50 protein-coding genes, 1 pseudogene and 1 riboswitch (1 of these 52 only partly in view) are annotated in these 56,799 nt (G+C 72.7%); of the genes and pseudogenes, 24 read left to right on the forward strand and 27 right to left on the reverse strand.

The annotated features are described in order from the left end of the window. The 3 genes from BXA10_RS13540 to BXA10_RS13550 all read right to left on the reverse strand — a co-directional run. Positions 1-58, reverse strand: partial view of an ArsR/SmtB family transcription factor gene (locus BXA10_RS13540; RefSeq protein WP_175649203.1) — the 5' portion only. 551 nt of this gene lie to the left of the window's left edge; 58 of the gene's 609 nt are visible here — the first part of the coding sequence; its start codon is at positions 56-58; the stop codon falls past the left edge of the window. A gap of 144 nt (positions 59-202) precedes the next feature. Next, positions 203-868, reverse strand: a complete 666-nt coding sequence (locus BXA10_RS13545; RefSeq protein ID WP_084752706.1) for a TetR/AcrR family transcriptional regulator — start codon at positions 866-868, stop codon at positions 203-205. A gap of 246 nt (positions 869-1,114) precedes the next feature. Beyond that, positions 1,115-2,119: a zinc-binding alcohol dehydrogenase family protein gene (locus BXA10_RS13550; protein ID WP_076470684.1), complete on the reverse strand. Its 1,005-nt coding sequence runs from the start codon at positions 2,117-2,119 to the stop codon at positions 1,115-1,117. A gap of 355 nt (positions 2,120-2,474) precedes the next feature. Between BXA10_RS13550 and ileS the strand changes: the two genes are divergently transcribed. Next, positions 2,475-5,597, forward strand: a complete 3,123-nt coding sequence (gene ileS, locus BXA10_RS13555; protein WP_076470685.1) for an isoleucine--tRNA ligase — start codon at positions 2,475-2,477, stop codon at positions 5,595-5,597. Positions 5,598-5,646: 49 nt separating this feature from the next. On the opposite strand, the gene BXA10_RS13560 is transcribed toward ileS, so the two are convergent. After that, on the reverse strand, positions 5,647-8,988 hold the full coding sequence (locus tag BXA10_RS13560) for an ATP-binding protein (RefSeq protein WP_076470686.1): 3,342 nt from the start codon (positions 8,986-8,988) through the stop codon (positions 5,647-5,649). 146 nt (positions 8,989-9,134) lie between these two features. Between BXA10_RS13560 and BXA10_RS13565 the strand changes: the two genes are divergently transcribed. Both BXA10_RS13565 and BXA10_RS32720 read left to right on the forward strand, forming a co-directional pair. Further along, entirely contained in the window at positions 9,135-10,007 is an 873-nt protein-coding gene (locus BXA10_RS13565; protein WP_076470687.1) for an alpha/beta fold hydrolase, read from the forward strand. Between the two features lie 379 nt (positions 10,008-10,386). After that, positions 10,387-10,755 carry a YciI family protein gene (locus tag BXA10_RS32720; RefSeq protein ID WP_425436063.1) on the forward strand — a complete coding sequence of 123 codons (369 nt, stop codon included), beginning with the start codon at positions 10,387-10,389 and terminating at the stop codon, positions 10,753-10,755. A gap of 431 nt (positions 10,756-11,186) precedes the next feature. Here BXA10_RS32720 and BXA10_RS13575 read toward each other — a convergent pair whose 3' ends face one another. Both BXA10_RS13575 and BXA10_RS13580 read right to left on the reverse strand, forming a co-directional pair. Further along, the gene (locus BXA10_RS13575) at positions 11,187-12,095 is read right to left on the reverse strand and encodes an LLM class flavin-dependent oxidoreductase (protein WP_076470688.1); all 909 of its coding nucleotides are present in this window, start codon (positions 12,093-12,095) and stop codon (positions 11,187-11,189) included. Beyond that, positions 12,092-14,392: an LLM class flavin-dependent oxidoreductase gene (locus BXA10_RS13580; protein WP_076470689.1), complete on the reverse strand. Its 2,301-nt coding sequence runs from the start codon at positions 14,390-14,392 to the stop codon at positions 12,092-12,094. Before BXA10_RS13580 ends, BXA10_RS13575 begins: the two co-directional genes overlap by 4 nt. A 134-nt stretch (positions 14,393-14,526) precedes the next feature. Between BXA10_RS13580 and BXA10_RS13585 the strand changes: the two genes are divergently transcribed. From BXA10_RS13585 to BXA10_RS13595, 3 genes are read left to right on the forward strand one after another with little or no spacing between them, the layout of a single operon-like run. Beyond that, the gene (locus tag BXA10_RS13585) at positions 14,527-15,036 is read left to right on the forward strand and encodes a MarR family winged helix-turn-helix transcriptional regulator (RefSeq protein ID WP_076470841.1); all 510 of its coding nucleotides are present in this window, start codon (positions 14,527-14,529) and stop codon (positions 15,034-15,036) included. A gap of 10 nt (positions 15,037-15,046) precedes the next feature. Then, complete coding sequence (locus BXA10_RS13590) at positions 15,047-15,880, forward strand: MEDS domain-containing protein (RefSeq protein ID WP_076470690.1); 834 nt, start codon at positions 15,047-15,049, stop codon at positions 15,878-15,880. Beyond that, positions 15,877-16,830, forward strand: coding sequence for a sensor histidine kinase (locus BXA10_RS13595; RefSeq protein WP_076470691.1), 954 nt, complete (start codon positions 15,877-15,879; stop codon positions 16,828-16,830). The genes BXA10_RS13590 and BXA10_RS13595 overlap by 4 nt, the downstream gene beginning before the upstream one ends. Positions 16,831-16,856: 26 nt before the next feature. Here BXA10_RS13595 and BXA10_RS13600 read toward each other — a convergent pair whose 3' ends face one another. From BXA10_RS13600 to BXA10_RS32430, 3 genes are all read right to left on the reverse strand, one after another. After that, positions 16,857-17,075, reverse strand: a complete 219-nt coding sequence (locus BXA10_RS13600) for a hypothetical protein (protein WP_076470692.1) — start codon at positions 17,073-17,075, stop codon at positions 16,857-16,859. An 87-nt stretch (positions 17,076-17,162) separates the two neighbouring features. After that, entirely contained in the window at positions 17,163-17,621 is a 459-nt protein-coding gene (locus tag BXA10_RS13605) for a hypothetical protein (protein WP_076470693.1), read from the reverse strand. 3 nt (positions 17,622-17,624) lie between these two features. Beyond that, the gene (locus tag BXA10_RS32430) at positions 17,625-20,063 is read right to left on the reverse strand and encodes a molybdopterin oxidoreductase family protein (protein ID WP_076470694.1); all 2,439 of its coding nucleotides are present in this window, start codon (positions 20,061-20,063) and stop codon (positions 17,625-17,627) included. A gap of 139 nt (positions 20,064-20,202) precedes the next feature. Between BXA10_RS32430 and BXA10_RS13615 the strand changes: the two genes are divergently transcribed. Beyond that, complete coding sequence (locus BXA10_RS13615; RefSeq protein ID WP_076470695.1) at positions 20,203-20,727, forward strand: DUF421 domain-containing protein; 525 nt, start codon at positions 20,203-20,205, stop codon at positions 20,725-20,727. A 96-nt stretch (positions 20,728-20,823) separates the two neighbouring features. Next, positions 20,824-20,982, forward strand: a complete 159-nt coding sequence (locus BXA10_RS31490; RefSeq protein ID WP_175649204.1) for a hypothetical protein — start codon at positions 20,824-20,826, stop codon at positions 20,980-20,982. Between the two features lie 54 nt (positions 20,983-21,036). On the opposite strand, the gene BXA10_RS13620 is transcribed toward BXA10_RS31490, so the two are convergent. Continuing rightward, positions 21,037-21,444, reverse strand: coding sequence for a four-helix bundle copper-binding protein (locus BXA10_RS13620; protein WP_076470696.1), 408 nt, complete (start codon positions 21,442-21,444; stop codon positions 21,037-21,039). A gap of 188 nt (positions 21,445-21,632) precedes the next feature. On the opposite strand from BXA10_RS13620, the gene BXA10_RS31495 reads away from it, so the two are divergent. From BXA10_RS31495 to BXA10_RS13635, 3 genes are read left to right on the forward strand one after another with little or no spacing between them, the layout of a single operon-like run. After that, the gene (locus BXA10_RS31495; protein WP_175649205.1) at positions 21,633-21,989 is read left to right on the forward strand and encodes a hypothetical protein; all 357 of its coding nucleotides are present in this window, start codon (positions 21,633-21,635) and stop codon (positions 21,987-21,989) included. Next, positions 21,986-22,489 carry a universal stress protein gene (locus BXA10_RS31500; RefSeq protein WP_076470698.1) on the forward strand — a complete coding sequence of 168 codons (504 nt, stop codon included), beginning with the start codon at positions 21,986-21,988 and terminating at the stop codon, positions 22,487-22,489. The genes BXA10_RS31495 and BXA10_RS31500 overlap by 4 nt, the downstream gene beginning before the upstream one ends. A 38-nt stretch (positions 22,490-22,527) precedes the next feature. Next, entirely contained in the window at positions 22,528-22,854 is a 327-nt protein-coding gene (locus tag BXA10_RS13635) for an SAV_915 family protein (RefSeq protein ID WP_217696769.1), read from the forward strand. An 88-nt stretch (positions 22,855-22,942) separates the two neighbouring features. On the opposite strand, the gene BXA10_RS13640 is transcribed toward BXA10_RS13635, so the two are convergent. The 6 genes from BXA10_RS13640 to kdpF form a co-directional block, all read right to left on the reverse strand. Then, positions 22,943-23,623, reverse strand: coding sequence for a response regulator (locus BXA10_RS13640; protein ID WP_076470699.1), 681 nt, complete (start codon positions 23,621-23,623; stop codon positions 22,943-22,945). Beyond that, a complete protein-coding gene (locus BXA10_RS13645) occupies positions 23,620-26,172 on the reverse strand; it encodes a DUF4118 domain-containing protein (RefSeq protein ID WP_076470700.1) in 2,553 nt (850 codons plus the stop codon). Before BXA10_RS13645 ends, BXA10_RS13640 begins: the two co-directional genes overlap by 4 nt. A gap of 87 nt (positions 26,173-26,259) precedes the next feature. Continuing rightward, entirely contained in the window at positions 26,260-27,141 is an 882-nt protein-coding gene (locus tag BXA10_RS13650; protein ID WP_076470701.1) for a potassium-transporting ATPase subunit C, read from the reverse strand. After that, the gene (gene kdpB / locus BXA10_RS13655) at positions 27,141-29,333 is read right to left on the reverse strand and encodes a potassium-transporting ATPase subunit KdpB (RefSeq protein WP_076470702.1); all 2,193 of its coding nucleotides are present in this window, start codon (positions 29,331-29,333) and stop codon (positions 27,141-27,143) included. The genes BXA10_RS13650 and kdpB overlap by 1 nt, the downstream gene beginning before the upstream one ends. A 20-nt stretch (positions 29,334-29,353) precedes the next feature. Continuing rightward, complete coding sequence (kdpA, locus tag BXA10_RS13660) at positions 29,354-31,009, reverse strand: potassium-transporting ATPase subunit KdpA (protein WP_076470703.1); 1,656 nt, start codon at positions 31,007-31,009, stop codon at positions 29,354-29,356. After that, positions 31,009-31,098 (reverse strand): K(+)-transporting ATPase subunit F, encoded by a 90-nt coding sequence (kdpF, locus tag BXA10_RS30875; RefSeq protein WP_091592907.1) that lies wholly within the window; start codon positions 31,096-31,098, stop codon positions 31,009-31,011. The genes kdpA and kdpF overlap by 1 nt, the downstream gene beginning before the upstream one ends. A 385-nt stretch (positions 31,099-31,483) precedes the next feature. On the opposite strand from kdpF, the gene BXA10_RS13670 reads away from it, so the two are divergent. Both BXA10_RS13670 and BXA10_RS13675 read left to right on the forward strand, forming a co-directional pair. Beyond that, entirely contained in the window at positions 31,484-32,638 is a 1,155-nt protein-coding gene (locus BXA10_RS13670) for an acyl-CoA dehydrogenase family protein (protein WP_076470704.1), read from the forward strand. 130 nt (positions 32,639-32,768) lie between these two features. Then, positions 32,769-33,896 carry a CaiB/BaiF CoA transferase family protein gene (locus BXA10_RS13675; RefSeq protein ID WP_076470843.1) on the forward strand — a complete coding sequence of 376 codons (1,128 nt, stop codon included), beginning with the start codon at positions 32,769-32,771 and terminating at the stop codon, positions 33,894-33,896. Positions 33,897-34,058: 162 nt separating this feature from the next. Here the strand turns inward: BXA10_RS13675 and BXA10_RS13680 are convergent, their stop codons facing one another. Further along, a complete protein-coding gene (locus BXA10_RS13680) occupies positions 34,059-35,462 on the reverse strand; it encodes a cation:dicarboxylate symporter family transporter (RefSeq protein WP_076470705.1) in 1,404 nt (467 codons plus the stop codon). 244 nt (positions 35,463-35,706) lie between these two features. Here BXA10_RS13680 and BXA10_RS13685 point away from each other — a divergent pair, with 244 nt between their 5' ends. The 6 genes from BXA10_RS13685 (at position 35,707) to BXA10_RS13710 (ending at position 41,934) form a co-directional block, all read left to right on the forward strand. Next, the gene (locus tag BXA10_RS13685; RefSeq protein ID WP_076470706.1) at positions 35,707-37,296 is read left to right on the forward strand and encodes a sensor histidine kinase; all 1,590 of its coding nucleotides are present in this window, start codon (positions 35,707-35,709) and stop codon (positions 37,294-37,296) included. A 76-nt stretch (positions 37,297-37,372) separates the two neighbouring features. Then, complete coding sequence (locus BXA10_RS13690; RefSeq protein WP_076470707.1) at positions 37,373-38,080, forward strand: response regulator; 708 nt, start codon at positions 37,373-37,375, stop codon at positions 38,078-38,080. A 154-nt stretch (positions 38,081-38,234) separates the two neighbouring features. Then, entirely contained in the window at positions 38,235-39,479 is a 1,245-nt protein-coding gene (locus tag BXA10_RS13695) for a DUF2786 domain-containing protein (RefSeq protein ID WP_076470708.1), read from the forward strand. Between the two features lie 195 nt (positions 39,480-39,674). Beyond that, positions 39,675-40,031, forward strand: a complete 357-nt coding sequence (locus tag BXA10_RS13700) for a YciI family protein (RefSeq protein WP_245828244.1) — start codon at positions 39,675-39,677, stop codon at positions 40,029-40,031. After that, positions 40,028-41,302, forward strand: a complete 1,275-nt coding sequence (locus BXA10_RS13705; protein ID WP_425436064.1) for an RNA polymerase sigma factor — start codon at positions 40,028-40,030, stop codon at positions 41,300-41,302. The genes BXA10_RS13700 and BXA10_RS13705 overlap by 4 nt, the downstream gene beginning before the upstream one ends. Next, positions 41,299-41,934 (forward strand): dihydrofolate reductase family protein, encoded by a 636-nt coding sequence (locus tag BXA10_RS13710; RefSeq protein WP_076470710.1) that lies wholly within the window; start codon positions 41,299-41,301, stop codon positions 41,932-41,934. Before BXA10_RS13705 ends, BXA10_RS13710 begins: the two co-directional genes overlap by 4 nt. A 53-nt stretch (positions 41,935-41,987) precedes the next feature. Here BXA10_RS13710 and BXA10_RS13715 read toward each other — a convergent pair whose 3' ends face one another. The 8 genes from BXA10_RS13715 to BXA10_RS13750 all read right to left on the reverse strand — a co-directional run bounded on the left by BXA10_RS13715 (position 41,988) and on the right by BXA10_RS13750 (position 49,027). Then, entirely contained in the window at positions 41,988-43,457 is a 1,470-nt protein-coding gene (locus tag BXA10_RS13715) for an alpha/beta hydrolase (protein WP_076470711.1), read from the reverse strand. Positions 43,458-43,624: 167 nt separating this feature from the next. Next, the gene (locus BXA10_RS13720) at positions 43,625-43,894 is read right to left on the reverse strand and encodes a hypothetical protein (protein WP_076470845.1); all 270 of its coding nucleotides are present in this window, start codon (positions 43,892-43,894) and stop codon (positions 43,625-43,627) included. Between the two features lie 5 nt (positions 43,895-43,899). Continuing rightward, positions 43,900-44,247: an ArsR/SmtB family transcription factor gene (locus BXA10_RS13725; protein WP_076470712.1), complete on the reverse strand. Its 348-nt coding sequence runs from the start codon at positions 44,245-44,247 to the stop codon at positions 43,900-43,902. A gap of 126 nt (positions 44,248-44,373) precedes the next feature. Then, positions 44,374-44,868, reverse strand: coding sequence for a hypothetical protein (locus tag BXA10_RS13730; RefSeq protein WP_076470713.1), 495 nt, complete (start codon positions 44,866-44,868; stop codon positions 44,374-44,376). Positions 44,869-45,231: 363 nt separating this feature from the next. Further along, positions 45,232-45,405, reverse strand: coding sequence for a CsbD family protein (locus BXA10_RS13735; protein WP_076470714.1), 174 nt, complete (start codon positions 45,403-45,405; stop codon positions 45,232-45,234). 136 nt (positions 45,406-45,541) lie between these two features. Continuing rightward, positions 45,542-47,806: a heavy metal translocating P-type ATPase gene (locus BXA10_RS13740; protein ID WP_076470715.1), complete on the reverse strand. Its 2,265-nt coding sequence runs from the start codon at positions 47,804-47,806 to the stop codon at positions 45,542-45,544. Between the two features lie 11 nt (positions 47,807-47,817). After that, positions 47,818-48,786 carry a hypothetical protein gene (locus BXA10_RS13745; protein WP_076470716.1) on the reverse strand — a complete coding sequence of 323 codons (969 nt, stop codon included), beginning with the start codon at positions 48,784-48,786 and terminating at the stop codon, positions 47,818-47,820. A 31-nt stretch (positions 48,787-48,817) separates the two neighbouring features. After that, complete coding sequence (locus BXA10_RS13750) at positions 48,818-49,027, reverse strand: heavy-metal-associated domain-containing protein (RefSeq protein ID WP_076470717.1); 210 nt, start codon at positions 49,025-49,027, stop codon at positions 48,818-48,820. A 147-nt stretch (positions 49,028-49,174) separates the two neighbouring features. Here BXA10_RS13750 and BXA10_RS13755 point away from each other — a divergent pair, with 147 nt between their 5' ends. Then, positions 49,175-49,471 (forward strand): metal-sensitive transcriptional regulator, encoded by a 297-nt coding sequence (locus BXA10_RS13755; protein ID WP_076470718.1) that lies wholly within the window; start codon positions 49,175-49,177, stop codon positions 49,469-49,471. A gap of 100 nt (positions 49,472-49,571) precedes the next feature. On the opposite strand, the gene BXA10_RS13760 is transcribed toward BXA10_RS13755, so the two are convergent. Continuing rightward, entirely contained in the window at positions 49,572-51,629 is a 2,058-nt protein-coding gene (locus BXA10_RS13760; RefSeq protein ID WP_076470719.1) for a heavy metal translocating P-type ATPase, read from the reverse strand. A 264-nt stretch (positions 51,630-51,893) separates the two neighbouring features. On the opposite strand from BXA10_RS13760, the gene BXA10_RS13765 reads away from it, so the two are divergent. After that, positions 51,894-53,255, forward strand: a complete 1,362-nt coding sequence (locus tag BXA10_RS13765) for a YibE/F family protein (RefSeq protein ID WP_076470720.1) — start codon at positions 51,894-51,896, stop codon at positions 53,253-53,255. A 166-nt stretch (positions 53,256-53,421) separates the two neighbouring features. Then, positions 53,422-53,552, forward strand: a riboswitch (cyclic di-AMP (ydaO/yuaA leader). 4 nt (positions 53,553-53,556) lie between these two features. Continuing rightward, positions 53,557-54,573: a coiled-coil domain-containing protein gene (locus tag BXA10_RS13770; RefSeq protein ID WP_076470721.1), complete on the forward strand. Its 1,017-nt coding sequence runs from the start codon at positions 53,557-53,559 to the stop codon at positions 54,571-54,573. A gap of 96 nt (positions 54,574-54,669) precedes the next feature. On the opposite strand, the gene BXA10_RS13775 is transcribed toward BXA10_RS13770, so the two are convergent. Then, positions 54,670-55,335, reverse strand: coding sequence for a carbonic anhydrase (locus BXA10_RS13775; RefSeq protein WP_076470722.1), 666 nt, complete (start codon positions 55,333-55,335; stop codon positions 54,670-54,672). Positions 55,336-55,623: 288 nt separating this feature from the next. Between BXA10_RS13775 and BXA10_RS13780 the strand changes: the two are divergent. Both BXA10_RS13780 and BXA10_RS13785 read left to right on the forward strand, forming a co-directional pair. Beyond that, positions 55,624-55,938: pseudogene (locus BXA10_RS13780) on the forward strand (helix-turn-helix transcriptional regulator); the annotation flags it as partial. Between the two features lie 287 nt (positions 55,939-56,225). Then, positions 56,226-56,597, forward strand: coding sequence for a hypothetical protein (locus BXA10_RS13785; RefSeq protein WP_139337992.1), 372 nt, complete (start codon positions 56,226-56,228; stop codon positions 56,595-56,597). Positions 56,598-56,799 lie beyond the last annotated feature (202 nt).

The following is a 56,799-nucleotide window of genomic DNA, read 5'->3' on the forward strand; positions in this document are numbered from 1 at the left end:
TCGGGTCCAGCGACACCTCGGCCGCCGCCGCGTCCTCGATCACTGCGATGTCGAACATGCCTTGACTCTCTCACCGACAAGTTTTCTTGTCAAGACAAATCGCATTGTCGGTGGGCGGCACAAAGAAAGCGACCCCCGTACGCGCCCTCGAAGGGGCACCGCACGGGGGTCGCCTCACGTTCCGCGGCTCGGCGACCCGCGGTCAGCCGACCGGCGGCTCCTGCCCGGCGGGACGCCGGTAGACGCCGTACCACCAGGTGTTCGCCAGCTCGAGGGCGGCGGCCTCGTCACCGCTGCCGTCGTCGGTGGCGACGTGGTCGGAGAGGAAGCGCTCGCCGCCGAGCACGATCAGACGGCTCGCGGCGGCGATGTCGACGTCCTGCGGCGCCCGCCCGGCCCGCTGCTCCTCCTCGAGCACCTGGACGGTACGCGTCAGAAACTGGTCGAGCCGCGCGCGCCAGAACCGGCGGACCGCCGGCTCGTAGCCGGACACCTCGTTGATCGCGGCGAGCACCCCGCTGTGCCGACGGTAGATGGCGATGATCTGCCGGAAGCCGCCCACCAGCGTGTCCAGCCCCACCGAGTCACCGGCCGACGCGCCCAGCTTTGCGGGCTCCCACTCCCCGGCGACCCCGAACGCGGCGTCGCTAAACGACTCGGCGAGCCGCAGCAGCAGTTGCGTCTTGTCGGCGAAGTGCATGTAGAAGGTCGATCTCGCGACGCCCGCCTCCTGGGCGATGCGCTGCACCCCGAGCTCCGTGAAGCTCTCCCCCTCCGCGAGCAGGCGCTCGGTGGTGGCGAGGATCCGCGACTCCACGGTGAGCCGCCGGTCGGCACCGCCGGAGCGTCGTCGCGTGATCGAAGGCATGACCAGATCCTATGCGTCCAGTCGCGACCGCCGGTCCACTCGCCCGGACATCCTGTTCGACAGGATGTCCGAACAAGCTTCCGCGCCGACCCGCCGAACCCCGCGCCGACGACCCGCCGAACACGCCTCGCGTTACATGCCCCCGCCGCGGCCCGCCGGAAACGCCCCGCGACGTGACCCGCCGACCGAGCGCCGGCCGTGGACCGCCGACGGCCGTCCACGGCCGGACCCGGCCGAGCCCGACGGTCAGAAGCCGGCGACGACCACCTTGCCGATGGTGGCGTAGGTTTCGACGAGTTCGTGCGCCCGGCGCAGATTCTCCGCATTGATCGGGCCGAGCCGCCGGGTCAGCGTGGTACGGAGCGAACCGGCTTCCACCAGGCGCGCCACCTCCTCCAGCAGCTCGTGCTGGCCGGGGTCGGTCGGCAGGAACAGCGGCCGGGTGAACATGAACTCCCAGTGCCAGGCGATGCTCTTCGCCTTCAACGGCAGCACGTCTAGTTCCTCTGGATCGTCGATCGCCGTGATCTGGCCGCCGGGGCGGACGATCTCCGCGTACCGCTCGACGTTGCCGGCCGTGAACGCGCTGATCAGGTAATCGACGCCGTCCGGAGCGACGGCGCGGACCGAGTCGACGAGGTCGTGATGGTCGACCACGTGGTGGGCACCGAGCTCGCCGACCCACTGCCGCGACTCGGGCCGCGAGGCCGTCCCGATCACGGTCAGGTCGGTCAACGCCCGCGCGAGCTGCACCGCCATCGACCCGACGCCACCGGCGCCGCCCACCACGAGCAGTGTTCCGGTAGCGCCCTTCGCCAACCGGAACCGATCGAACAACGTCTCCCACGCAGTGATCGTGGTGAGTGGTAGCGCCGCCGCCTCGGCGAAGTCGAGTGTTTTCGGCTTGTGCCCGACCACGCGCTCGTCGACGGTGTGGAACTGGGCGTTGGTGCCGGGCCGGCCGATCGAGCCCGCGTACCAGACCTCGTCGCCGACCGCGAACCTGCCGACCCGCTCACCCACGGCGACGACCACGCCGGCCGCGTCGTAGCCGAGCACCTTCAGCTCGCCGCCGGGATCGTTGCCGGCGCGCACCTTGACGTCCACCGGGTTGACCGACACCGCCTCGACGCGGACCAGCAGGTCGTGCGGTCCGGGCGTGGGCACCGGGATCTCGGCGTCCGTCAGACTCTCCGGATCGGTGATCGGCAGGCTCCTGCGGTAGCCCACCGCTCGCATCAGATCGTTCATGCCCTGGACGCTATCCAAGGCCGCAGCGCTTCGGCGCGATGCGCACCCGCCTCCAGGGGGTCAGCGGCATCGTGGTCGTGGGGCCACACCCGGCTGGGATAAGATGGCCACGGAAGGCGCAGATGGGGACGAGTACCGTCGCACGCAGCCAGCAGCGACCCGGGGATGGTGGAAGCCCGGGGGTGTGCGCGGCGGGAAGATCACCCCGGAGCCGTCGGAAGAAAGGCCGCGAGGCCGAGTAGACCCGACCGCACCCGAAACGAGAGGGCCGGACACCGGCCAAGGAGGGTGGTACCGCGGGGCCCCGGCCTCGTCCCTCCGGCGGAGCTTTCACACACGCGCCGACGGAGGAGCGATGTACCGCAGCGTACCGACGCAGGTCGATCTGCCCGACCTCGACCACCAGGTCCTGCATTTCTGGCACGCCAACAGCGTCTTCAAGCGCAGCCTGGAGCAGTCCGCGGGCCGGCCCGAGTGGGTCTTCTACGAGGGTCCGCCGACCGCCAACGGCATGCCCGGCGCCCACCACATCGAGGCGCGCGTCTTCAAGGACGTCTTCCCCCGCTACAAGACCATGAAGGGCTTCCACGTCGCCCGCAAGGCCGGCTGGGACTGCCACGGCCTGCCCGTCGAACTCGCCGTCGAACGGGAACTCGGCTTCTCCGGCAAGCAGGACATCGAGAAGTTCGGCATCGCCGAGTTCAACGCCCGCTGCCGCGAGTCGGTGACCCGGCACACCGACGCGTTCGCCGAACTGACCGAGCGCATGGGCTACTGGGTCGACATGGACGACGCGTACCGGACCATGGACCCGGAGTACATCGAGTCCGTCTGGTGGTCGTTGAAGCAGATCTTCGACAAGGGCCTGCTGGTCGAGGACTTCCGGGTCGCCCCGTGGTGCCCGCGCGACGAGACCGGCCTCTCCGACCACGAGCTCGCCCAGGGCTACGAGACGGTCGTCGACCCGTCGGTCTTCGTCCGGTTCCCGCTCACCTCGGGACCGCTGGCCGACCGGGCCGCCCTGCTGGTCTGGACGACCACCCCGTGGACGCTGCCGTCGAACGTCGCGGTGGCGGTCCACCCCGACGTGCGGTACGTGGTCGCCAGTGACGGCAACGAGCAGCTCGTGGTCGCCGAGCCGCTGCTGGCGTACGCGCTGGGCGACGGGTGGGAGCTCACCGGCGAGTCCTTCAAGGGCAAGGAGCTGGAGCGGTGGACCTACCGGCCGCCGTTCGACCTCGTCGAGGTGCCCGACGCGCACTACGTCGTCCTCGCGTCGTACGTGACCACGGACAGCGGCACCGGCCTCGTCCACCAGGCGCCGGCGTTCGGCGCGGACGACCTGGCCACCGCCCGGACGTACGGGCTGCCGATGGTGAACCCGATGCAGTCGAACGGCCGCTTCGAACCGGAGATCCCACTCGTCGGCGGAAGGTTCTTCAAGGAGGCCGACCGGCCCCTGATCGAGGACCTCCAGCTGCGGGGGCTGCTCTTCAAGAACGTCCCGTACGAGCACACCTACCCGCACTGCTGGCGCTGCCACACCGCGCTGATCTACTACGCCCAGCCGTCCTGGTACGTACGGACCACCGCCGTGCGCGACGCGCTGCTGCGGGAGAACGAGCGGACCACCTGGCACCCCGGCACGGTCAAGCACGGCCGCTACGGCGACTGGCTCAACAACAACGTCGACTGGGCGCTCTCCCGGCGGCGCTACTGGGGCACCCCGCTGCCCATCTGGCGCTGCCCCGACGACCATCTGACCTGCGTGGGCTCGCTGACCGAACTCAGCGAGCTGACCGGCACGGACGTGACCGGGCTCGACCCGCACCGGCCGTTCATCGACGACGTCACCTTCGCCTGCCACTGCGGCAAGACCGCCCACCGGGTCCCCGATGTCATCGACGCCTGGTACGACTCCGGGTCGATGCCGTTCGCCCAGTTCGGCTACCCGTACCGGAACAAGGAGCTCTTCGAGCAGCAGTTCCCGGCGCAGTTCATCTCCGAGGCGATCGACCAGACCCGTGGCTGGTTCTACACCCTGATGGCCATCGGCACGCTGGTGTTCGACCGTTCCCCGTACGAGACGGTGGTCTGCCTGGGCCACATCCTCGCCGAGGACGGCCGCAAGATGTCCAAGCACCTGGGCAACATCCTTGAGCCGATCCCGCTGCTGGAGCAGCACGGCGCAGACGCGGTGCGCTGGTTCATGGCCGCCGTCGGCTCGCCCTGGTCCGCCCGGCGGGTCGGGCACACCGCCCTCCAGGAGGTCGTCCGCAAGACCCTGCTGACCTACTGGAACACGGTCGCCTTCCAGTCGCTCTACGGCCGCACCGCCGGATGGACCCCGTCGGCCGCGGACCCGGCGCCGGCCGACCGGCCGGTACTCGACCGGTGGCTGCTGTCCGAACTGAACACGCTGGTCCAGCAGGTCGACGCCGCGATGGCCGATTTCGACACCCACCAGGCCGGCCGGCTGCTCGCCACGTTCGTGGACGACATGTCGAACTGGTACGTGCGGCGCAGCCGGCGGCGCTTCTGGCGGGGTGACCGGGCGGCGCTCGCCACCCTGCACGAGGCGTTGACCACTGTCACCCTGTTGCTCGCACCGCTGACCCCGTTCATCACCGAGAAGGTCTGGCAGGACATGGTCACGGCGGTGGACCCGGAGGCGCCGCAGTCGGTCCACCTCGCGCCGTACCCGGTCGCCGACGAGTCGCTGATCGATCCGTCGCTGTCCCGGCAGATGGCGCTCGCCCGGCGGCTGGTCGAGCTGGGCCGGGCGGCCCGCGCCGACTCCGGCATGAAGGTCCGGCAGCCGCTGTCGCGGGCGCTGGCCTCGGCGGGCGGCTTCGAGGAACTCTCGCCGGAGCTGCTGGCGGAGATCGCCGCCGAACTCAACATCGGGTCTGTCGACCCGGTCGGTGGGGCCGGCGGGTCGCTCGTGGACACCACCGCGAAGGCCAACTTCCGGACGCTGGGCAAGCGGTTCGGCAAGACGGTGCAGCAGGTGGCCAAGGCGATCGCGGCGGCCGACGCGGCCGCGCTGAAGGAGTCGCTGCGCGACACCGGCTCGGCGACCGTCCAGGTCGGTGAGGAGACGGTGACGCTCGGCCCGGACGAGGTGGTCGTCACCGAGACCCCGCGGGAGGGTTGGGCGGTGGCCAGCGACGCGGGCGCGACGCTGGCGCTCGACCTGCACCTCACTGCGGAGCTACGCCGGGCCGGCGTGGCCCGCGACGCGATCCGGCAGATCCAGGAGGCGCGCAAGACCAGCGGCCTGGAGGTGACCGACCGGATCGAGCTGCGCTACCGCGCGGACCGGGAGGAGACCGCACTGGCCCTGCGCGAGCACCGTGACCTGGTGGCCGAGGAGGTGCTGGCGACCGACTGCGCCGAGGGCGAGCCGTCCTGGGCGGACGCGTCGCCGTTCACCGACGAGTCGCTGGGCCTGACCTTCTGGCTCCGGAAGTCCTGAATCGAGGCGGGCTACCCCGGGCCACCGCGGCCCGGGGTACCCCGGCCCGTCACGAGGCCGCCGCGAGGCGTGCGGCGAGGGCAGTCGCAGTCCGGTCGTGCGCATTGGCCTCCTCGTCCCGGCCGAGCGCGGTGGCCAGTTCGGCCAGGTGCCAGGCCACCGGGCCGAGGCTCAGCACGCCGCTGCCCGCGCCGCCCAGCTCGGCCGCGGCGGGCAGCAGCTCGGTGTACGCGTACCGCATCGCCGGCTCGTCGCCGACGGCGAGCGCGGCCCGGGCGGTGAGGCAGAGCCGGGCCTCCCGGAGCAGGTCGTACGGCGATTCGGGCAGCGCGCGCAGCGCGGCGACGGCCTCGTCGCGGCGGCCGGCGCCGGCCAGCCCCAGCGCCCGCACCCACGGCTCGTACGGACCCAGGTCCGTCCCGTCGTCGGGCACCTGCACCGGCGCGCTCGGAGAGCTGTCGACCAGTCGCAACGACAGCAGCGCTAGCGGCAGCAGACCCTGCGCCATGCCGGGCATTCCGGCTGCGGGGGTCCGGGCCGCCGCCCGCCGGTAGGCGACCGCCGCCTCGGCAGTACGCCCCAGCAGGGCGAGGCGCAGCGCTTCGTACCACCCGGTGAAGACGCCCACCAGGGGCAGGTCGTGCCGGGCGGCGAGCCGGTCGGCGGCGGCCGCGGCCGTGTCGGCGGCGTCGAGATCGGCCAGCGCGCAGCTCGCCTGCAGCACGACGAGGTGGCCGAGCACCTCGAAGGTCACCAGGTCGTGCCGGGCCGCCAGGTCGGCCAGTTCCGCGCCGAGGCGCGCGCGGTCGGGGGCGAGGCCGGTCCGCTCGAAGGTCTGCATGAAGCGGGCGTTGAGCGCGAACGCCAGCAACGCCGGTCGACGTAACCGCCGCGCGATCGTCTCCGCCTCGACGGCTGCTTGGCGCCCGCGGTCGCCGGTGGTCCCCCGCAGTTCCAGGGCGAGCGTACTGAGCAGGCGACTGCGCAGCTCCGGGTCATCCGGGCCGACCACGGCCAGGGTCCGGTCGGCGGCCACCACGATCCGGTGCGAGAGCTCCTCGTCGTCGTTGCGGGTCCACACCGCGGGCACGTCGAAGGCGGTGAGCACGGCCGCGACCAGAGTGGGGTCGTCGAGCGTCTCGGCCGTGCCGATCGCCTCGGCCCGGTAGCGCCGGGTGCGGTCCAGGTGCCCGGTCACGGCCAACGCCCGGCCGAGGCCCATCACCGCGGTCAGCCGCCCGCGCACGTCACCGTCGCCCGCCCGGTCGTGGGCGTCGACCGCCTGCTGCCACAACCGGGCCGCCTGGTGCGGGTGGGCGCGGTGTTCGGCCTGCTCGGCGGCGGCCCGGGCGTAACGGGCCGCACGTGCGGCGGTGGCCCGGGTGCCAGCCCGGCCGAAGTGATGGGCGAGGGTCACCACGTCGTCGGGGTGCAACCGCTCGATCGCCTCACCGGCAGCGGTGTGCCAGTGGGCCCGCCGCGGCGCGGACAGGTCACCGTAGAGCGTGTCCCGGACCAGGACGTGCGTGAACCGCAGCTCGCCGTCCTCCTCGGTGAGGAACCCGGCGGCCAACGCCCGGTCCAGCGCGTCGAGCAGCGTCGCGTCGCCGTCCGTGAGCGCGGCCAGCACCTCCGGATCGACGTCCCGGCCGAGGACCGCGGCCTGTCGCAGCACGTCCTGCGTCGCGGCGGGAAGCCTGCTGAGCCGGTGCCGGATGACGTCCCGCACTCCGGCCGGCACCCGCTCCAGCGCGGCGTCTCCCTCCGCCTCGAGAAGCCGGGCCAGCTCCCGTACGAAGAACGGGTTGCCGCCACTACGACGGTGGATCGACCGGACGGCGGCTCCGTCCAGGTCCCGCCCGAGCACGGCCCGGGCGAGCTCGCCGGTCGCCGGTTCGGCGAGCCCGCCCAGGTAGACGCGGAGGGGTTCGATCCGGGCGAACCGGGCCAGTGCCGTGGTCAGCTCCGGCGTGATCTCGCTGGCCCGGTAGGTGCCCACCACCAGCACCGGGCCGGCGACGGGCTCGGGTTCGGTGAGCAGCGCGGAGAGCAGATCGAGGGTGCCCTCGTCCGCCCGATGCAGGTCGTCCAGCACGAGCAGCACCGGCCCGTGGCGTACGACCGCGGCGAGCTGCGCCGCGGCCGCCCGGTGCAGGCGGAACCGGGCCACGGCCGGATCGCTTCCGGCGCCTTCGGAGAGCTCCGCCTCGGCGGCGGGCGCTCCGGTTCCGGTCGCCGCGGCCAGTTGGTCGGCGATCTGGCGCCACGGCCAGGCCACCGGGGCACCGTCGTACTCGGGGCTGCGGCCCCACGCCGTGACCCAGCCACTCGAAGCCAGCTCGCCGGTGAGCGCCTCGGCGAGCGCCGACTTGCCGGTGCCCGCGTCCCCGGAAACCAGGGCGAGGACCGGTGACGCCTCCCGGGTGACCCGTTCGGCCGCCTGCCGCACGCGGGCCAGTTCCTCGTCCCGCCCGACGAGCGGGTGCCGTCCCACGGCGCCGACCGGCCCGCCGGGCGCCCGGGCGGTGACGCGCGCGCCGGGGGCGGCCGGGGCGGCGAGGTGCGAGGCCGGGGCGGTGAGGCGCGCGGCGGGGGCGGCCGGGGCGGTGAGGTGCGGCGCCTGGGCGAGGATGTCGGTCTCCAGCTGCCGCAGCCGGGGGCCGGGGTCGACGCCGAGCCGCGCCACCAGCGTCTCCCGCGCGCGGCGCAGCGCGGCCAGCGCGTCTCCCTGCCGGTCCGCGCGGTACAGGGCGAGGGCCAGCAGCCGCCAGGCGTCCTCACGCAGTGGCTGGTCGGCGACGTGCGCTCGCAGGTCGGAGGCGGCCTCGGCGGCGCGGCCGGCGGACAGCAGCGACTCGGCCCGCCGCTCGACGGCCAGCAACCGCAGTTCGTCCAGCCGGTCGATCTCGGCGCGGGCCCAGCTCCGGTCGGCGTACTCGGCGTAGGCGGGGCCGCGCCACAGGGCGAGCGCGTCGTCGAGGCGGGCCAGCGCCGCGACGGGCTCACCAGCGGTGAGCAACTCCGCCGACTCGCTGACCGCGGCCTCGAACCGCCAGGCGTCCACGGCGTCCGGTGCCGGATGCAACGCGTACCCGGGCGGCACGGTCACCAGCAGGCGGGGCGGCCGGCGCGGCGGCCGGTCGGGCTCCAGGGCGCGGCGCAGGTCGGCGACGAAGGTCCGCAGCGCGGCCACCGCACCGACCGGTGGTTCCTCCCACAGGGCGTCGACCAGCCGGTCGACCGGCACCACCCGCCCTCGGGCGACAAGCAGCCGGGCCAGCACGGCGCGCTGGCGGGCACCGCGGAGCGGCACCGCGCCCCGGGCGTCGTCGGCCCGTACCGCCCCGAGCACGCCGAACGTCACCGCGGGCCGGTCCGGCTGGCTGGTCATGGCACCCAATCTAGGCAGGCCTGCCGGACCGCACGCCACTCATCCGACGCTGATCGGTTACTGATCACCCGGGCGCAGGCTCGACGCGTAACGCCGGGCGTGGCCTCACGGCCCGGCCCGGAACCTCCGGCACCGAAGGGTTCTACGTGGAGATCAAGGGCTTCGACTACCAGCGCGTCACCGTCGCCGACGGCGTGACGCTCCAGGCGGCCGTGGGCGGAACGGGCAGCCCGGTCGTCCTGCTGCACGGATTTCCGCAGACCCACCTCATGTGGCGGCACGTCGCCGCCGACCTGGCCGCGGACCACACGGTGATCTGCCCCGACCTGCGCGGCTACGGCGCCAGCGACAAGCCCGCCGACACCGACGGCGAGCGGTACGCCAAGCGGACGATGGCCGCCGACGTCGTGGCGCTCGCCCGGGCACTGGGGCACGACCGGTTCGCCCTGGCCGGCCACGACCGGGGTGCGCTGGTCGCCGTCCGGGCCGGTCTCGACCACCCGGACGCGGTCACCCACCTCGCTGCGCTCGACGTGCTACCCACCCTCGACATGTGGGACGTCCTGCACGGCACCACCGCCGCCGTCGGCTTCCACCTGTATCTCATGGCCCAGCCGCCCGGGCTGCCCGAGCAGCTGATCAGCGGAAGCCCGGACGCCTTCTTCGGGCACTTCCTGGACATCTGGACCCGCGATCCGGAGGCGATCCCCGCCGACGTGCGGGCCGCGTACCTGGTGGCGTCCCGGGCGGCGGTCACCTCGATCGTGGCCGACTATCGGGCGTCGGCCGGGGTGGATGTCACGCACGACCGGGCCGACCGGGCCGCCGGGAACCAGCTCCGGATGCCGGTGACCGTCCTCCAGCAGGACTGGGGCGCGGCCCTCGGTTACGACGCGGCGCAGCTGTGGCGGTCGTGGGCGCCGGACCTGGTGCACCGCACGGTCTCCTGCGGTCACTTCATGGCGGAGGAGGCGCCGGCCGAGGTCGTCGCGGCGCTGCGCGCGCTGCTAGCCCGGTAAGCGCCGGCCACCCTGCGGCTCACGGTCGGCGGGCGCGGGCCGGCCCGCGTCGACTCGACCGCTGCTGGTTACGTAACGTCACGCCGCAAGCTCTGGCCGGTACCCTCCTCGACCCCTTTGCTCTGCACCCCTATACGCACCGGGCACTCTGCGTCACAGCCAACTCCACGCCAACCTGGAGCCTCTCCCTCATTTCAGCAGCTCAGCGCGGTGGCGCGTCGGTGGGTGCAGAGCAAAGCGTCGAGCGGGGGGTGGGGCCGAGTCCCTCGCGCAGCGACGCTCCGTTATCTCGCTCAGAGTGACGGAGCTGTTCATACGGCGGGGCTACAGCGACACCGGCCGAGAATTCAGCGACACGGTCGAGAATTCTCTGTGGGGCGTGTCGATTCGCACTGGTCCCGTTCGTCGTCGGAACGTAAGGCAGCCGGAGAGACGACAGGAGTCGAAGCACGTCACCGACAGCGGCGAGCGGGCCGTCACCGACGGGCCGTTCGCCGAGTCGCGGGAGGTGCTCGGCGGCTACTACGTCATCGACGTGCCCGATCTCGACGTCGCCGTGGACTGGGCCGGCTGCTCGCCGCCCTGGTGCACCGGCCGGTCGACGGCGTACCGGGCCGGCCCGGCGCCTGGCTGCTCACCACCGCCCGCCGCCGGGCCGTCGACCGGCTCCGCCGCGACCAGGCGTACGCCGCCCGCCTGGCACTCGTCGCGGCCGAGGCGGAGCGGGCCGACGCGACCGCCCCGGTGAGCGGCGACGACGGCCTCCCCGACGAGCGGCTGCGGCTCTTCTTCACCTGCGCCGCCGCCGCGCTGCACGACGAGGCCGCCGACGAGGCGTCCACCGACTGGCCGCAGGTGGTGGCGCTCTACGACCTGCTCCTGGCGTTGACACCGTCGCCGGTGGTGGCGCTGAACCGGGCCGTGGCGGTCGCGATGCGGGACGGCCCGGAAGCCTGCCTCGCGCTGCTGGACGAACTGGCCGACGAGGCACAGCTGCGCGGCTACCACCCCTACCCTGCCGCCCGGGCCGGGCTGCTGCACCGGATCGGCCGGCACGCGGAGGCGGCCGCCGCCTACCGGGAGGCGCTCGCCCCGGCCGGCACCGAGCCGGAGCGGAAGCACCTGCGCGGCCGCTCGCCGTCGTCGAGGCGACCGACGGGTGAGTCCGACGTGGTTCCGTCAGCGCCCGGCGCGGGCACGCTCCTCCGCGACCAGCTGCCGGGTGGCCGGGGCGACCTCGGCGGCGAAGAGCTCGATCGTGGCCGGATCGTCGGCCATCAGGATGAAGGCGCTCACCCCGTACTCCAGGGTCAGGCCGGCGAGGTCCTCCGCCCACTGCTCCGGCGGGCCGTTGAGCAGCGACCGGCCGGTGGGCGCGAACTCGCCGGAGATGTTGAGCAGCCGCCGGATCTGCGTCGGTTCGCGGCCCGCGGCCGCGGCGGCCTCGTCGATCCGCTCGTTCATGGCCACCAGGTCGGCCGGGCCACCCTGGAAGTACGGCAGTGACGGCAGCCAGCCGTCGGCCACCCGCCCGACCAGGCGCAGCATCCGCGGCTTGTACGCGCCTATCCACACGTTCACGTCGTGCGCCGGGGCGGGTCCCCGCTTGGCACCGTTGACCTGGTAGTACTCGCCGTCGACGCGTACGCCGCCCGGCTTCTCGGCCGCCCAGACCTCACGGATGATCTGGATCGCCTCCTCCAGCGCGGTGATCGCCTGGCCGGGGCTCAGCCGCCGGCCGCCCATCGCCTCGATGGCGTCCCAGAACGCGCCCGCGCCGAGGCCCAGCTCGAACCGTCCACCGCTGAGCAGGTCCAGGCTGGCCGCGCTGCGTGCGGTCACCGCCGGCGGCCGCAGCGGCAGGTTGAGCACGTTGGCGCTGAGGTGGACGCGCTCGGTGCGCGCGGCCACGTAACTCAGCAGCGTCCAGGTGTCGAGGAACCGGGGCTGGTACGGGTGGTCCTGGAAGGTGACCAGGTCCAGCCCGGCGCGGTCGGCGACCACGGCCAGGTCGACGGCCTGCCGGGCGGGTTGCACGGTGGGCGTGGTGAAGGTGCCGAACAGTAGATCGTGCCCGTAGTCGGTCATGGCGTCGTCCTCGATGCGGTGTCGGGTGTGATGGCGAAGTTGTCGCGGAAGAGGCCGTCCGGGTCGTAACGCTCCTTGAGCGTGCGCAGCCGGGCCAGCGTGCGGGGCGGGAACGCCTCGGCGAGACGCTCCGGCCGCAGGTCGGTCTCGAAGCTGAGGTAGGTGCCGCGCAGGTGCTCGGCGAGCAGGCCGTCCCAGAGCGCGTCGAGCCGGGCCCGGTGCCGCCCGAACGCGGTCACGTGGAAGTTGACGTTCCGGTGACTCCACGCCATCGCGTCCGGATCGATGTCGGCGACCGCGCCACCGATCGAGCGGATGTGGAAGAAGTAGACGACGCCGCTGGCCAGCAGGCGGGCGGCGGCCGCCGCGAACTCGGGGGTCAGGTGATCGATCAGGCCGGTGCGGGAGATCGGTTCCCCCTGGGCCTGGTGCGGTGCGTCGCTCGCGTTGGCCATCACCGAGGCGTACGGGGTGATGACGACCTGCTGGTCGTAGCCGGGCGCGACGTCGGCGACCGGCTGGAGCTGCGCCACGATCGTCGCCGGATCGTCGGAGTCGACCATCGCCATCACCTGCGCCACGGCCGGTTGGCCCAACCGGGGCGGGCCCATGATTATCGCGCTGGTCAGGTCGCGCGGCGCGGCCTCCACCGCGGCGCCCCAGCGGGTCAGGAGCCCGGCGGGGTCACCGGCGTCCAACGCGAACTGGGCCCAGCCGACCGGCCCGACCTCGTCCACCTCGAACTCGAAGGCGGTCACCACCCCGAAGTTGGCACCGGCGCCGCGTACCGCCCAGAAGAGGTCGGCGTTCTCGGTCTCGCTGGCCCGCACGACGCGGCCGTCGGCGAGCACCATCTCGACCGCGCGCAGGTGGTCGATGGTGAGCCCGTGCTTACGCGCCAGCCAGCCGACGCCACCGGCGGTGGCCAGCCCGCCCACACCGACTCCGCCGTAGTCGCCGGAGGTGAGCGCCCAGCCGTGCGGGGCCAGCGCCGCGGCGACGTCCATCCAACGCGCACCCGGGCCGATCCGGACCAGGCGGGCGTCCTCGTCGAGCACCTCGATGCCGTTGATCCCGCCGACGTCGATGACGATGCCGCCGTCGTTGGTCGACCGCCCGCTGATGCCGTGCCCGCCACTGCGGATCCCGAGCGGCAGGTGCCGGTGCGCCCGGGCGAAGTTGAGCGCGTCGGTCACCTCGGCCGGGGTGCGCGGGCGCAGGACGAGACCGGGCGCGCCGCCGCGCAGGTAGTTCGACTTCACCCTGGCGTAGTCGACGTCGCCGGGCTCCACGGCGCGGTCGGCCAGGGAGGCGGGCACCTCGTCGTACGCGATGCCCGGACGCCGCTTGGCGCGGACCGCGACGCCGCGCTGGGCGGTGCGGGGCAGCGGGGCGGGCAGTGCCCGGTCGGCCGCCTCCCGCAGTGCCGGCGCCACCTCCCGCGCGAACCGCTCCATCGTCGCCACGTCGTCGGTCGTCAGGATGATCGTTCCGACGCCATTCTCGACGACCAGTGGCAGCAGATCCTCGACCCAGCCGGCGGCCGGCCCGTTCAGGAAGCCCTGCCGGGTGGCGGAGAAGCGTCCGGAGACGTTCAGCAGCCGGCGGATCTCGGCCGGGTCACGCCCTGCCGCCCCGGCCGCCTCGTCGATGATCTTGTTGCTGGTCCGGACGGCGTCCGGGTCGGCCGGATCGAGCGTGGCGAGCCACCCGTCGGCCTTCGCGCCGACCAGCCGCAGCAACCGGGGGTCGGTTCCACCGAGCCAGATCGGGATGTGATGGGCCGGCAGCGGGCCGCGCGGCGCGCCGTCGAGGCGGTGGTGCTCGCCGTCGTAGCGGACCGGGTCCGGGTCGCCGGCGTCCAGCACGGCCCGGACGACGTCGATCGACTCGCCGAGCGCGTCGACCGCAGCACGCGGGTCGAGCCGGGCGCCGCCCCTGGCCGCGACGGCCGCCAGACCGTCGGGGTCGCGGCTGCCGGTACCGAGGGCGAGTTCCAGCCGGCCGCCGGAGAGAAGGTCCAGGCTGGCGGCGGAGCGGGCGATCACGGCCGGGGACCGCAACGGGACGGTGAGCGCGTTCGCGGCGAGGTGGATCCGGTCGGTCCGCCCGGCGACCCAGGCGAGCAGCGTCCACGTGTCCAGGTGGGCCGGCTGGTCGGGATCGTCGGCGAAGGTGACCAGGTCGTAACCGAGTGCCTCGCTGCGGCGGGCGAGCGCCACCGGGGTATCGGGCGACGCGTTCACCGGCGTGACGAGCGTGCCGAACTCGAGGCGGTGACCGTAGTTACCTGACACGATTGTCTCCCAAAGGTTGATGCGTCAACCAGACTACGGCGCGGGTCGCCGACGTGCGTGTGATCCCGGTCATCTCCGGGCGGCCCGGCCACACGCTCGGGGCGGGCCGCCTGAACGCGAATTACGCTGGTCGGATGGGCGGATCCGGTAACCGGCTCGACGGGCGCGAATACCAGGTCTGGCGTGCCTTCCACCGGATGCACGACCAGCTCTCGCTCGCTCTGAACCAGCACCTTCAGCGGGACGCGGGCATCTCCGAACCCGACTTCCAGGTGCTCGCCGCGCTGGCCGAGGCGCCGCGGCAGGCGCTGCGATCCCGCGAGCTCCGCGAGGAGCTCCAGTGGGAGAAGAGCCGGCTCGCCCACCAGATCCGCCGGATGGAGCAGCGCGGCCTGGTCGTCCGGGACGAATGCCTCGAGGACGGCCGGGCGGCCACGGTCCGGATCACCGACGCCGGCCTGACCAGCGTCCGCGCCGCCGCGCAGGCGCACGCGGCCATGGTGCGTGAACTGTTCTTCGACGCGCTCACCCCGACGCAGCTCGACGCCTTCGACGAGGCCGGCGCGGCGGTGATCGAGCGACTGCGCAGCGCTGCCCCGTCGAGGCGCCGCGACCGGGCGAGTGGGCCTAAACTGCCGGCATGAGGCGCCGAACGTGACCAGTGAGAGGACGCCTTCGACGCCGTACGGGCACGTCTGCTGGGTCTACGACGACCCGGCCGCACTCGACCGGGCGGCCCAGCGGTTCCTCACCGCCGGGCTCGCCGCCGGCGAACGGCTCTGGTACGTCGCCGCCGGCCGGGCGGAGCCGGTCGTCGCGAGACTCTCCGCCGCACCGGCGCTGCGCGACGCGCTGGCCCACGGATCGCTCGAGGTGGTGTCGCTGGGCGACACCTACCGCACCGGCGCCGTCGTGGACGGCCCGGCCCAGGTGCGAGCGTACGCGGCGGCCACCGAGGACGCGCTCGCCGGCGGTCACCGCGGGCTGCGGGTGGTCGCCGAGGCCACGCCGCTGGTCCGCACCCCGGCGCAGCTCGACGCCTTCAGCCGCTACGAGCACCTGATCGACCGGTACATGCGCGACCGGCCCTTCCGCGCGATGTGCGCGTACGACCGGCGGGAGGTCGGCGGCCGTGCCGCAACCGAACTGGCCTGCCTGCACCCGGAAACGAACGCCGCCGAGACCCCGTTCCAGCTGTACGCCCACGACGCGGCCGGCCACCGGGTCGGGCTGACCGGTGAGCTGGACGAGAGCACCGAGGACCTCTTCGGCACCGCCCTGGAGCGGGCCGATCTGCGACCGGTGGACGGCCGGCTGGTGCTGGAGGCGTCCCGGCTGCGCTTCGTCGACCACCGGGCGCTACTGCGACTGCGCGAGTACGCCCGCCAGCGTGACGCCGCCGTGGTGCTGCGCTCCCCGCGGGCCGCCGCGGCACGCCTCACCGCCCTGCTCGACCTGCCCGGCCTCACGGTGGAGGTGGCCCGATGAGAACGGGCGCCGCCGCCGACCACCACGGCTACTTCCACGAGGCGGTCCGCTACGACTCCGACGAGGAAATGCTCGCCGTCGCGGTGCCGTTCCTGCTCGGCGGGGTCGCGGCGGGCGAACCGACGTTCGTCGCCCTCGGCGAGCGCACCGGAGGGCTGGTCCGGGCCGCTCTGCCCGCCGGGTCGGGCGTCGAGTTCCTCACCGGCGGCAGCGTCTACGCCCGGCCCACGGCCGCGATCCGGTCCTACCGGCAGCTGCTGGCCGACCAGGTGGCCGCCGGGGCGGGCCAGATCCGGATCATCGGCGAGCTGCCGCAGATCGTATTCGGGGCCACCTGGGACTGGTGGGCCCGGTACGAGTCGGCGATCAACCACGCGTACGACGACTTCCCACTCTGGAGCATGTGCGCGTACGACAACCGGATCACGCCGCCGCACGTGCTCGACGAGGTGGCTCGCACCCACCCCCGGTTCGCGACCCCCGGCGACGTGCACCTGCCCAGTCCCACATACACCGAGCCGACGGTCTACCTGCGCGAGAAGTGCGCCGCGCCGGCCGACCCGCTCCAGGCCGCTCCGCCGCTGATCGAGCTGACCGATCCCACGGCGGCGCAGGCGCGCGCGGCCGTGCAGGCGGTCGACCGTCGCGTACTGCCGCCGGACGACGTGGACGACCTGATCGTCGCGGTGAGTGAAACCGTCACCAACGCGTTGCGACACGGACGCCCGCCGGTCCGGCTACGCCTCTGGGCCGGCCCGGACCGGATCGTGGCGGCCGTCAGCGACGACGGAGACGGTCCGAAGGACCCGTTCGCCGGCCTGCTCCCGGCGGGCAACGGCGCGACCGGCGGCCTCGGGCTGTGGATCACCTACCAGTCCTGCAACCACGTCAGCCTGCACCGCGGCCCGGCCGGCTTCACGCTCCGGCTCACCGCAGGCAACCCGCACTGACCCGGCGTGACCGGGCCGGCACCCGATCAGTGGGGCAGCTCGCGCCAGGCCGGGTGGTTGCCGCGCCAGGCGTCGGCCAGGATGGTGGCCGCGGCCCGACTGGGGCATTCCTGCACCCGGGAACGGCCGGATTCACCACCGATCTGAGCCTGGACCTCCCAGCGCTGCCCATCGGTGCGGATGTACACGTCCCGGCGCCCGCGCACGGTCCGGTCACCGTTCCACCAGTGCTGCTCGACAATCACACCGCTGACGCTATAGCAACACGCCCGCCGGTGTTAAGCCGCGGCCCGAGGGTCGTCGTCGCCCGGCCCGACGGACGGGCGGCGGGGTCAGTCGGCCACCACGAGCGCCTGTGGAGCGGCCTGCTTCATCCGGCTACGTAGCCACTTGAGCTGCATGGCGGTCCCGCCCTCGCAGCGCTGGACGACCGCGAGCAGGTCCCGGTCCCGGGCGCCGTACGCGGCCTGCCCCACCACCGTCCAGCAGATGTCGCACTCGGCGGCCATCAGGTAGAGGTCCTGCAGGTCGCGTAGCAGCCCGATCCCGCCGGTACGGGCACCCCCGAACAGGTTCGAGTGCAGCCGGTCCGGCTCGGCGGGTGCCTCCTCGGCGTACCGGGCGGCGAACGGTTGCAGCAGCTCGGCGTACTCGTCGCAGCGCTCCGCCTGCTGATGGCAGAGGTGGAAGACGTCCGGCTCGTCCCGGTGTGAGGCACCAACCTGCCGGAGCGCGTCCGCCAGGTTGACCTGGGCCCGGTGCAGCAGGCCGAGATAGTGCGCGAGGTGCATGGCTCACTCCCCTCCCGCGCGGCTGTTCGCCTCGGCCGCCGGCCCACCCACCGTCGCCGGAACGCCGGCCACGGCGGGCGCGCTGCCGCCCACGGTCGGCGCCGGCGCCGGGACGCCTCCGCCGTCGGCGAGCCGGGTCACGGCTACTGCGGCGACCTTGAAGAGCGGCTGTTTGGAGACCGGATCCCAGGCGGTGATGGTCAGCTCGTTGGCGGCCCGCGGCGTACGGTCGGCCGGGTCCTGGTCGAACCAGCCGTAGTGGAACGGCAGGAAGACCACACCGGGACGGATGCCACTGAGCCGCGCCCGGGCCTGCACGGCACCGCGGGGCGAGGCGATACCGACCAGGTCGCCCTCGGCGATGCCGAGACGTCCCGCGTCGGCCGGGTTGAGCTCCACCCAGACATCGGGTGCGGCGGAGTTCAACTGCGGCGCGCGACCGGTCTTCGTACGGGTGTGGAACTGGTAGACGGTGCGGCCGGTGGTGAGCAGCATCGGGTGCTCCTCGTCGGGCACCTCCGGCGACGGGCGGTACTCGACCGCGTGCAGGAACGCCCGTCCGCCCGGCTGCTTCGCCCGGTACTCGTCGGCGAGGAACTCCGCGCCGGTGTCCAGGTCCTGACCGTAGGTCTCGCACACCGCTGGGTCGGTGGGGAACACCGCGTCGGCGTAGAGCCGTTCCGTGCCGTCCGGGTTGGCGTCGTTGCACGGCCACTGGATGCCGCTGCCGCCGCGCAGCCGGTCGTAGGTGAGACCGGTGTAGTCGCACGGGCGGCCCCGCGAGCACTCCTGCCACGCCTCGAACGCCTCCTCCGGCGTGGTCCACTTGACGAGCGGCCGACCGTCCAGGTCACGAAAGTCCATGCGCCGCGCGTAGTCCAGGAAGATGTCCAGGTCCGCGCGGGCCTCGCCGGGCGGGTCGACCGCCTTCTCGCTGAGGTGCACCGTCCGGTCCACATTGGTGAAGGTGCCGGTCTTCTCACCCCAGGTGGCGGCGGGCAGCACGACGTCGGCGAGCTCCGCCGTCTCGGTCAGGAAGAGGTCCTGCACCACCACGAACAGCTCGGGCTGCCGCAGAATGCGCCGGATGCGGGACAGGTCGGGCAGCGAGACGGCCGGGTTGGTGGCGCTGATCCAGAGCAGCTTGACGGAGCCCTGCTCGGCATACCGGAAGATCTGCATGGCGTGCGTCGGCGGCGCCCAGTGCGGGATGACCTCGGGCTCGACGTTCCACAACCGGGCCAGCTCGGCGATGTGTTCCGGGTTGTCCCAGTTGCGCAGGCCGGGCAGGTCACCGTCCGCGCCGGTCTCCCGGGTGTTCTGTGCGGTCGGCTGGCCGTTCATCTGGTAGATCCCGGCACCCGGACGGCCGATCATTCCCCGGATCAGATGCAGGTTGTTGACCTGGCAGGAGGCCGCGGTGGCCTGGTTGGACTGGTAGAAGCCCTGCAGCACGGTGGAGAGCAGGCGCTGCGAGCCGCCGAGGAGTTCGGCGGCGCGGCGCACGTCGGCGGCGGGTATGTCGCAGATGTCCGCGACCAACTCCGGTGGGTAGCCGTCGACCGTGCGGCACAGCTCGTCGAAGCCCAGGGTGTGCGCGTCCACGTACGCCTCGTCGTACCAGCCGTGCTGGATGACCTCCCGCAGCAGGCCGTTCAGCAGCGCCATGTTGGTGCCGTTGCGGATCGGGAGATGCAGGTCCGCCTCGCGGGTCACTGCGGTGGAACGCGGGTCGACGGCGAGCAGCGCCGGCGGGTTGGGGCCGCGCCGGCGGTCCAGCATCCGCATCCAGAGCACCGTCTGGGTCTCCGCCACGTTGTGGCCCCAGATCGCGATCGCGTCGCAGTGGTCCACGTCCGCGTACGAGCCGGGCTGCCCGTCCGCCCCGAACGTCGCCTTCAGCGCCGCCGCGGCGGTCGCCGTACAGAGCCGGGTGTTGCCGTCCATGTGGGGCGTGCCGAGGCCCGCCTTCCCGATGACGCCCAGCGTGTAGTACTCCTCGAGGAAGAGCTGCCCGGACGTGTAGAAGCCGAAGTGGCCCCACCCGCCGGGCCCCTCGAGCAGCTCCTTCGACCGGGCGACGATCCGCCCCATGGCGGTGTCCCAGTCGGTCTCCACCAGCCGGCCACCCTCGCGGACGAGCGGGCGGGTCAGCCGGTCGGGGCTGTTGTTGGCCTGCCAACCGTAGAGATCCTTCGGATCGACCCGCCCCCGGTTGACCCGGTCCACCGCCCGGCCGCGAACGCCCACGATCCGGCCGTCCCGCACCGCGATGTCGAGTGCGTCGCCGTTGGAGTGGAGTATCGATGCCGACTGGACCCATCGGTCCACGTCCTCCGCGTTCAGGTCACCGTCGAGGAAGGTGTCCACCCGTACCGGCCATTCCTGTCCCGACCCGTACGGGGTCCGGGGACCCCACGGGTCGGCGATCCGGTCGACCACGGTCCGCTCCCTTCACCGCCGCTGCTCCGATCCTCACACCTGCCCAGTTCGAAACGGTCGAAACGACAATCCGGTGCCGATTCCGCCGACGCCGGACCATGGCGAGGAATGGCGCCGTGGCGTCCGGGTAGGCGTACCCGTGACCGACTGGGGCCGGCTGTTCGTTCCGAGCACGCCACTGCTGGAGACGGTCATCCGTGGCAGCGTGATGTACCTGGTGCTGTTCGGGCTGCTCCGGGTCATCCTCAAGCGGGAGAGCGGCACCACCGGCGTCACCGACCTGCTGGTCATCGTACTGCTCGCCGACGCCGCGCAGAACGGCATGTCGGGCAACTACACGTCCATCACCGACGGCGTGCTGCTGGTCGCGGTGATCATCGGCTGGTCGTACCTGCTGGACGCAATCGCCTACGGCTGGCCGGCGGCGGCCCGGGTGATCCGGCCCAGCTCACTGGTCCTGGTACGAAACGGGCAGATCCTGCACCGGAACATGCGCCGGGAACTGATCTCGCACGAGGAGCTTCACCAACTGCTGCGCGAACAGGGCGTCGACGACATCTCGAAGGTGCGGGAGGCGCGGATCGAGTCCGACGGGCAGATCAGCGTCACCACCGACCACAAGATCGACCAGCGGAACCGGCGGCGCAGACGCCAGGCGCCCTGATCGCGGGCCGGTTTGCGCTCTCCGACGCCGGGAAATCGTGCGGTTGCCCTGGCGTGGGGCCACGCCTCGCGCCCGTCGCAACAGATGGAGGCTGAGATGACCGGCCGAGAGCAACTGCACGAAATGCGCCAGCAGGCCCACAAGATGGGCATCGAGGGCAACTCCAAGATGACGGAGAGCCAGCTCAAGGACGCCATGAAGATGGCCGGCAAGGGCATGAAGCCGCAGGAGGCCAAGCAGAAGGCCAAGGGCTGACACGTCATCCCGCCGGCCGCCCGGGTGTCACCCTGGGCGGCCGGCGGTCGTACGTCAGCTGATCGTGGCCAGCAGGTCCCGGCAAACCTGCTCGCACTCCCGGCAGACCTCCGCGCAGATCCGGCAGTGCTCGTGCATGGCGGCGTGCCGGGCGCACTCGTCGCCACAGGCTCGGCAGGCCGTCACGCACGCCTCCAAGATGCTCCGCGTCAAGTTCGCGTCGTAGCCGGTGTGCCGGGACAGCACCCGCGCGGTGGTGGTGCAGACGTCCGCGCAGTCCAGGTCGGTCCGCGCACACTTGGCCAGTTCGGCCACCGCCTCCTCGCTCAGACAGGCGTCGGCGCACGCCGTGCAGGCCTGAGCACACGAGTTGATCGTGTCGATCACCGCGGCGAGCTTCGCGCGGTCCAGGTTGATCGACTTCGGGTACGCCTCAAGCATCTGCCTCGTCACGCTGACCATGGTCGAACTCCTCCGGGTTGCCGGACGCGCCTTCCGACCGGCCGTACCCCCGCCCGCGGCGTCCATACCCCGGGGCCGGAAGACCCGCCTCGCCCAGTCGTGAAGGTCGCGTCAAGAAACGCGCCGTTCACCGTCAAATCGGCGTACAGACGCCGGTGCTGGTGACGAATGGCGCTCACGATGGCGACATGACCTCACGATGGTCGAGGCGCCAGGATCGCGAGCCGGTGTCGGTGGACGTCCCGCCGGTCGACGAGCCCGAACGGCGACACGAGGCGCTGGTCGGCGTGCGGCTGACCGCCGCCACCCCCGGCAGCCATCTGCTGGAGTACCTGCGGACCGAGCCGTGCGCGGTGGCCGCCTGGTGGATCGCGGCGGACCTCGACGCCGTCGTACGACTCTCCGCCGGCAGCCTCACCGTGCTGCACCGCGCCGTGGCGGACCTGCGCCGGCGAGGTGGCGCGGAGGTCATCGTCACGCTCAGCATCCTGCGCCCACTCGATCTCTCGGACACCACTGCGACGAGGCTGGCGGCAACGGCATGAACCGGCCCGCCACCACCCGACGCGTCGTCGTCGGGGTCGACCGGTCCTTCTGCGGTCTGCAGGCCCTGCGGGCCGCCATACGCCTGGCCCATCGGGAGAACGCGTGTCTGCACGCGGTACGTGCCTGGGCCTACGCGCCGGTCTGGCGGCCGGGCACCATGCCCTGGCTCTGGCAGGACGATCTGGCCCGCGCGGCCCGCGCGTACGTGCGGGAGGCGTTCGACGCGGCGCTGGGCGGCGTGCCTCGGGACGTCCCGGTACGGATCATCGCCGAGCAGGGGTACGCCGGCCAGGTGCTGGTCGACCACGCCTGCCGGGAGAGCGACCTCCTCGTCGTGGGCAGCCCCCCGCGCGGTCGCTTCGGGATGGGCGGCGGACATGTGACCCGCTACTGCGTCAGCCGCGCGAGCGTGCCCGTGGTGGCGGTACCCGCGCCGGACTGGGCCCGCGCCGAGGAGATCCGTCGCTTCGGTCGCGACCTCGAACGATTCACCCCGTGACCGGCCACCTGCGGGTCGCAAGAACGAGAGGCACCACCATGGATGAGGTTCCGGATACCTACGTCGTTCCGGTACGCACCACGCCGGGACGGCAGGCGCTCATCGTGCGGACCGGCCGGCTACCCCAGGGGCAGCGGGTCGGTCTCGCGTTCACCGACCCGGAACGACTCATCCGCGCGATGGGCGCGGACCAGCCGTGGACCCGGCTCTGCGAATCGGCCCTGCGCTCCATGCTGAGGCCGCTCGGCATCGACCGGATCCAGGTCGATCCGCTCCTGGTAGCGCCACCGGTACGCCCGGAGGCGCCTGGTGCGCCCATTCCGCAGCAGCCCACCGCCGCACTGGCGGCAGCTCGACAGGAGTGACCCGATCGACTCGGGTTGCCTGATGTTCGGGGTGTCCGGGCGGGATGAATACCCCGACGAACTGACCTAGGCACGAGCGCCCGGCGGGTCAGGGGCGGTAGCGGTAGCCCATGCCGGGCTCGGTGATCAAATGCCGGGGTCGGGCGGGATCGTCCTCCAGCTTGCGGCGCAGCTGCGCCAGGTACTGCCGCAGGTAGTTGCTCTCGTTCTCGTACTCCGGCCCCCACACCTCGTGCAGCAGCTGCCGCTGGCTGACCAGCTTGCCGGGATGCCGCAGCAGCTTCTCCAGCACCGACCATTGGATCGGGGTCAGCTTGATCTCCGTGCCGTCGTCGCGGGTGACCGTACGGTCGGCGAGGTCGACGGTGTTGCGCCCCACCCGCAGGGTGGCGCCCGTCTCGGTGGCGGGGCTGAGCCGCCGGGTCACCGCCCTGATGCGTGCCAGCAGTTCCTCGACCCCGAACGGCTTGGTGATGTAGTCGTCGGCGCCCGCGTCCAGCGCCTCCACCTTGTCCTCGCTGCCGGCCCGGCCGGAGAGCACGATGATCGGCACACTCGTCCAGCCGCGGAGCCCACGGATCACCTCGACCCCGTCCATGTCCGGCAGGCCGAGGTCGAGGACGACCAGGTCGGGCGGGTGGCTGGCGGCGACCTTGAGCGCGCCGGCGCCGGTGTCGGCCACCTCGACGTCGTACCGGCGGGCGCGCAGGTTGATCCGCAGGGCGCGGAGGATCTGCGGTTCGTCGTCCACGACCAGGATCCGGGTCATTCCTGTGGTCCCTCCGCCATGCCCTGGGTGACCGCGGGCAGCCGCAGCACCATGGTCAGTCCACCACCGGGCGTCGTCTCCGGGACGAGACTGCCACCCATCGCCTCCGCCAACCCCCGGGAGAGCGCCAGACCGAGCCCCACCCCGGTCTGGTTGTCCCGGTCACCGAGACGCTGGAACGGCAGGAACACGTGCTCCCACTGGTCCTCGGGAATACCTGGGCCGGTGTCGATGACCCGGAGTTCGACCTGGCCCGCGTGGGCGCTCGCGGTGACGTGCGGGGGCTGGCCGGGCGGGCTGTACCGCAGGGCGTTGGCGATCACGTTGACGAGTACCCGTTCCAGCAGGCCGGGATCGGCGGTGACGGCGGGCAGATCCGCCGGGATGTCGGTGTCGACGCCGGCGGCCGGGGGCCCGAGCTCGTCGAGGGCGCGCGGCACCACGTCCTCCAGACCGATCTCGGCCGGTAGGACGCCGAGCGCGCCAGCCTGGAGCCGACTCATGTCGAGCAGGTTGGCGACGAGCCGGGCCAGCCGGTCCAGCGACTCCTCGGCAGTGGCCAGCAGCTCCGCCCGATCGTCCTCGTCGAAGTCGACGTCCGGGCTGCGCAGGCTGGTCACCGCCGCCTTCGCCGAGGCCAGCGGCGTACGCAGGTCGTGGCTGACCGCGGCGAGCAGCGCGGTCCGCATCCGGTCGGCCTCGGCGAGCGGCCGGGCGGTGGCGGCCTCCTCGGCCAGCCGCTCCTGGCGTAACGCGACGGCCGCCTGGGCGGCGAACGCCTCGACCAGGCGACGGTCGGCGGCCTCCAGCCGGGCGCCGCAGAGGACCACCGTGATCCGTTCGTCGACCGGCACCACCGTCTCGCCTCGATCGGGTGTGGTGGCGGGCTGTTCACCGACGCTCGCCACCACGCACCAGGCCCGCTCCTCCCGGGCGCGGGCCGGTCGGCCGGTGGCCTCCTCGGCGAGTTCCAGCACGCTGACCGCGCGCAGTCCGAAGGTCTCGCGCAGCTGGTCGAGCAGCGCGATGAGCGGCCGGCCGCCACGCAACACCCCGCCGGCCACCGCGGCGAGTGTCTGCGCGTCGGCGGCGGCCCGAGCGGCCTCCCGGGTACGCCGGGCGGCGACGTCCACGATCCAACTGACCGCCAACGCGACCCCGACGAAGACAGCCAGGGCGAGCAGGTTGTCCGGCTCGTTGATGGTCAGCGTGTGGAAGGGCGGGGTGAAGAACCAGTTCAGGATCAGCGACCCGCCGAGCGCGGCGACCAGCGCCGGCCAGAGCCCACCGACCAGCGCCACCGCGACCACGGCGGCGAGGAAGAGCAGGATGTCGCTGGCCAGGGTGAGGTCGGGCAGGACGGTGAGCAACAGCGTCAGCAGCGGCACGCCGAGCGCGGCGAGGGCGAACCCGAGCAGCCGGCGGCGCCGGGACAGCGCCGCCGGCACCCCGGCGGCGCGGCGCCCACGACCGGCCTCGGTGTGGGTGACCAGGTGAACGTCGATGGCGCCGGAGTGGGCGATGGTCGTCACGCCGACGCCGCGGGCGAACAGTTGGGCGAAGCGACCACGGCGGCTCGCGCCGAGCACCAGCTGGGTGGCGTTGACGCCCCGGGCGAAGTCGAGCAGGGCCGCCGACACGTCGGCGCCGAGCACCTGGTGGTAGGTGCCGCCGAGGCTCTCCACCAGCACCCGTTGCCGGGCCAGCTGCGCCGGATCCGCGCCGACCAGGCCGTCGCTGCGGGCGACGTGCACGGCGAGCAGGTCGGAGCCCTTGCTACGGGCGGCGATCCGCCCGGCGCGGCGGATCAGCGTCTCCCCCTCGGGCCCACCGGTCAGCGCGACCACGACCCGCTCGCGCGCTTCCCAGGTCTCGGCGATGCCCTGCTGGTCGCGGTACCGGCCGAGCTGCTCGTCGACCTTGTCGGCCAGCCAGAGCAGCGCCAGCTCGCGGAGCGCGGTGAGGTTGCCGACCCGGAAGTAGTTGCCCAGCGCCGCGTCGATCTTGTCGGGGCGGTAGATGTTGCCGTGCGCCATCCGCCGGCGCAGCGCCTCCGGGGTCATGTCGACCAGTTCGACCTGCTCGGCGGCCCGGACGATCTCGTCCGGCACCGTCTCTCGCTGCACGGTGCCGGTGATCTGCGCGACCACGTCGTTCACCGATTCGAGGTGCTGGACGTTGACCGTGGAGAGCACGTCGATTCCGGCGTCGAGCAGTTCCTGGACGTCCTGCCAGCGTTTGCCGTTGCGGGAACCGGGCACGTTCGTGTGCGCCAGCTCGTCGACCACGGCGACCTCGGGCCGGCGGGCCAGCACCGCGTCGACGTCCATCTCGGCGAACTCGGCGCCGCGGTAGTCGACGGTACGGCGGGGCACCTGCTCCAGGCTCCCGATCATGGCCGCGGTGTGCTTACGGCCGTGCGTCTCGACGAGCCCGATCACCACGTCTGTGCCGCGCTCGGCCCGCCGGTGCGCCTCCTCCAGCATCGCGTACGTCTTGCCGACGCCGGGGGCGGCACCCAGGTAGATGCGCAGCTCTCCTCGTGACACGGAACCATCCTCTCCTGCGCCCTCGGACGGGCGGTCACGCCGCGGGGCGAGACCACGTTCGTGGCCTCGCCCCGCGTGCTCGGCGGATCAGCGCGCGGGGAACTCCCGGTCGAGAGCCAGGTTGAGTTCCAGCACGTTGACCACGGGTTCCCCCATGAAGCCCAGCGCCCGGCCGGTGGTGTTCGCCTCGATCAGGCGGCGGACCGCCGCCGGGTCGGCACCGCGCTCGCGCGCGACCCGGTTCACCTGCAGCTCGGCGTAGGCCGGGCTGATCTGCGGGTCGAGGCCGCTGCCGCTTGCGGTGACCGCGTCGGCGGGCACTGCCGGTTGGGCGGGGGCGTCGCCCCGGACCGGGGTGACGATCCCGCCCTCGGCGACGTAGTCGTGGCCCGGCTGGGCCGGCTCGACCGGCACCCCCTGGTAGGTCGCGAGGAACGGGGTGGCCGGGGCTGCCTGGTTGACACTCACCACCCGGGTCACCTGACCGGTGAGCCCGTCGGCGCGGAACACGGCGAGCACCGCGCCGACCCCGTCCGGGGTGCAGAACGGCCGGCTGCCGTCCACACCGTTGAGCTCGCCGACCGCCTTGCTGCGCTCGCAGACCTGGGTGAGCAGGCTCTGCGAGGATTCCTCGGGGTCGGTGGCGATGGTGTCCACCACGCTCTCCGGGCCGAGGTTGCTGGCCGAGGTGGCGGTGGGGTCGTAGCCGCCGCCGGCCGCCGACGGGCGGCTCTGGAAGTAGCGGGCGATCGGGTTCCCGTCCGCGTCGGTGAAGGACTGCCCGATCAGGCTGCTGCCCACGGCGCGTCCGTCGACGCTGATCAGGGAACCGTCCGCCTTGCCGTCGAGGCCGGGAATCCGGCCCACGGCGACCATGGCGAGTGGGTAGGCCAGGCCGAGCAGGACCGTGAAGACGAGTACGGCCCGCAGGGCGGCGAGGTGCTGGGCGATCCAGCTGGGTAGGCGCATCACGAGATCCCTGGAATGAACTGGATGAGCAGGTCGATGAGCTTGATGCCGAGGAACGGCACGATGAGTCCGCCCAGCCCGTACAGCCAGAGGTTGCGGCTGAGCAGCTTCGACGCGCTCGCCGGCCGGTACCGCACGCCGCGCAGGGCGAGCGGGATCAGCACGACGATGATGATCGCGTTGAAGACGACGGCGGAGAGGATCGCCGACTCCGGGCTGGCCAGCCGCATGATGTTCAGCGCGTCCAGGCTCGGGTAGAGGCCGGCGAACATGGCCGGGATGATGGCGAAGTACTTCGCCACGTCGTTGGCGATGGAGAACGTGGTCAGCGCGCCCCGGGTGATCAGCAGCTGCTTGCCGATCTCGACGATCTCGATGAGCTTCGTCGGGTCGGAGTCGAGGTCGACCATGTTGCCGGCCTCCTTCGCGGCCGACGTGCCGGTGTTCATCGCCACGCCGACGTCCGCCTGGGCGAGCGCGGGCGCGTCGTTCGTGCCGTCACCGGTCATGGCGACCAGCCGGCCGCCCTCCTGCTCCTTCTTGATCAGCGCGAGCTTGTCCTCCGGGGTGGCCTCGGCAAGGAAGTCGTCCACCCCGGCCTCGTCGGCGATCGCCTTCGCGGTCCGCGGGTTGTCGCCGGTGATCATCACGGTCCGGATGCCCATCCGGCGCATCTCGTCGAACCGCTCCCGCATCCCGGACTTGACCACGTCCTTCAGGTGGATGACCCCGAGCGCCCGGGCCGGCTCCCCGTCGACGTGCTCGGCCACCACCAGCGGGGTGCCGCCGGTGCCGCTGATCGCGTCGACCAGCTCGCCGACCTGACCGGTCGGGTGGCCGCCGTTGTCGCGTACCCACTTCATGACGGCCGCCGCGGCGCCCTTGCGGATCCGGCGTACGCCGCCGTCGACGCTCTCCGCGCCGAGGTCGACGCCGCTCATCCGGGTCTGCGCCGTGAACGGCACGAAGGTGGCGTGCGGCATGACACCCGGCTCCCGCTCGCGCAGCCCGTACTCGTTCTTCGCGAGCACCACCACCGAGCGCCCCTCGGGGGTCTCGTCGGCGAGGCTGGAGAGCTGCGCGGCGTCGGCGACCTCCGCCGCCTCGACCCCCTCGACCGGCAGGAACTCGGCGGCCTGCCGGTTGCCGAGGGTGATCGTGCCGGTCTTGTCGAGCAGCAGCGTGTTCACGTCACCCGCCGCCTCGACCGCGCGACCGCTCACCGCGAGCACGTTGCGCTGGACCAGGCGGTCCATGCCGGCGATGCCGATCGCCGAGAGCAGCGCGCCGATCGTGGTCGGGATCAGGCAGACGAGCAGGGAGACGAGCACCACGCCGGTGATGCCGGTGCCGGTGACCGCGCCGGTGTCCGGCGCGGCGGCCTGGAATGCCTTCGAGAAGATCGCCAGCGGCTGGAGGGTGACCACCGCGAGCAGGAAGATGATGGTGAGCGCGGCGAGCAGGATGTTCAGCGCGATCTCGTTCGGCGTCTTCTGCCGGTTGGCACCCTCGACGAGAGCGATCATCCGGTCGATGAAGCTCTCGCCCGGCTTCTGGGTGATCTTGACGACGATCCGGTCGGAGAGCACCTTGGTGCCGCCGGTGACCGCGCTCCGGTCGCCGCCGGACTCCCGGATCACGGGTGCCGACTCGCCGGTGATGGCCGACTCGTCGACGCTGGCGATGCCCTCGACCACGTCACCGTCGCCGGGGATGATGCCGCCCGCCTCGACCAGGACGATGTCGCCCTGCTTCAGTTCGGGAGCGGGCACCGCCTCGTCCCGGTACCGGTTCGCCGGAGCGCCGGGCGTCCAGCCGATCAGACGGGTGGCGATGGTGTCCCGCTTCGCCTGGCGCAGCGTGGCGGCCTGCGCCTTGCCCCGGCCCTCCGCCACGGCCTCCGCGAGGTTCGCGAAGATGACGGTGAGCCAGAGCCAGACGGTGATGGCCCAGGCGAACACGGACGGGTCGGCGATCGCCAGCACGGTGGTGAAGACGGCGCCGATCTCGACGATCAGCATCACCGGGTTGCGCCACAGCGTGCGCGGGTCGAGCTTGCGCAGCGCGTCCGGCAGGGACCGGAGCAACTGCTTCGGGTCGAGCAGGCCGCCGCCGACCCGGTTGCCCTGGGTGGCGGGCGTACCGGGCGTCGGCTCCTCGCCGGTTCCCGATGTCACCGACGTGACGGACATGTTCTCGTTCCTCATGGAGATCAGAGCCCCTCGGCCAGTGGACCGAGCGCGAGGGCGGGCAGGAAGGTCAGCGCGACGAGGACCACCGTGACGCCGACGACCATCCCGACGAACAGGGGTCGGTGGGTCGGCAGGGTGCCCTCGGACGCCGGGGTGGGCTGCTGGCGGGCCAGCGAGCCGGCCAGGGCGAGCACGAAGATGATCGGCAGGAACCGGCCGAGCAGCATGCAGAGGCCGAGCGCGGTGTCCCACCAGGTGGTGTTCACGGTGATGCCGCCGAACGCGGACCCGTTGTTGTTGCTCGCCGAGGTGAAGGCGTACAGCACCTCGGAGAGCCCGTGCGGGCCGACGTTCAGCGCTGTCGCGTTGTTGCCGGTGGCGAAGGCCGCGGCCGTGCCGATCAGCACCAGCGCCGGCATGATCAGGAAGTACATCGAAGCGAACTTGATCTCCCGGGCACCGATCTTCTTGCCCAGGTACTCGGGCGTACGGCCGACCATCAGCCCGGCCACGAAGACCGTGATCACGGCGAGGATCAGCAGGCCGTAGAGGCCGGATCCGACGCCACCGGGGGCGACCTCGCCGAGCATCATGTTGAGCAGCGGCATCATGCCGCCGAGCGGTGTGAACGAGTCGTGGAACGAGTCGACCGCACCGGTCGAGGTCAGCGTCGTCGCCGCCGCGAAGGTCGCCGAGTTCGACACGTCGAACCGCAGTTCCTTGCCCTCCAGCGCCGCGCCGACCGCCTGCGGCACGGTGCCGTGCCCGGCCAGCTCGAAGACGTTGGTCAGGGTGACGCTCGCCACCGCCAGGATGCCCATCACGGCGGCGATGGCGTACCCCTGCCGGTTCTGGCCGACCATCCGGCCGAAGACCCGGGGCAGGCTGAACGGGATGAGCAGGATCAGGAAGATCTCGATCCAGTTGGTCCAGGAGGTCGGGTTCTCGAACGGGTGGGCGCTGTTGGCGTTGTAGAAGCCGCCACCGTTCGTACCCAGCTCCTTGATCACCTCTTGGCTGGCCACCGGCCCGCCGGTGATCGTCTGGGTGCCGCCGGTCAGCGTGGTGACATCGGTGCCGCCGGACAGGTTCTGCACCACCCCACCGAGCATCAACACGAACGCGCCGAGCACTGCGATCGGCAGCAGGATGCGCAGGGTGATCCGGGTCAGGTCGACCCAGAAGTTGCCCAGGTGCCCGGTGCGGTGCCGGGCGAACCCGCGGACCAGGGCGATCGCGACCGCGATGCCGACCGACGCGGAGACGAAGTTCTGCACCGCGAGGCCGGCCATCTGCACGAGGTGACCCATGGTCGACTCGCCCGAGTACGACTGCCAGTTCGTGTTGGTCACGAACGACACCGCGGTGTTCCAGGCGCCGTGCGGCACCACCGGGTCGAAGCCCAGCGACAGCCAGAGCTTGTCCTGCACCCGCTGGAGCAGGTAGAGGAACAGGAGCGACACGACCGAGAAGGCCAGCACGCTACGCGCGTACACGCCCCAGCTCTGCTCGGCGGCCGGGTTGACCCCGACCAGCCGGTAGATCCCGCGCTCCAGGCGAGACGACCGGGTGCCGGAGACCACCCGGTACATGTAGTCGCCGAACGGCTTGTAGACGGCGACCAGCGCCACCACCAGCGACAGGACGAAGATGACGCCGGCTGTTGTCATGGTCATCAGAAGCGCTCCGGGAACAGCAGGGCGACGACCAGGAAGATCCCCAGGCCGATCGCCAGCACCAGGCCGACGGCGTTGACCGCGCTCACAGCTTCTCCACCGCCCGGACCACCAGGGCGAGCGCCGCGAAGAGCGCCACCGTCAGGACCACGAACACCACGTCAGACACGCTGACTCCTCGTACGGATAAGGTTCGTCGCGACCGCCTCCCGGTCGCGCGGGGGCAATCAAAGCCCCGTGGTCGGCCGGGCGACAGGGCCTATAACGGGACCATGACGGCGGCCTCCAGCTTTTTGACGCCCTTTTCACAGGCCCCCCTTCCAGCGGTGAGCCGGCCCACCCGGTCGGCCGTCCCGGCCGGTCAGCCGCGGGGCGGTGCGGGCACGGGGGCGACGGGTGCGGGGCGTCGCCGGAGGCCCGAGGGGCTGATCGAAGCTTGTTGACACGTTGCCGAACGGGCATGAAGGTGGGGCCATGCCGACGCCCCACCTCTCGCCGTGGCGTAAGCCGGAGCACGACGACCTTGCCGACCTGGCCCGTGCCTTCTTCACCCGGGAGGTGCTGCCGCACACCGAGCGGCTGCTCGCGCAGGGGCACCCGGATCGGGAGCACTACCGCCGCGCGGGCGAGCTGGGCCTGCTCGGCCTCTCCGTTCCCGAGCAGTACGGCGGCGGGGGCGGCGACTTCACCCACGAGGCGGTGCTGCTCCAGGAGCAGGCGTACGCCGGCGAGGCCAGCCTCGGCCTCGCCGTGCACAGCGGAATCGTCACCGGCTACCTGGTGGCGTACGGCAGCGAGGAGCAGAAGCGGCGCTGGCTGCCCGGCCTGTGCAGCGGCGAACTGGTCGGCGCGATTGCGATGACCGAGCCCGACGGCGGCTCGGACCTGCAGGCGCTGCGCACCCGGGCGGTACGCGACGGCGACGACTACCTGGTGACCGGAGCGAAGACGTTCATCAGCAACGGTGGGCTCGCCGACCTGGTCATAGTGGCCGCCAAGACCGACCCGGAGCAACGCGCCGCCGGTATCTCGCTGCTGGTCTGCGAGGTCGGCGGCGATCCGGAGGGTTTCCGCCGGGGCCGACTGCTCGCCAAGATCGGGCTGACGGGGAACGACACCGCCGAACTGTTCTTCGACGGGCTGCGGGTGCCGGCGGCCAACCTGCTCGGCGACGCCGAGGGGCTCGGCTTCGTCCAGCTCATGCAGCAACTGCCGCAGGAACGGCTGGTTATCGGGGTGGGCGCGGTCGCCGCCATGGAGCGAGCCGTCGAGCTGACCGTGGCGTACGCCAAGGAGCGGAGCGCGTTCGGCAAGCCGCTGCTCGGGCACCAGAACACCCGGATGGTGCTCGCCGAGTGCGCGACCCGGACGCGGGCGAGCCGGGTCTTCCTCGACGACTGCATCAGCCGGCACGCGCGGGGCGAACTGGACGTGGCGACCGCCGCCATGGCGAAGTACTGGCTCACCGACGGGCAGTGCGAGGTCGTCGACAGGTGCCTGCAACTCTTCGGCGGCTACGGCTACACCACCGAGTACCCGATCGCCCGGATGTACGCCGACGCCCGCGCCCAGAAGATCTACGGCGGCACCAACGAGATCATGAAGGAGCTGATCGCCCGTGCCCTCTGATCGTCCGACCGGGGAAGGCGGCGGCCCGGCACCGAACCGGGCTTCGGCGCCGGGTCGGAACGACACGTCGGCGGCGGCCGCCGGACCGGATCCGAGCCGCCGGCCCGGTGGGCACGGCGGGAGTGCCCACCTGGGCGGGACCGGCACGAGCGGCGGGCCGCTGGCCGGGGTGCGGATCGTCGAACTCGCCAGCCTCGCGCCCGCCCCGTTCGGCTGCATGGTCCTGGCCGACCTGGGCGCCGACGTGGTCCGGGTGGACCGGCCGGGCGGCCCCGCCTCCGGACGGCTGGCCGCGCCGTCGAACGGGCCGTTGCAGCGCGGCCGCCGTGCCACCGTGCTGGACCTGAAGTCGCCCGCCGGAGTGGCAGCCTTGCTGCGTCTCGTGGAACGGGCGGACGTGCTGGTCGAGGCGTACCGGCCGGGGGTGGCGGAGCGGCTGGGCTTCGGCCCGGAGACCTGCCACGCCCGCAACCCGGGTCTCGTGTACGCGCGGATGACCGGCTGGGGACAGCACGGCCCGCTGGCATCCCGGGCGGGTCACGACATCGACTACATCGCGGTGTCCGGCGCGCTGGAGCCACTGGGCCGCGCCGGTGAACGCCCGTACGCGCCCACGAACCTGATCGGCGACTTCGCGGGCGGCGGGATGCTGCTCGCCGTCGGTGTGCTGGCCGCGCTGCTGGAGCGGGAGCGCTCGGGTGCCGGGCAGGTGGTGGATGCCGCGATGGTCGACGGTTCGGCGTTGCTCACGGCGTTCCTGCACGGAATGGTCAACACCGGCCTCTGGTCCGCGCCGCGCGGACACAACCTGCTCGACGGCGGGGCGCCGTTCTACGACACGTACCGCACCGCCGACGGCGGCTTCATGGCCGTCGGCGCGCTGGAGCCGGCGTTCTACGCCGCCCTCCTCACCGGCCTGGGCCTGGCCGAGGACCCCGACCTGCCGGCCCAGTACGACCCGGCCGGCTGGGACGTGCTTCGCCGCCGGTTCGCCGAGCGGTTCGCCAGCCGTACCCGGGACGAGTGGGCGGACGTCTTCGCCGATCTTGACGCGTGCGTGGCCCCGGTGCTCGCCCCCACCGAGGCGCACCGGCATCCGCACAACGCCGCCCGGGGGACCTTCGTCGAGGTGGACGGGGAGATCCAGCCGGCGCCGGCGCCCCGCTTCGACCGCACCCCGGTGCCACCTCCGATCCCGGCCCCCCAGCACGCACTCCCCATCCAGACCGTCCTGGACGCCTGGCCACCCCGCCCCTGACCCCGCGATAGGTCCCGCCCTCGCCCCAAGATCCACACAAAAACACGGAAAGAGTGGCTATCCGAGGCTGGATAGCCACTCTTTCCGTGAAAGAGTGCCTGCCGCAGGCCGTTCGTGCGCGTGCGGCGGGAGGGGCGGGGGGCGCCTTGCGGTGCGCGCTCGTCAGCGGTTGGCCGCTCCGGTTTTGACCTCCTCGGCCCGGTCCGGGGCGACGGCGGTCTCCGGCTCGGCCAGGTCCGCGTCGTCGTGGTCCTCGTCGAGCATGGTGGCCTCGTCGAACGGCCGCTCGCCGGAGAGCACCGCCTGTGCCTGCTCCCGGTCGAACTCGCCGGTCCAGCGACCGATCAGCACGGTGGCCACCGCGTTGCCGGCGAAGTTGGTGAGCGCACGCGCCTCGGACATGAACCGGTCGATGCCCACGATCAGGCCGACGCCGTCCACCAGGTCCGGCCGGTGCGACTGGAGGCCGCCGGCGAGGGTGGCGAGGCCGGCACCGGTGATCCCGGCAGCGCCCTTGGACGCGATGATCATGAAGACCAGCAGCGAGATCTGCTCGCCCACGGAGAGCGGGTCGCCCATCGCGGAGGCGATGAAGAGCGACGCCATGGTCAGGTAGATGGCCGTGCCGTCCAGGTTGAACGAGTACCCGGTCGGCACCGTGATGCCGACGACCGGCTTGCTGACCCCGAAGTGCTCCATCTTGGCGATGAGCCGCGGGAGCGCCGACTCCGACGACGAGGTGGAGACGATCAGCAGGAACTCCCGGCCGAGGTACCGCAGCAGCGAGAAGATCGAGACCCGCGCCACGAGCCAGAGCAAGGCCCCGAGCACCACCAGTACGAAGATCAGGCACGTGGCGTAGAAGCCGAGCATGATCTGCGCGAGGCTCTTCAACGCGTCCACGCCGGTCGCGCCGACCACCGCGGCCATCGCGCCGAACGCGCCGATCGGGGCCAGCCACATGATCATGGTGAGGACCTTGAACACGAGGCGCTGGGCGATGCCGACGGCCCGCAGCACCGGCTCACCCTTGCGGCCCATGCCCTGCACCGCGAAGCCGACAAGCAACGCGACCAGGAGAGTCTGGAGCACCTCGCCACCGGTCAGCGCGGAGAGCAGCGAGGTCGGGATGATGCCGAGCAGGAAGTCGACGGTGCCTGCGCTCTCGGTGCCGGCGGCCTTCTGGCCCGCCTCGGCCAGTTCGCTGCTGAGCTGGAGCCCGGAGCCGGGGTGCACGATGTTGCCGACGACGAGGCCGATGGCCAGCGCGACTGTCGACATGACCAGGAAGTAGCCCAGCGCCAGTCCGCCGACCTTGCCGACCTTGGCGGCCTGCCGTACGGAGCCGACACCGAGCACGATCGTGCAGAAGATGACCGGGCTGATCATCATCTTGATCAGCGCGACGAAGCCGGTGCCGAGCGGTTTGAGCTCCTGCGCCGCGTCCGGCGCGACGAAGCCGACGAGGATGCCCGCCAGGACGGCGACGATGACGGCGAGGTACAGGAAATGTGTGCGGTCGCGGCGGGGTCGCGCGACCTGTGTGCTGGTGGTGGGGGTCTGCATGGCTGAGACTGTGGCCCAGGTCTCAACCGGAATCAGCCTTGCGTTCATTCTGTTCACCGACCCGAGCCGCCGACCAGGCCGGAAGGTCGCCGGCCGGACCGGGAGGTCGCCGGCCGGACCGCCGACCGGGCCGGGACGCACCGCTTGACCCGGCACCGACCTGAACCGTCCACCCCGACGAACACGTGCACCGACCGGAACCGCCGGCCGGGCGGGGACCCGAGTCCCGCGACGACGAGGAGACATGACCGGACGAAAGTGGAGCATCGCCGGGCAGCTGTTCGCCCTTCAGGTGGTGGTGGTGACGTTGCTGGTGGCGGCGGCGACCGCGGGCGTCGCCCTGGTCGCCCGCGCCGACGCCCGGGAGGCGGCCCGCAAGGAGGTGCTCGCCGTCGCCGAGACGGTCGCCCGCTCTCCCGAGGTCGCCGAGGCGCTGCGCTCCCCCAACCCGTCCGCCATGCTCCAGCCGTACGCCGAGTCGATCCGGCACGCCACGCGAACCGATTTCGTGGTGGTGATGGCACCGGATCGGACCCGTTACTCGCACACCGATCCCGCCCAGATCGGGCGACCGTTCATCGGCGAGATCGCCCCGGCGTTGGCCGGGCGGCCGATCACAGTGGTCAACACCGGGACGCTCGGCGAGTCGGTACGTTCGGTGGTGCCGGTACGCGCCGAAGACGGCCGGGTCATCGGGCTGGTGTCGGTCGGCATCACCACCGAGGCCATCAACCGGGAACTGCTCGACCGCTCACCGGTGCTGCTCGCCGCCACCGTTGCCGCGCTGGCCCTGGCAGCCGCCGGGTCCTGGCTGCTCAGCCGACGGCTGCGCCGGCAGACGCACGGCCTCGGCCCGGCACAGATGGCCCGGATGTACGAGTACTACGACGCGGTGCTGCACTCGGTCGGCGAGGGCCTCGTGGTGATCGGGCCGGACCGGCGGATCGCTCTGATCAACGACGAGGGCCGCCGCCTGCTGGGCCTGCCCGCGGACACGGCGCTGGTGGACCGCCCGGTGACCGAGGTCGACCTGCCGGCCGCCCTGACCGAGCTGATCACCACCGGCCAGACCGCCCGCGACGAGCTGATCCTCACCGCCGACCGCGCACTGGTGGCCAACCTCCGGCCGACCGGCACCGGTGGGCACACCATGGGCACGGTGCTGACCCTGCGCGACCACACCGAGCTGCGGGCCCTCACCAGCGAGCTGGACTCCGTCCGAGGACTCACCGAGGCGCTCCGGTCGCAGGCGCACGAAGCCGCGAACCGGCTGCACACCGTGCTCACGCTGGTCGAGCTGGGCCGCGCCGAGGAGGCCGTACGACTGGCCACCGAGGAGCTCGCGCTGGCGCAGCAACTCACCGACCAGGTCGTCGGCGCGATCACCGAGCCCGCGTTGGCCGCCCTGCTGCTCGGCAAGTCGGCCCAGGCCGCTGAACGCGGCGTCGAGTTGACCGTCGACCCGGCCTCCCGACTCGATGTCGGCACGCTGCCGGCCGGGGACCTGCTCACCGTGGTGGGAAACCTGGTCGACAACGCGCTGGAGGCGGTCGCTGCGGGGAAACCGCCTCGCCGGGTACGGGTGCGCGTGGCCGAGACGGAGGGCGAGGTGCTGGTCGAGGTGACCGACAGCGGCTCGGGGCTGCCACCCGACCGGGTGGCCGACGCGTTCCGCCGGGGCTGGTCGACCAAGGCCAGCGGTCGCGGTCTGGGGCTCGCCCTGGTCGGTCAGGTGCTGATCCGGCACGGTGGGCGGCACGAGGTGGCGGAGGCCGCGGACGGCGGAACGGTGTTCCGGGCCCATCTCCCCATCCCCGTGGAGCAGCGAACATGAGCGAGCACGGCGGGCGAATCATCGAACACGGCGCCGTGGTGCCTCATGCCGGTGCCGAGCGCAGCGAGGTGCCGGCATGAGCGAGCACAGCGAGGGTGCCGGCGTCGACATCCGCGTGCTCGTCGTCGAGGACGAGGAGCTGATCGCGGAGGCGCACCGCGCGTACACCGAACGGGTGCCCGGCTTCCGGGTGGTCGGGGTGGCGCACGACGCTCGGGAAGCGATGCGGGTGCTGCGGCGGACCGGTCCGGACGCTGTCGACCTGGTGCTGCTCGATCTGCACCTGCCCGACGTGCCCGGCCTGGACGTATGCCGGGCGATGCGGGCCGCGGGCAGCGACGCGGACGTGCTCGCGGTGACCTCGGCCCGGGATCTGGCCATGGTCCGCGCCGCGGTGGCCCTCGGGGTGACCCACTACCTGCTGAAACCGTTCACGTTCGCCGCCTTCCGGGACAAGTTGGAGCGCTACGCCGAGTACCGGCGGCAGACCTCGGCGGGCGGCGCGGTGGCCGCCCAGCACGAGGTGGACCGGATGCTGGCCACGCTGCGCGGGACGGCACCGGACACGCTGCCGAAGGGTCTCGTCGCGCAGACCCTCGACGTCGTGCTGGACGTGCTGCGCCGCCGGCCGGGGCTCTCCGCCTCCGAGGTCGCCGAGCAGACCGGCATGTCCCGGGTGACCGCCCGGCGCTACCTGGAGCACCTGGCCGACACCCGCCGGGTGACCCGGGTTCCCCGCTACGGCACGCCCGGGCGTCCGGAGGTGGAGTACCGCCCGACCTGACCACCACCCACCGAACCCGGTGCGCGGGAGGTGCGACCCGAAACCGGACGGCGCATGCCGAAGTGCGACGGCAATGCGGCCCCGTTCGGCTGTCGGACCCGCCCGGCGGGCATGATCGGAGCAGCAGCCGGACCGCAGTGAGGAGGGACGACCCGTGCCGGACGCCGAGGAGCTGATCGACGACGCCGTGACGGCCGCGCGCGGCCGGGACGTACGCCTCGCCGAACGGCAGTTGGACCGGCTCGTGGTCGGCACGGGCGCGCCGGACGTGGACGCCGCGCTCCTGCGCCGGCTGGCCCGCGACGTGGGGCGGCTCTGGCCGCGCGGCTGGCAACCGGCCGACCTGGCCCGGCTCGCGGACCGCCGCCTCGGGCCGCGACCGGCCCGGCTGCTGCACGACGTGATGGCCGCACAGCGACGCGACCTGCCCGACCCGGTCCCGTCCTGGTGGGACGACCAGCTGCGGGAGTTGGACGCGCGGGTGTGGTGGGCGGACGACGGCGGGCACCTCGCCGCCTGGGCGGCGCGCGAGGGGATCGACCGGGTGACCGCGCTGCGGGAGGCGGTGGACGCGCTGGCGCTCGTGGTGGGACTGCCGCCGATCGCCGTGCTCCGTCCGCCACCGGGTTCGACGGCCGCCCGGGTGGTCACCGGCCCGGCTGGCGGTGGCAGCGGCTCCCGGATCCTGGATCGGGTCCGGGCGCTGCTCGCGAAGGCCGAGTCGACGACGTTCCCCGCCGAGGCCGAGGCGCTGACCGGCAAGGCCCAGGAGCTGATCGCCCGGCACAGCCTCGACGAGGCCCTGCTGGCGGCCGAAGCCCCCGGTCCCGACCTGCCGAGCGGGGTTCGGCTCGGCACCGACGCCCCGTACGCCGGCGCGAAGGCGCTGCTGGTGCAGGAGGTGGCGGCGGCGAACGGGTGCGAGTCGGTCTGGTCGGACGACCTCGGCTTCGCCACCGTGCTCGGCTGGCCGGCCGAGCTGGCCGCCGTCGAACTGCTCTACACGTCGCTGCTGGTGCAGGCCACCGCCGCGATGCTCGCCGGCCGGGGCGAGCGGCGGGCGTCCGGCGGGCGGCGCACCCGCGGCTACGACGAGTCGTTCCTCAACGCGTTCGCGCTGCGGATCGGGGAGCGGCTGCGCGCCGCCACTGCGGCGGCGAACCGGCAGGCGGTGCAGGAGGCCGGCGCTGATCGGCTGCTGCCGGTGCTCGCCGCCCGGGGCGAGGCCGTCCGGGAGCGGTTCGAGACGCTCTTCCCCGGGGTCACCCGGGCCCGGCTGACCGTACGCGATGCGGAGGGCTGGGCCTCCGGCACGTCGGCGGCGGACCGGGCGACCCTCGATGTGGGCGACACCCCGCCGACCCGGCAGGTCCGTGGTGGCCGGCGGGGGCGCCGGTGAGGCGACACCATCGCCAATGAGGCGCGGGGCTCGCCAACGAGCCGGCGCGACCACCGGTGCGCCGACCGCCGACGGGTCGAGATTTCTGGGATTTTCTTCCCGTCGGTTGTCGGGAGCGGGGGGTCCGCTCCGACCTCTGGGTGAGCCGCGCCGACCACGGGCGCGGCCGGGACGTGAGGAGCGGTCGTGAAGTACATGCTGTTGATCTGGAACCGGCCCGGTTTCGTCGAGGAGCTCTCCGAGCAGGAGCGGGTGAGGCTCTTCGGCGAGGTGGACGAGATCATGAAGGAACTCTCCGAGTCCGGCGAGCTGATCGGCGGGCAGGCGCTGGCCGACCCTTCGCAGTCGCGTACGGTCCGGCTGGCCGGCGGGCATCCGGAGGTCGTCGACGGCCCGTTCATGGAGAGCAAGGAACAGTTCGCCGGCTACCTGGCCGTCGACTGCGACACCCCGGAGCGGGCCGCGGAGATCGCCCGCCGCTGGCCGGACGTGCGCTACGGCGGTGCCCTGGAGATCCGCCCGATCATGGACGAGGCCGGGACGGAGATGTGATCTCCGGGTCGCGCGGGGTCGAGGAACTGCTGCGCACTCTGGCGCCGCAGGTCCTCGGCCTGCTCGTCCGCCGGCACGGCCAGTTCGACAGGTGCGAGGACGCGGTGCAGGAGGCGCTGCTCGCCGCGGCCCTGCAGTGGCCTGAGCAGGGAGTGCCGGAGAACCCGCGCGCCTGGCTGCTCACCGTCGCCACCCGCCGGCTCACCGACGAGTGGCGCAGCGAACGCGCCCGCCGGGACCGCGAGGTCGCCGTGGCCGTACGCGAGCCGGCGTACGCCGCGGTCGCCCCGGCGGCCGACGCGGAGCCGCCGGCCGGCGACGACACGTTGCGTCTGCTGTTCCTCTGCTGCCATCCGGCGCTGGCCCGGTCGGCGCAGGTGGCGTTGACCTTGCGCGCGGTGGGCGGGCTCACCACCGCGCAGATCGCCCGCGCGTTCCTGGTCCCCGAGGCGACGATGAGCCAGCGCATCCGCCGGGCCAAGCAGCGGATCGAGGCGACCGGCGCGAAGTTCACCATGCCGTCGGCGGCCGAGCGGGACGAGCGGCTGGGCGCCGTCCGCCAGGTGCTCTACCTGATCTTCAACGAGGGGTACACCGCCTCCAGCGGCCCGGACCTGCACCGGGCCGAGCTGACCGGCGAGGCGATCCGGCTGACCCGGATGCTGCACGCGCTGCTGCCCGACGACGGTGAGGTGACCGGCCTGCTCGCGTTGATGTTGCTCACCGACTCGCACCGGGCCGCACGGCTGGGCCCGGGTGGGGAGCTCGTGCCGCTGGCCGAGCAGGACCGCACCCGGTGGGACCGGGCGGCCATCGAGGAGGGCGTCGCACTGATCACCGAGTCGCTGACCTGGTCACCGCCGGGGCCGTACCAGCTCCAGGCGGCGATCGCCGCGGTGCACTCCGAAGCGCCGTCGGCGGCCGAGACCGACTGGCCGCAGATCGTCGCGCTCTACCGGCTGCTCGCCCGGATCGCGCCGAACCCGATGGTCACCCTGAACCAGGCGGTCGCCGTGGCGATGGTCGACGGGCCCCGGGCGGGGCTCGCCATGCTCGAACCGCTCGACGAGGACGAGCGCACCGCGGCACACCATCGGGTCGCGGCTGTCCGCGCCCACCTGCTGGAGCTGGCCGGCGAGCCCGGTCCGGCACGCGCGGCGTACCTCGATGCGGCGCGGGCCACCACCAGCCTTCCCGAACGTCGCTACCTGGAACTACGGGCCGCCCGGCTCGTGGTGGTCGACGACCAACCCCGAAGGACGGATCAATGAGCACGGTGACCAGCCAACTGTCGATCTCGCTGGACGGCTATGTGGCCGGGCCCGAGCAGAGCCTCCGGGATCCACTCGGTCGGGGCGGCGAGCAACTGCACGAGTGGGTCTACGGCCTCGATGCCTGGCGGGCACAGCACGGGTTGTCCGGTGGCGAGGGTGGAGTGGACTCGGAGGTCGTGGAGGAGATGACCCGCGATGTCGGCGCGTACGTCATGGGACGGCGCATGTTCGGCGGCGGTGACGGGCCGTGGGACGAGACGTGGCGCGGCTGGTGGGGCGAGGAGCCTCCCTTCCACACGCCGGTCTTCGTGCTCACCCACCATCCGCGCGAGCCGCTGCCGATGGCCGGCGGTACGACGTTCCGGTTCGTCACCGACGGCGTCCACTCGGCGCTCGAGCAGGCGCGCGAGGTGGCGGGCGACCGGAAGGTGGCGATCGGCGGCGGGGCCAGCACGGTCCGGCAGTACCTGGCCGCCGGCCTGCTCGACACCCTTCAGCTGCACATCGTCCCGGTCGTTCTGGGCAACGGCGAGCGCCTCTTCACCGGCCTCGACGATCTGCGGCTCGAACAGGCGGCGGCAGTCGCCGGGCCGACCGTCACCCACGTGACGTATCGGGTGCTGCGCTGACCCGGAGGCGTCCGGCCGGTGGACCGATCCGGTGGCCGGACGCCTCCGGTGGATCAGGCGGTCGGGTCCACCGCGGGGCAGCGGGCACCCTGTTCCGGCACCACCTCGTCGAGCAGGTACCGGTCCACCGCGCGGGACACGCAGGAGCTCGTCGTGTAGCTGCCGTGCCCCCAGCCCTCGTACGTCAGCAGCAAACCGTGTCGTCCGAGCTGGCGGGAAACGTTGGTCGCCCAGTTGTAGCCGCTGGCCGGGTCGTGCCGGGTGCCGGCGAGCAGCAGCGGCACGTCGGTGCGGACTCGGAGACGGTGCTGCGGGTTCGCGACCGGGGTCGGCGTGCCCAGGCAGGTCGAGAGCGCGAAGACGGCCTGGGGATACCGCAGGTCGGGCGCGAGCCGGGCGAGCCGGCGCAGGTGGCCGGCGTACTCCCGGTAGTCGCGGACCGGCAGTGACCAGTCCTGGCAGAAGACCGCGAAGGGGTACGGGCTGACCGAGGTGCCCGTCGTGGTGCTCGGCGCGGCGACCGGAGCCGGTAGGTTCGACTCCATGGTCCGGATGTCCTCCGCCAGCCCCGGCCAGTCCGGGCCGTAGAACGCCCGCTGTGCGAGCCGACTGAGCAAGAACGGGCTCAGCGGCGCGCCGGGGCGATCGGGGTCGGTGAGTTCGCCCCGCTCGGCGCGGGACCAGAGGCTGGCCCAGACGGCGCGAACGTTCCGCCCGTGCAGCGCGCACTTCTCGGCGGTCGCGCACCAGGCGACGAACTCGTCGAACGAGTCCTGGGCGGTGACCGCCTGGGTGTCCAGGAACGATCGGGTGGCGTGGCTGTGGTCGACGGTGCTCTCCAGCACCATGGCCCGTACCCGGTGCGGGAACAGCTCGGCGTACTGGAGGCCGAGCAGGGTTCCGTACGAGCTGCCGTGGAAGGTCAGCCGGCGCTCGCCCAGGGCGGCCCGGATCGCGTCCAGGTCCCGGGCCGCACTGATCGTGTCCACGTGGTCGACGAGCGGCCCGGTCCGCGTTCGGCAGTCGGCGCGCAGCCGCTCGTTGCCGGCCAGGGTGGCGGCGAATTGCGCCTGGTCGGCGATCACCTGGGGTTGCGCGGCGAGCAGGCTGGTGGCGCAGACGACCGGATGACTGCGGCCGGTGCCGCGCGGGTCGAAGCTCACGATGTCGAACCGGCGGCGCAGATCGTCACTGAACCGGGCGACACCGGTCACCACGCGGTCCACGCCGCTGTCGCCCGGTCCACCGGGACCGAACACCAGTGCGCCCGTGCGGGCTCCCGGGCCGGTGGCGGACCGCCGGGCGAGCGCCAGGTCGAACCGCTCGCCGTCCGGGTGGTCCCAGTCGACCGGGACGGACAGCGTCCCGCACTCGGCGGTGGCGTCCTGCTCGCAGGGCTGCCAGGTGATGGTCGAACGTGGTGCGGGCGGGGCCGCCGCGGCCGGCGGGCCGCCGACACCGACCAGCGCGACGACCGTCGCGACCGCCGGCGCCCAGCCGACGGATTTGCGTACGCGCAGCACGAGATGTTGTCCTCTCCTCGACGGGGCATTGCGGGAAGAACTCGCCCGTGGGCGAGGCGGTGCTGCTTCCACCCGGGCCGTCGAGTTGCCTCTCGACGGCCCGGGGCATCAGGCCGGGCTGGCTGGACTCCTGTCGAAGTCCCCCGGGGAGCCGCATGGAACAGGGGCTAGTCGACGTCCCGCAGGACACGTTCCAGCGTGGTCATCCGGTCCTCCATCGACCCCAGCCGGCCGTTCAGCGCGGCCAGCAGGCGCTCGTTGCTCTCCTGGAGCCGGACCGCCGTCTCGGCGAGGTGGCGGTACTCCTCCTCGTGAGCCGCGGCGAACCGGGCCCGCCGGGTCTTGCCGAACTGCACCACGGTCACCGTGATCACGCTGATGAGCAGGGCGAATATCCCGATCGCCCCGACCACCTCGGTCCAGTCGTGGTCGCTCATGCCGGTCACCGCTCGGCTTCGTGCGGGTCGATGGTGTCCGGCGGGGTCAGCGTCCGGGCCGCGTCCGCGATGCTGTCCGGGGTGAGCCGGAGCACGAACGGTTTCACCTCGTAGTACTTCATTGCCTTCCCGTCCTCCGACAACTCCAGCTGGGCGGACACGAGGCCGGCCGCCGTCAGCTTCCGCAGGTGAACCTGCAGCAGCGCACGGCTGATCCCGAGATCCCGGGCGAGGCGACTGACGTACGCCCGCTCCTGGGCCAGCGCGGCGATCACCCGGATCCGGTGTGGATTGGCCAGGGTGCCGAGCACCCGGACCAGGTCGTCCCCCGACAGCGGTGGGTCATCGCTCATGACGAGCCCTTGCACATGCAAAGAGAAGTTAGCGGGTCAACGTCGACGGCGAACAGCCTCGGCCCGGCGATCGAGGGTGAAGTCAGGGTTGGCCCCCAGGGGTGACGGCGGAACAGCCGGGCCGTTTCAGGGGCGGCAGTCCCGCATGAGGTTCGCCGGGATGGCGGTGAAGGTGTCGTCGAGCCAGGCGGCAGGACGGACGGCCCGGGCACCGGCATCGATCTGGTCGGCGGTCGAGGTGACCAGCGTCCTGATCTCGCGATCCTCCGCTCGGCGAGCCTGGCCGCGCACCTGGTCGGCCAGCTCGGCGAGGGTGCGGCGGAGTTGGGCGCTGATCTGCTCGCCGGTCAACTCACGCTTGGTCGCCGCGGTCGAATCCGCCGAGATCTTCTGGCTGGCGGCGATGATGAGCCGGTTGACGGCCTGGCACACCTCGACGGTGTTGGCGGCGGTCACCGGCGAAGGGCTCGTGGTGGCCGCCGGAACGCTCGTCGTACTCGGGAGGGGCTTCTTCGACGCCGGGTCACCGGACTCCGTTCCGGGCGCCTGGCACCCGGCGAGCAGCGCTACCAGCAGGGCCGCGACGACGGCTCTCCAGCCGGTCGACGTGGGCTGGGACATCGTCCTCTCCCGTCCGTGGTTGGCGTCCCCCGCTCGACCCGTCCGCGCGTACCTCGCCCTGCCAACGATCCGACGCCGGGCCAGGACACGTCGGCCCGCAGCCCTTCCAGGCACCCGGCGGCTACCGCAGCGCTTCCGGAACCGGCCGGCGTCCGCCAGAGCCTTGATCGACTCGGGCTCATTGAAATCGGGGTGTCGGGATGCGGCGGATGCCGCGACTTCAGGGACGTCGAGTCGATCACCCGCTCAGCGCACCCCAGGCCGACGGCACCCGCGCCAACGGCACGCCGGGCAGGCCGCACGCCCGGGCCGACGGCAACGCCGGGCCGGTGGCGACCGGCCCGGCGTGCGGTACGAGACACGTCAGCTCTTGAACGCGTCCTTCACCTTCTCGCCGGCCTGCTTGAGGTTCGCGGCGGCCTGGTCGTTGCGGCCCTCGGCCTCCAGCCGTTCGTCGTCGGTGGCCCGGCCCGCGTGCTCCTTGACCTTGCCAGTCGCGTCCTCGGTCGCGTTACGGATCTTGTCATCGATACCCATGACGAACCTCCCGTGCAAGACGTCGCTACCCCCGCACAGGTACCCAACCCACCCGCGGCCCAACCGCCCCCGAAGTGCGTCGATCACGAGGTCGACGGTGCCGCCGACCTCGTGATCGATGCCTCGGGCGTGGTGCTCAGGCGGGGTCCAGGGGGCGGAATCGGCGCAGGCGGAGGCTGTTGGCGACCACGAAGACCGAGGAGAAGGCCATCGTGGCGCCGGCGATCATCGGGTTGAGCAGCCCGGCCGCGGCCAGCGGCAGCGCCGCGACGTTGTAGCCGAAGGCCCAGACCAGGTTGCCCCTGATGGTGCCCAGGGTGCGGCGGGCCAGCCGGATCGCGTCCGCCGCGGCCGTCAGGTCGCCCCGGACCAGGGTCAGGTCGGACGCCTCTATCGCCACGTCGGTGCCCGTACCCATGGCCAGGCCCAGGTCGGCCTGGGCGAGCGCGGCGGCGTCGTTCACGCCGTCGCCGACCATGGCGACGACCCGTCCCTCGCCTTGCAGGCGGGCGACCACGTCCACCTTGTCCGCCGGCAGCACCTCGGCGATCACCTCGTCGATGCCGACCTCCTCGGCCACCGCGCGGGCGACCGTGGCGTTGTCGCCGGTGAGCAGCACGGGGCGGAGCCCGAGCGCCCGCAGCCGAGCCACCGCCGCCCGGCTGGTCGGCTTCACCACGTCGGCGACCGCGAGGACGCCGCGCGCCCGCCCGTCCCAACCGGCCAGCACCGCCGTCCGACCGGCGGCCTCCGCGTCGGTCGCCGCCCGCTCCACCTCCGGGGGTACGTCGAATCCGCGTTCCCGGAGCAGCCGCAGCCGACCGGCCAGCACCGTACGACCCTCGACGACGCCGGTGACGCCGAGCCCTTCGACGTTGGCGAAATCGGTGACGGGCGGCAGCACGCCGGACTCGGCCGCCCCCGCGGCCACCGCCCGGGCGATCGGGTGCTCGGAGGCGGTCTCCAGCGCGCCGGCCAGCCGGAGCAGCTCCTCGGCATCGTCGCCCTCGGCGGGCGCCACGTCCACGAGGGTCATCCGGCCGGTGGTCACGGTCCCGGTCTTGTCCAGCACGACCGTGTCGACCTTCCGGGTGTTCTCCAGCACCTCCGGCCCCTTGATCAGGATGCCGAGCTGGGCACCACGACCGGTGCCGACGAGCAACGCGGTGGGCGTGGCGAGGCCCAGCGCACACGGGCAGGCGATGATCAGCACCGCCACGGCGGCGGTGAACGCGGCGGTCGGGCCGGCGCCCGTGCCGAGCCACCACCCCAGGGTGCCGACGGCCAACGCGATCACGATCGGCACGAAGACGCCGGAGATCCGGTCCGCGAGCCGTTGCGCCGCCGCCTTGCCGCTCTGTGCCTGCTCGACCAGGCGGGCCATCTGCGCGAGCTGGGTGTCTCCGCCGATCCGGGTGGCGGTGACCACGAGCCGGCCGCCGGCGTTGACCGTGGCGCCGACGACCGCGTCGCCCGGACCGACCTCGACCGGTACGGACTCGCCGGTGAGCATGCTCGCGTCGACCGCCGAGGTGCCCTCGTCGACCACTCCGTCGGTGGCGATCTTCTCCCCTGGCCGCACGACGAACCGGTCCCCGACGGCGAGCTGGTCGACCGGTACGCGGGTCTCCACCCCGCCGCGAAGCACGGCGACGTCCCGCGCGCCGAGTTCGAGCAGCGCGCGCAGCGCGGCACCCGCGTTCCGCTTGGAGCGGGCCTCGAAGTACCGCCCGGCGAGGATGAACAGCGTGACCCCGGCCGCCGCCTCCAGGTAGATGTTCCCGGCGCCGTCGGAGCGGACGATGTCGAAGCGGAACGGGTGCGTCATGCCGGGCATCCCCGCGTCACCGAGGAAGAGCGCCCAGAGCGACCAGCCGAACGCGGCGAGCGTGCCCACGGAGACCAGGGTGTCCATGGTGGCGGCGCCGTGCCGAAGGTTGATCAGCGCGGCCCGGTGGAACGGCAGCCCGCCCCAGACCACGACCGGCGCGGCCAGGGTCAGCGACAGCCACTGCCAGTAGTCGAACTGCCACGCCGGCACCATGGCGAGCAGGATCACCGGGACGGTCAGCGCCAAGGACGTCCAGAGCCGGTGACGCAGACCGCGCAGTTCGTCGACCGGCGCCTCGGCGACCGGCGTGCCCGCCGGCGTGGGCGGGGGCGGCACCTGCGCCGTGTAGCCGGTCTTCTGCACGGTGGCGATCAGGTCGTCCGGGGTGACGTCGTCGGCGAAGCGGACGGTGGCCTTCTCCGTGGCGTAGTTGACGGTGGCGGAGACGCCCTCCATCCGGTTCAGCTTCTTCTCGATGCGCGCGGCGCAGGACGCGCAGGTCATGCCGCCGATGGAGAGTTCGATCAGGTTCGGTGCCGTCGGCAGCGGGGTGCTGCTGGTGGTGGTCATCACGGCTCCCGTCAGTCGTGCCCGTGGCCGGGCCCGCCGTGCTCGGCGGAACCGGTCGGGGCGGGTGGGTTCGGGGCGGGCGGGACGTCTTCGGCGTGCGCGCCGCCGGCCACCACGGTGAACTCGGCGGTGTGCACCGCGCCGCCGTGCTTGAAGTCGAGGTAGAGCCGGTAGGTGCCGGCGGTGGGCACCTCGGCCAGGAAGGTGACGGCCGGTCCGGGCCGGGTCCGCCCGTCGCCCGGCTCACCGTCCGGATGGACGTGCAGGTACGCGAGGTCACCCTGGCGCAGCGCCACCAGGTGACCGTACGCGCCGAGGTAGGGCTCTAGGTCGGTCACCGGAGCGCCGTCGCGGCTGATGGTCAGTGTCAGTTCGGCGGTACGGCCGGGCTGCGGGTCGCCGGCCAGCGTGACGGTGTAGCCGTCGACCGTGGTGCTGGTGCCGGGCGCCGGTAGCGGCCGGGAAGTCAGCGCGCCGGGCACGGTCACGTCGATGCCGAGCGTCAGGGGGTCGCCCCCGGTGGGAGTGAAGTCGGCGAACGCCCGCCACACGCCGGGCCCGGCCAGCGGGGAGGCGACCCGCCAGGTGCCGTCCGGCCCGAGTTCGGGGTGCACGTGCCGGAAGCCGGAGAGGTCGCGGCGCGCGACGATCAGGTGCATCTGCTTGTCGTGCGCCACGTCGTACGCGGTGACCGGGCGGCCGTCGCCCCCGCTGATCTGGAAGGCGAACTCGCCGGCCGGGGCGGCGACCGGGGTGAGCGTGTAACCGCGGTCGGAGACGAGCAGGCCGCCGGGGAGGTGAGCGGCTGCGGAACCGCCGCCCGGATGATCGGTATCGCCGTGACCGGCGGTCGCCGTGTCGTCGTGGCGGGATTCGGCGGCCGGGGTGACGGGGCCGGCCACCCGGCCGACCCCGTACGCCGCGCCGAACACCGCCGCGAGGCCGAGGGCGAAGCCACTCAGCTTCAAGGGGGCGCTCACAGTGGAACCTCGATTCCTGGTCGCCTGCCGCTCACTCGTCGACGAGGTCGTAACCGGCCTCGTCGACGGCGGCGCGCACCGCGTTGGTGTCCAGCGGACTCTCGCTGGTGACGGTGACCCGGCCGGTGGCCAGGTCGACCTGGACGTCGCTGACGCCCGTGACCGCGCCGACCTCGGCGCTGACCGCGCTCACGCAGTGGCCACAGGTCATGCCCTGCACCTGGTACGTCGTGGTGACCATCGCGTCTCTCCTTCCATCGCCAGCTTATACCCCCTGGGGGTACCAGCCGGGCAGATTTCGGCCCCGGGGCCGGCTCGAATACCGGGCGGGGGTATCTGGACACTGGGACCGTACCATACCCCCAGGGGGTAGGCTATCCTTGCCGGCATGACCACACCGACGCCGATCCGCGGATACACGGCCAGCAAGGACCAGCTGCTCGCGCGGCTGCGCCGCATCGAGGGGCAGGTGCGCGGCGTCGAGAAGATGGTCGACGAGGACCGCTACTGCATCGACGTGCTCACGCAGATCTCCGCCGTCCAGGCCGCACTGGACAAGGTCGCCCTCGGGTTGCTCGACGGGCACGCCCGGCACTGCATGCACGAGGGGGCGGCCGAGGGACGCGCCGACGAGATGGCCACCGAGATGATGGCCGCGGTCGGCCGGCTCATGAAGCGCGGCTGACCGCGTCCGCTCAGCCGGCGCGCGGTGCCCCCGCGATTCACGGCAGGCACGCGGCCGGCCGGCGCGGAGCGCGCCCCGCGACCCACGGCAGGTGCGGCGGTCAGCCTGCGTTCGTCGCGCCGAGGCGTACCCGGCGCAGCAGCTGGGCGTTGAGCGCCACCACGATGGTGGATCCCGACATCAGCACCGCGGCGACGGCCGGGCTCAACGACAACCCGGCCCCGGCCAGCACCCCCGCGGCCAGTGGCAGGGCGACGACGTTGTAGCCCGCCGCCCAGGCCAGGTTCTGCAGCATCTTCCGGTACGAGGCTCGCGAGAGCCGGACCACGGCTGCCACCCCACGCGGATCGGAGGAGGCGAGCACCACCGCGGCGGACTCGATCGCCACGTCCGTGCCGGCCCCGATGGCGATCCCCACGTCGGCCCTGGCCAGCGCCGGGGCGTCGTTCACCCCGTCGCCGACCATCGCCACGGTCAGCCCACGCCGCCGCAGGTCGGTCACCTTCGCGTCCTTCTGCGCCGGCAGCACCTCCGCGAACACCTCGTCACCGGAGCCGAACCCGAGGTCCGCGGCGACCGACTCGGCGACCGGCCGGGCGTCGCCGGTGATCATCGCGATGGTCCGTACGCCCTGGGCGCGCAGCTCGACGACCGCCTCGCGCGCCTCGGGGCGTACCTCGTCGGTGAGCGCCAGCGCACCGAGCACCGTGTCCGGCCGCCGTACCAGGTACAGCACCACCGCACCTCGGGCGGTCCAGCGACCGGTCGAGTCCCGGAGCACGTCGGGCAGGCGTACGCCCAGCTCGCGTAGGAGCGCCGGCCCGCCGACCGCGTACTCCCTGCCCGCCACGGTGGCCTGCACCCCGCGGCCGGGCAGGGCCCGGAATCCGGTTGCCGGTGCGGTCCCACCTTGCTCCCCCGCCGCCGCGACGATCGCCCGGGCCATCGGATGCTCGCTGTCGGACTCGACAGCGGCGGCGAGCCGCAGCAGCTCGTCATGCTCGATGCCGGAAGCGGCCGCCACCTCGGTGACCACGTGCTCGCCGCGGGTCAGCGTGCCGGTCTTGTCGAACAGCACCGCGTCGACGGTCCGCATCCGTTCCAGCGCCAGCCGGTCCTTGACCAGGATCCCGGACTTCGCGGCCAGCGCGGTGGAGAGCGCGATCACCAGCGGGATCGCCAGGCCGAGCGCGTGCGGGCACGCGATGACCAGCACCGTGACGGCCCGGACCACGGCCTCGTCGCCCCTGCCCATGAGCGTCCACACCAGCACCGTGACCACGGCGGTGGCCATGGCCACGTAGAACAGGGCCGCCGCGAACCGGTCGGCCAGCAGCTGGGCCCGCCCGCTGGACTGCTGCGCCTCGGCGACCATGCGCTGGATGCCGGCGAGCGTGGTCCGCTCGCCGACCGCCTCGACCCGGACCCGCAGCGCCGAGTCGGCGGCCACGGTGCCCGCCACCACCCGGTCGCCGACGGACCGGGGCACCGGCCGGGACTCACCGGTGATCATCGACTCGTCCAGCTCGGCCGCGCCGTCCACGACCCGCCCGTCCGCCGGCACCCGCCCACCCGGCCGGACCAGCACCACGTCGCCGACCCGCAGGTCGGTCACCGGCACCGGCTCGGTACGGCCGTCCTCCGCGACCCGTTCGGCGCGGTCCGGCAGGAGCGCGGCGAGTGCCGCCAGCGCGCCACGTGCCTGCCCGATCGCCCGCATCTCCTGCCAGTGCCCGAGCAGCATGATGGTGACCAGGGCCGCCAGCTCCCACCAGAAGTCCAGGTCGAATGCGCCCAGGCTGGTGGCGAGCGACGCGCCGTAGGCGACGGTGATCGCCATGGCGACCAGCAGCATCATGCCCGGCGCCCGGTCGCGCACCTCGCGTACGGCGCCGACCAGGAACGGCCAGCCGCCCCACCAGAACACCACCGAGCCGAGCACCGGGCCGACCCAGGTGAGTCCGGGCGCCTCGATCCGGTAGCCGAACCAGTCCATGACCATGTGGCTGGTGACCACGACCGGCGCGGTGAGTACCAGGCAGAACCAGAACCGCCGGCGGAACATCGCCGGGTCGTGGCCGGCGTGCCTGTCGTGCCCACCTCTGCCGTGGGTCGGCTCGGATGCGTCCGAAGGATGGTTCGACGGATGTGCGGGCATGACACCAACATGCCCCTTCGGCCGCCGATGCGGGTGCCTTCGCCGCCACGCGCCGCGACAGTTGCCTGCGCCGACACGCGACGACAGGTGCCTGCGCCGACACGCGCCGCCACACCGCCGGGGCGCGAACGGGTGCCGGAGCACCCACCTGGTTAGCATTCCGACGATGGCTCTCCGGATCGTTCCCCGCGGGGCGGCCCCACGCCGCTGAACCGATCGCGCCACCGGTACGTACCCCGCCCCGGAGTCGTTGGGAGATTCGTGATGGGCGCCGAGCACACCCGTCCCACGCCGCCCGCCCCGCCGGGGGTGCGGCGGGTCCTCCTCGTCACGGTGGTGCCGCTCGTCGTCGCCACCGTGGTCGCCGCCGTGCTGCTCTGGCCGCGGAACGCACCGGAGGTGGACGGTGGCGGCGACCCGGCCCGGTACCACGGCACCGTCACCCGGGTGGTGAGCGAAGCCTGCCCGAGCCCGGCCGAGACGCCGGAGGACACGCCCGGTGGGCAGCCGACGCGGTGCGGCACCGTGACCGTACGCGTGGAGAACGGCCCGGCCGCCGGTCAACAGGTCGAGGCACCGATCCCGGAAGGCCCGGGGGCACCCGCTGTCGAGGCCGGTGACGAGGTGGTCGTGGTGGAGCTGACCGATCCGGCCGACCCGTCGTCGTCGAGTTGGAACGTCGCCGAGCATCAGCGCGGCGAGCCGCTCGGCTGGCTGGCGCTGATCTTCGCCGCCGCGATCGTCGCGTTCGGCCGGTGGCGGGGCCTGGCCGCGCTCGCGGGTCTCGCCGCGAGCTTCGGCATCCTGCTCACCTTCGTGCTCCCCGGGATCGGCGCGGGGCACCCGCCGCTGCTGGTCGCCGTGGTCGGCGCCGCGCTGATCATGTTCGTGGTGCTCTACCTGACGCATGGTGTGACCGCGCAGACCTCGGTCGCCGTCCTCGGCACCCTCGGCAGCCTGGTACTCACCGGCGTCCTCGGTGCCCTGGCCACCGCCGCCGCCCACCTCACCGGGTTCGGCAGCGAGGACGCCCTCACCCTGTCGATGTTCCAGAGCGACGTGGACCTGCGCGGCCTACTGCTGGCCGGGATCATCATCGGGTCGCTCGGGGTGCTCGACGACGTCACGGTCACCCAGGCGGCCACGGTCACCGAGTTGGCCCACGCGAATCCCGGGCTGTCCCGACTCCAGCTCTACCGGGCCGCGACCAGGGTCGGCCGCGCCCACATCGCGTCCACCGTGAACACCATCGTGCTCGCGTACGCGGGCGCCTCGCTGCCGCTGCTGCTCCTGCTCACCGCCGACTCGCGCCCGGTGAGCCAGATTCTCACCAGCGAATTCCTCGCCCAGGAGATCGTCCGCAGCGCGGTCGCGACGCTCGGGCTGATCGCCGCCGTTCCGCTCACCACCGGCCTGGCCGCGATCGTCACCACGGCCGGACGGTCCGTCACCGCGCTGGCCGGGGACGAGCCCGCCCCGGTCAGCCCGACCGCTCGCCCCGGATTCGACCGGACCGACGTGCTGGAGGCGTTGAGCGCCGCCCGGCCCGGTCCGCCCCCGAACCCACCCCCCGCCGCCTCCGGCGGCCGGCCCGACCCGGACGGGAGAACGGACAGCGCATGGTGACACTCCTCAACGTGACCACGCGGGCTCGACGGCGCGATACCTGCGTCACTCGTTACCCAGCGCTATGGCGAAATGACGCTTTTAGTCGGCATCCGGGCGTAGATCCCCGCGCCGACTCTCAGGTAACCTCGCTGCCGGTTACCGCCGAAGGCGCGCAGCGGCGCCTGCGGTACCACCGCCCAATCGCCGTACGGCGAACCGGGAACCCAGGTACCTGGGGTGAATCCGCGTCCGCGGTAGGGGCCACTTCCGCCCCGAACCCGTCAGCTAACCCGGTCGGCGGTCGACGGAAGGGAACACTGTGACGGCACCCCTACGCCGCTGGTTGACACCTGTGGTGGCCGTGTTCGCCGCGCTGGCTGTGCTCGCCGGGCCCCTCCCGGTGTCCGCCGCGCCCAAGCCCGCCACCCCGTCCGGGCACGAGGACGACGATCCTCCGCTGCTCACCGACGTCGTCGAGACGACGAACCGCAACTACACCGCCGCCAAGGCCAGGCTGGAGAAGTCCAAGAAGCGCCAGCTGCAGCTGGGCCTGGACGTCAAGCAGGCCGAGGCCGAGTTGAGCGCGTTGGCGCCGCAGGTCGGCCAGATCGCGGCCCAGTCGTACCGCACCGGGCGGATGGGCGCGGTCGGCATGCTGCTGACGAGCAACGACCCGGACTCCTTCGTCGAACGGGTGATGGGGCTCGACGAGCTCAACATGGTCAACTCGCAGAAGCTCGCCCGGATCAACGAGGTCAAGCACCGCGCCGAGCTCGCCAAGCTAGCCATCGACGCCGAGGTCCGCGAGCAGCAGAAGCAGGCCGCCGTCATGGCCAAGCAGAAGCGCGAGGCGGAGAAGGCGCTGGCGCTCGTCGGCGGTAAGGGATTCACCGGCGGCCTGGTCTCGGCCACCTCGCCGGTGGCCAGGATCGGCCCCGGCCGCACCGCCGACGGCGACTGGAAACCGGAGTCGTGCAGCGAGAACGACCCGACCACCTCGGGCTGCATCACGCCGCGCACGCTGCACGCGTACAAGGAGGTCAAGCGGGCCGGCTTCAACCGGTTCGTCGGCTGCTACCGGCCGGGAGGCCCGTGGGAGCACCCGAAGGGGCGGGCCTGCGACTGGTCACTGCAGAAGAGCGGCTTCTCCCCCTGGCACAACGACGACACCCGGATGTACGGCAACAACGTGGCGGCGTTCCTCATCCGCAACGCCGACCGGCTGGGCATCTACTACGTGATCTGGAACCGGCAGATCTGGTTCCCGGCCACAGGCTGGAAGTCCTACAGCGGCCCGTCCAACCACACGGACCACGTACACATGTCGCTCCTCTAGCGACCGGCTGGAACGGAAAGGGCCGCCCCGCAGTCGCGGGGCGGCCCTTTGCTCTGCCCGGGAGGTGTGAGCCCGGCGGCGCGGTTGACTACGGGGTCAACCCAGCGACGCGGCCGGCGCCGGATCGGAACCGGCAGCGGCGGAGATCTCCCCGGCGACCTGGTGGACCTCACCGGCCGCCAGCCGGTACGACATGCCGACCACGGCGCACCGCCCGGCCGCGACCTCGGCGGCCAGCACGGCGGAGTTGTCGAGCAGGGCCTCGACGGTCTGCGCGATGTGGATGTCGATGATGCGACCCAGGTCGTCGACACCTTCGGCCTCGGCGCGGCGGAGGCTGGGTAGCACGGCGTCCACCACCGCGTCCAGATGGCCGGGCGGCTGCGTGCCGGTGGCGAGGGACTCCCGGGCCGCCCGCACTGCACCGCACGAGTCGTGTCCGAGCACCACGACCAGCGGCGCATTCAGCACGGTGACCGCGTACTCGACGCTGCCCAGCACCTCCGGTCCGGTGGTGTGCCCGGCCGTACGCACCACGAAGAGGTCGCCCAGCCCACGGTCGAAGATGATCTCAGCGGCGAGGCGCGAGTCGGAGCAGCCGACGATCACCGCGAACGGGTGCTGCTCGTCGGCGAGCGCGGCCCGGTGGCCGGCGTCCTGGTTGGGGTGGCTCGGGGTGCCGGTGACGAAGCGGTGGTTACCCGCGATCAGCTCGGCCAGTGCCTGCTCCGGACGCAGGATCGGCGCTTCGGGTCCGCTCATCCCCGCACCTCGACTTCTCTACGCGATCGAATTGACGACCCACAGTCACCGCCGCGGGTTCCCGATCCACGGTCACACCCACCCGAAGACACGTCAAGGTATACGTGATTTGCGTTTCAGGTATTCGCGGACATTCGAATGGCCCGGCCCGCCGTCGAGCAACGCTCGCCCCGTGATCGGCTCGACCGCGTTGATGTCGCGGCGTCCCGATGCCCGGACTTCGAGCAACCCGGGTTGACCATGCATCCGCGGATCGATGGAACCGGATGGCCGGGCTCGGGCCCTACGATGACGGCCATGGCGACGACCGAAAGCGGGTACGGCAGCCCCCGAAATTGGACTTTCCTCACCAATCACGGACACGTGCTGCTGGCCATCGCCCGCAACCCCACCGCAAGGCTGCGGGACGTCGCCCACGAGGTGGGGGTCACCGAGCGGGCCGCCCACGCGATCGTCGCCGACCTGGAGGCCGGCGGTTACCTCAGCCGCACCCGGGTGGGGCGTCGCAACGAGTACACGATCAACCCGGCCGGCCGGTTCCGCCACCCGGCCGAGGCCGACCAAGAGGTGGGTGCCCTGCTCGCCCTCTTCACCGAGCTGCCCACCGCCTCCGACGCGGCCGGCACCGGCACGACGGCCGGCAGCCCGGCCCCCACCAGCACGACCGAGGCCAGCCCGGCCCCCACCAGCACGACGGCCGCCAGCCCGACCGAGGCCGGCGCGAGCGGCACGAGCGGCGCTGGCGGCGCCAGCACCGGGAAGCCCTCGGGCGGGAACGAGTAGCTCCAGCCGCGGGCGTCCGTCCAAACGGGAGGGGTGGGCACGGTCACGTGATCCCGGTGCCCCGTCGTGCTGCGCCCGGCGGCCGAGAGCGATAGGTTAGTCACGTGATGTCCGTAGCGTCCGCTCGCCCCACCTGGCGGGCCGCGCTGCGTTCGTTGGGCGAGATGACCCGCCTTGCCGTGGCCGCGCTCGCACTCACCGTCGGGCTGGGTGCCGCCGCCCCAGCACCGGCCGGGCCACCGGCCACCGTCGCCCAGCTGCAGCCCAACGTGGTCAGCAGCCAGGTCGAAGTGCTGCGGCCCGAGGTCGCGCCGGTGGCCGAGCGGCTGTCCCCGACCGACACTCCCGTGCGTCGTCCGGTCCGCGGGCCGATCCTCGCCACCCCGGCCGCCGGCACCATGACGCCGGCGCCCGAAACGTCCACGGCCTTGGACGCCGGCCGGGTCACGCCCGGTCGCCGCGGTCCGCCGCTCGCCTGACCCGAGGGTCATCCGCCCCGGCTCCGACGGCCCCGCCCAGACCCTGACCGACGTCACTCCCGGTCTCGGCTCGCGGGGGCTGAACGGCCCGTCGCCCCGGCTTCGCGGCCGCCGCGCCCGTCCGTCGTATCGGATGCCCGCCGTGCCCGCACCGCACCGGGCCCGACCGGTCCTCCCGACGACGTGTCGCGACGTCGGACGG

It is taken from the genome of Micromonospora avicenniae, from assembly GCF_900156065.1.
GTDB lineage: Bacteria > Actinomycetota > Actinomycetes > Mycobacteriales > Micromonosporaceae > Micromonospora > Micromonospora avicenniae.

Excerpts from the sequence above, each read along its gene's own strand:
- BXA10_RS13545 (WP_084752706.1), bottom strand. The coding sequence starts at position 868 with ATGCCTTCGATCACGCGACGACGCTCCGGCGGTGCCGACCGGCGGCTC.
- BXA10_RS13550 (WP_076470684.1), bottom strand. The coding sequence starts at position 2,119 with ATGAACGATCTGATGCGAGCGGTGGGCTACCGCAGGAGCCTGCCGATC.
- ileS (WP_076470685.1), top strand. The coding sequence starts at position 2,475 with ATGTACCGCAGCGTACCGACGCAGGTCGATCTGCCCGACCTCGACCAC.
- BXA10_RS13560 (WP_076470686.1), bottom strand. The coding sequence starts at position 8,988 with ATGACCAGCCAGCCGGACCGGCCCGCGGTGACGTTCGGCGTGCTCGGG.
- BXA10_RS13575 (WP_076470688.1), bottom strand. The coding sequence starts at position 12,095 with ATGACCGACTACGGGCACGATCTACTGTTCGGCACCTTCACCACGCCC.
- BXA10_RS13585 (WP_076470841.1), top strand. The coding sequence starts at position 14,527 with ATGGGCGGATCCGGTAACCGGCTCGACGGGCGCGAATACCAGGTCTGG.
- BXA10_RS13595 (WP_076470691.1), top strand. The coding sequence starts at position 15,877 with ATGAGAACGGGCGCCGCCGCCGACCACCACGGCTACTTCCACGAGGCG.
- BXA10_RS13605 (WP_076470693.1), bottom strand. The coding sequence starts at position 17,621 with ATGCACCTCGCGCACTATCTCGGCCTGCTGCACCGGGCCCAGGTCAAC.
- BXA10_RS31490 (WP_175649204.1), top strand. The coding sequence starts at position 20,824 with ATGACCGGCCGAGAGCAACTGCACGAAATGCGCCAGCAGGCCCACAAG.
- BXA10_RS13620 (WP_076470696.1), bottom strand. The coding sequence starts at position 21,444 with ATGGTCAGCGTGACGAGGCAGATGCTTGAGGCGTACCCGAAGTCGATC.
- BXA10_RS31495 (WP_175649205.1), top strand. The coding sequence starts at position 21,633 with ATGACCTCACGATGGTCGAGGCGCCAGGATCGCGAGCCGGTGTCGGTG.
- BXA10_RS31500 (WP_076470698.1), top strand. The coding sequence starts at position 21,986 with ATGAACCGGCCCGCCACCACCCGACGCGTCGTCGTCGGGGTCGACCGG.
- BXA10_RS13635 (WP_217696769.1), top strand. The coding sequence starts at position 22,528 with ATGGATGAGGTTCCGGATACCTACGTCGTTCCGGTACGCACCACGCCG.
- BXA10_RS13640 (WP_076470699.1), bottom strand. The coding sequence starts at position 23,623 with ATGACCCGGATCCTGGTCGTGGACGACGAACCGCAGATCCTCCGCGCC.
- BXA10_RS13650 (WP_076470701.1), bottom strand. The coding sequence starts at position 27,141 with ATGCGCCTACCCAGCTGGATCGCCCAGCACCTCGCCGCCCTGCGGGCC.
- kdpB (WP_076470702.1), bottom strand. The coding sequence starts at position 29,333 with ATGTCCGTCACGTCGGTGACATCGGGAACCGGCGAGGAGCCGACGCCC.
- kdpA (WP_076470703.1), bottom strand. The coding sequence starts at position 31,009 with ATGACCATGACAACAGCCGGCGTCATCTTCGTCCTGTCGCTGGTGGTG.
- BXA10_RS13670 (WP_076470704.1), top strand. The coding sequence starts at position 31,484 with ATGCCGACGCCCCACCTCTCGCCGTGGCGTAAGCCGGAGCACGACGAC.
- BXA10_RS13680 (WP_076470705.1), bottom strand. The coding sequence starts at position 35,462 with ATGCAGACCCCCACCACCAGCACACAGGTCGCGCGACCCCGCCGCGAC.
- BXA10_RS13685 (WP_076470706.1), top strand. The coding sequence starts at position 35,707 with ATGACCGGACGAAAGTGGAGCATCGCCGGGCAGCTGTTCGCCCTTCAG.
- BXA10_RS13690 (WP_076470707.1), top strand. The coding sequence starts at position 37,373 with ATGAGCGAGCACAGCGAGGGTGCCGGCGTCGACATCCGCGTGCTCGTC.
- BXA10_RS13700 (WP_245828244.1), top strand. The coding sequence starts at position 39,675 with ATGCTGTTGATCTGGAACCGGCCCGGTTTCGTCGAGGAGCTCTCCGAG.
- BXA10_RS13710 (WP_076470710.1), top strand. The coding sequence starts at position 41,299 with ATGAGCACGGTGACCAGCCAACTGTCGATCTCGCTGGACGGCTATGTG.
- BXA10_RS13720 (WP_076470845.1), bottom strand. The coding sequence starts at position 43,894 with ATGAGCGACCACGACTGGACCGAGGTGGTCGGGGCGATCGGGATATTC.
- BXA10_RS13725 (WP_076470712.1), bottom strand. The coding sequence starts at position 44,247 with ATGAGCGATGACCCACCGCTGTCGGGGGACGACCTGGTCCGGGTGCTC.
- BXA10_RS13730 (WP_076470713.1), bottom strand. The coding sequence starts at position 44,868 with ATGTCCCAGCCCACGTCGACCGGCTGGAGAGCCGTCGTCGCGGCCCTG.
- BXA10_RS13735 (WP_076470714.1), bottom strand. The coding sequence starts at position 45,405 with ATGGGTATCGATGACAAGATCCGTAACGCGACCGAGGACGCGACTGGC.
- BXA10_RS13740 (WP_076470715.1), bottom strand. The coding sequence starts at position 47,806 with ATGACCACCACCAGCAGCACCCCGCTGCCGACGGCACCGAACCTGATC.
- BXA10_RS13750 (WP_076470717.1), bottom strand. The coding sequence starts at position 49,027 with ATGGTCACCACGACGTACCAGGTGCAGGGCATGACCTGTGGCCACTGC.
- BXA10_RS13755 (WP_076470718.1), top strand. The coding sequence starts at position 49,175 with ATGACCACACCGACGCCGATCCGCGGATACACGGCCAGCAAGGACCAG.
- BXA10_RS13760 (WP_076470719.1), bottom strand. The coding sequence starts at position 51,629 with ATGCCCGCACATCCGTCGAACCATCCTTCGGACGCATCCGAGCCGACC.
- BXA10_RS13765 (WP_076470720.1), top strand. The coding sequence starts at position 51,894 with ATGGGCGCCGAGCACACCCGTCCCACGCCGCCCGCCCCGCCGGGGGTG.
- BXA10_RS13775 (WP_076470722.1), bottom strand. The coding sequence starts at position 55,335 with ATGAGCGGACCCGAAGCGCCGATCCTGCGTCCGGAGCAGGCACTGGCC.
- BXA10_RS13785 (WP_139337992.1), top strand. The coding sequence starts at position 56,226 with ATGTCCGTAGCGTCCGCTCGCCCCACCTGGCGGGCCGCGCTGCGTTCG.